49 protein-coding genes (2 of these 49 running past the window's edge) are annotated in these 57,671 nt (G+C 37.9%); 32 read left to right on the forward strand and 17 right to left on the reverse strand.

Annotated elements, in window-relative coordinates; all coding sequences use genetic code 11:
• The 7 genes from LVD15_RS18445 to LVD15_RS18475 all read right to left on the reverse strand — a co-directional run.
• A protein-coding gene (locus LVD15_RS18445; protein WP_233776687.1) for a hypothetical protein crosses the window boundary here: on the reverse strand, window positions 1-685 show its 5' portion. The gene continues 464 nt to the left of window position 1, outside the view; only the first 685 of its 1,149 coding nucleotides appear in the window; its start codon is at window positions 683-685; the stop codon falls past the left edge of the window.
• A gap of 87 nt (window positions 686-772) precedes the next feature.
• On the reverse strand, window positions 773-2,284 hold the full coding sequence (locus tag LVD15_RS18450; protein WP_233776688.1) for an MFS transporter: 1,512 nt from the start codon (window positions 2,282-2,284) through the stop codon (window positions 773-775).
• A 2-nt stretch (window positions 2,285-2,286) separates the two neighbouring features.
• Window positions 2,287-3,663, reverse strand: coding sequence for an alpha-amylase family glycosyl hydrolase (locus LVD15_RS18455; RefSeq protein ID WP_233776689.1), 1,377 nt, complete (start codon window positions 3,661-3,663; stop codon window positions 2,287-2,289).
• Window positions 3,664-3,673: 10 nt separating this feature from the next.
• Complete coding sequence (locus LVD15_RS18460; RefSeq protein ID WP_233776690.1) at window positions 3,674-6,094, reverse strand: glycoside hydrolase family 31 protein; 2,421 nt, start codon at window positions 6,092-6,094, stop codon at window positions 3,674-3,676.
• 274 nt (window positions 6,095-6,368) lie between these two features.
• Window positions 6,369-8,159, reverse strand: coding sequence for a TonB family protein (locus LVD15_RS18465; protein WP_233776691.1), 1,791 nt, complete (start codon window positions 8,157-8,159; stop codon window positions 6,369-6,371).
• Window positions 8,152-8,529, reverse strand: coding sequence for a BlaI/MecI/CopY family transcriptional regulator (locus LVD15_RS18470; RefSeq protein WP_233776692.1), 378 nt, complete (start codon window positions 8,527-8,529; stop codon window positions 8,152-8,154). The genes LVD15_RS18465 and LVD15_RS18470 overlap by 8 nt, the downstream gene beginning before the upstream one ends.
• Window positions 8,530-8,646: 117 nt before the next feature.
• On the reverse strand, window positions 8,647-9,306 hold the full coding sequence (locus tag LVD15_RS18475) for a DUF4159 domain-containing protein (RefSeq protein WP_233776693.1): 660 nt from the start codon (window positions 9,304-9,306) through the stop codon (window positions 8,647-8,649).
• A gap of 125 nt (window positions 9,307-9,431) precedes the next feature.
• On the opposite strand from LVD15_RS18475, the gene LVD15_RS18480 reads away from it, so the two are divergent.
• From LVD15_RS18480 to LVD15_RS18505, 6 genes are all read left to right on the forward strand, one after another.
• Window positions 9,432-9,917, forward strand: a complete 486-nt coding sequence (locus LVD15_RS18480; protein ID WP_441708369.1) for a MarR family winged helix-turn-helix transcriptional regulator — start codon at window positions 9,432-9,434, stop codon at window positions 9,915-9,917.
• Window positions 9,918-10,023: 106 nt separating this feature from the next.
• Window positions 10,024-11,457, forward strand: a complete 1,434-nt coding sequence (locus tag LVD15_RS18485) for a sodium:solute symporter family protein (RefSeq protein WP_233780985.1) — start codon at window positions 10,024-10,026, stop codon at window positions 11,455-11,457.
• Window positions 11,458-11,514: 57 nt separating this feature from the next.
• Complete coding sequence (locus tag LVD15_RS18490) at window positions 11,515-11,955, forward strand: GNAT family N-acetyltransferase (RefSeq protein WP_233780986.1); 441 nt, start codon at window positions 11,515-11,517, stop codon at window positions 11,953-11,955.
• A gap of 16 nt (window positions 11,956-11,971) precedes the next feature.
• Window positions 11,972-13,132, forward strand: coding sequence for an amidohydrolase (locus tag LVD15_RS18495; protein WP_233776695.1), 1,161 nt, complete (start codon window positions 11,972-11,974; stop codon window positions 13,130-13,132).
• The gene (gene alr, locus LVD15_RS18500) at window positions 13,125-14,279 is read left to right on the forward strand and encodes an alanine racemase (protein WP_233776696.1); all 1,155 of its coding nucleotides are present in this window, start codon (window positions 13,125-13,127) and stop codon (window positions 14,277-14,279) included. Before LVD15_RS18495 ends, alr begins: the two co-directional genes overlap by 8 nt.
• 2 nt (window positions 14,280-14,281) lie before the next feature.
• Window positions 14,282-15,352 carry an alanine racemase gene (locus LVD15_RS18505; RefSeq protein WP_233776697.1) on the forward strand — a complete coding sequence of 357 codons (1,071 nt, stop codon included), beginning with the start codon at window positions 14,282-14,284 and terminating at the stop codon, window positions 15,350-15,352.
• Here the strand turns inward: LVD15_RS18505 and LVD15_RS18510 are convergent.
• The gene (locus tag LVD15_RS18510; protein WP_233776698.1) at window positions 15,345-16,214 is read right to left on the reverse strand and encodes a formate/nitrite transporter family protein; all 870 of its coding nucleotides are present in this window, start codon (window positions 16,212-16,214) and stop codon (window positions 15,345-15,347) included. The two genes, LVD15_RS18505 and LVD15_RS18510, sit on opposite strands and share 8 nt — an antisense overlap.
• A 259-nt stretch (window positions 16,215-16,473) precedes the next feature.
• On the opposite strand from LVD15_RS18510, the gene LVD15_RS18515 reads away from it, so the two are divergent.
• Entirely contained in the window at window positions 16,474-17,019 is a 546-nt protein-coding gene (locus tag LVD15_RS18515) for a Dps family protein (RefSeq protein ID WP_233776699.1), read from the forward strand.
• Between the two features lie 63 nt (window positions 17,020-17,082).
• Window positions 17,083-17,904, forward strand: coding sequence for a universal stress protein (locus LVD15_RS18520; RefSeq protein WP_233776700.1), 822 nt, complete (start codon window positions 17,083-17,085; stop codon window positions 17,902-17,904).
• Here LVD15_RS18520 and LVD15_RS18525 read toward each other — a convergent pair.
• On the reverse strand, window positions 17,894-18,583 hold the full coding sequence (locus LVD15_RS18525; protein ID WP_233776701.1) for a peptidoglycan DD-metalloendopeptidase family protein: 690 nt from the start codon (window positions 18,581-18,583) through the stop codon (window positions 17,894-17,896). The genes LVD15_RS18520 and LVD15_RS18525 overlap by 11 nt on opposite strands.
• Before the next feature lie 427 nt (window positions 18,584-19,010).
• On the opposite strand from LVD15_RS18525, the gene LVD15_RS18530 reads away from it, so the two are divergent.
• The 8 genes from LVD15_RS18530 to LVD15_RS18565 are packed head-to-tail and all read left to right on the forward strand — an operon-like array spanning window position 19,011 to window position 29,432.
• Window positions 19,011-21,374 (forward strand): methyl-accepting chemotaxis protein, encoded by a 2,364-nt coding sequence (locus tag LVD15_RS18530; RefSeq protein WP_233776702.1) that lies wholly within the window; start codon window positions 19,011-19,013, stop codon window positions 21,372-21,374.
• Complete coding sequence (locus tag LVD15_RS18535) at window positions 21,352-21,894, forward strand: chemotaxis protein CheW (RefSeq protein ID WP_233776703.1); 543 nt, start codon at window positions 21,352-21,354, stop codon at window positions 21,892-21,894. The genes LVD15_RS18530 and LVD15_RS18535 overlap by 23 nt, the downstream gene beginning before the upstream one ends.
• A 17-nt stretch (window positions 21,895-21,911) precedes the next feature.
• A complete protein-coding gene (locus tag LVD15_RS18540; protein WP_202243433.1) occupies window positions 21,912-22,268 on the forward strand; it encodes a response regulator in 357 nt (118 codons plus the stop codon).
• A 5-nt stretch (window positions 22,269-22,273) separates the two neighbouring features.
• Window positions 22,274-23,299, forward strand: coding sequence for a chemotaxis-specific protein-glutamate methyltransferase CheB (gene cheB / locus LVD15_RS18545; RefSeq protein ID WP_233776704.1), 1,026 nt, complete (start codon window positions 22,274-22,276; stop codon window positions 23,297-23,299).
• Between the two features lie 12 nt (window positions 23,300-23,311).
• Window positions 23,312-25,192 (forward strand): chemotaxis protein CheA, encoded by a 1,881-nt coding sequence (locus LVD15_RS18550; RefSeq protein ID WP_233776705.1) that lies wholly within the window; start codon window positions 23,312-23,314, stop codon window positions 25,190-25,192.
• A 1-nt stretch (window position 25,193) separates the two neighbouring features.
• Window positions 25,194-25,814 (forward strand): hypothetical protein, encoded by a 621-nt coding sequence (locus tag LVD15_RS18555; protein ID WP_233776706.1) that lies wholly within the window; start codon window positions 25,194-25,196, stop codon window positions 25,812-25,814.
• A complete protein-coding gene (locus tag LVD15_RS18560; protein ID WP_233776707.1) occupies window positions 25,814-28,621 on the forward strand; it encodes a PAS domain S-box protein in 2,808 nt (935 codons plus the stop codon). The genes LVD15_RS18555 and LVD15_RS18560 overlap by 1 nt, the downstream gene beginning before the upstream one ends.
• A complete protein-coding gene (locus LVD15_RS18565; RefSeq protein WP_233776708.1) occupies window positions 28,608-29,432 on the forward strand; it encodes a CheR family methyltransferase in 825 nt (274 codons plus the stop codon). Before LVD15_RS18560 ends, LVD15_RS18565 begins: the two co-directional genes overlap by 14 nt.
• Here the strand turns inward: LVD15_RS18565 and LVD15_RS18570 are convergent.
• The 3 genes from LVD15_RS18570 to LVD15_RS18580 form a co-directional block, all read right to left on the reverse strand.
• The gene (locus LVD15_RS18570) at window positions 29,429-29,590 is read right to left on the reverse strand and encodes a hypothetical protein (RefSeq protein ID WP_233776709.1); all 162 of its coding nucleotides are present in this window, start codon (window positions 29,588-29,590) and stop codon (window positions 29,429-29,431) included. The two genes, LVD15_RS18565 and LVD15_RS18570, sit on opposite strands and share 4 nt — an antisense overlap.
• A gap of 86 nt (window positions 29,591-29,676) precedes the next feature.
• Window positions 29,677-31,929, reverse strand: a complete 2,253-nt coding sequence (locus tag LVD15_RS18575) for an efflux RND transporter permease subunit (RefSeq protein ID WP_233776710.1) — start codon at window positions 31,927-31,929, stop codon at window positions 29,677-29,679.
• A gap of 52 nt (window positions 31,930-31,981) precedes the next feature.
• A complete protein-coding gene (locus tag LVD15_RS18580; protein WP_233776711.1) occupies window positions 31,982-32,185 on the reverse strand; it encodes a hypothetical protein in 204 nt (67 codons plus the stop codon).
• A 242-nt stretch (window positions 32,186-32,427) separates the two neighbouring features.
• On the opposite strand from LVD15_RS18580, the gene thyA reads away from it, so the two are divergent.
• Window positions 32,428-33,222, forward strand: coding sequence for a thymidylate synthase (gene thyA / locus LVD15_RS18585; RefSeq protein ID WP_233776712.1), 795 nt, complete (start codon window positions 32,428-32,430; stop codon window positions 33,220-33,222).
• Between the two features lie 6 nt (window positions 33,223-33,228).
• Here the strand turns inward: thyA and LVD15_RS18590 are convergent, their stop codons facing one another.
• Window positions 33,229-34,053 (reverse strand): aminotransferase class IV, encoded by an 825-nt coding sequence (locus LVD15_RS18590; RefSeq protein WP_233776713.1) that lies wholly within the window; start codon window positions 34,051-34,053, stop codon window positions 33,229-33,231.
• Window positions 34,054-34,208: 155 nt separating this feature from the next.
• On the opposite strand from LVD15_RS18590, the gene sdaAB reads away from it, so the two are divergent.
• The 6 genes from sdaAB (at window position 34,209) to LVD15_RS18620 (ending at window position 40,460) form a co-directional block, all read left to right on the forward strand.
• Entirely contained in the window at window positions 34,209-34,886 is a 678-nt protein-coding gene (sdaAB, locus tag LVD15_RS18595; protein WP_233776714.1) for an L-serine ammonia-lyase, iron-sulfur-dependent subunit beta, read from the forward strand.
• 11 nt (window positions 34,887-34,897) lie between these two features.
• A complete protein-coding gene (locus LVD15_RS18600) occupies window positions 34,898-36,370 on the forward strand; it encodes a TolC family protein (protein ID WP_233776715.1) in 1,473 nt (490 codons plus the stop codon).
• Window positions 36,371-36,376: 6 nt separating this feature from the next.
• A complete protein-coding gene (locus LVD15_RS18605) occupies window positions 36,377-37,738 on the forward strand; it encodes an efflux RND transporter periplasmic adaptor subunit (RefSeq protein WP_233776716.1) in 1,362 nt (453 codons plus the stop codon).
• 139 nt (window positions 37,739-37,877) lie between these two features.
• Window positions 37,878-38,651: a glycosyltransferase family 2 protein gene (locus LVD15_RS18610; RefSeq protein ID WP_233776717.1), complete on the forward strand. Its 774-nt coding sequence runs from the start codon at window positions 37,878-37,880 to the stop codon at window positions 38,649-38,651.
• Window positions 38,652-38,678: 27 nt separating this feature from the next.
• Complete coding sequence (locus LVD15_RS18615) at window positions 38,679-39,476, forward strand: glycosyltransferase family 2 protein (RefSeq protein ID WP_233776718.1); 798 nt, start codon at window positions 38,679-38,681, stop codon at window positions 39,474-39,476.
• Window positions 39,477-40,460: a glycosyltransferase gene (locus tag LVD15_RS18620; protein ID WP_233776719.1), complete on the forward strand. Its 984-nt coding sequence runs from the start codon at window positions 39,477-39,479 to the stop codon at window positions 40,458-40,460.
• Between the two features lie 4 nt (window positions 40,461-40,464).
• On the opposite strand, the gene LVD15_RS18625 is transcribed toward LVD15_RS18620, so the two are convergent.
• From LVD15_RS18625 to accC, 4 genes are read right to left on the reverse strand one after another with little or no spacing between them, the layout of a single operon-like run.
• A complete protein-coding gene (locus LVD15_RS18625; protein ID WP_233776720.1) occupies window positions 40,465-41,394 on the reverse strand; it encodes a CPBP family glutamic-type intramembrane protease in 930 nt (309 codons plus the stop codon).
• A 3-nt stretch (window positions 41,395-41,397) separates the two neighbouring features.
• Window positions 41,398-41,970 carry a Maf family nucleotide pyrophosphatase gene (locus LVD15_RS18630; protein ID WP_233776721.1) on the reverse strand — a complete coding sequence of 191 codons (573 nt, stop codon included), beginning with the start codon at window positions 41,968-41,970 and terminating at the stop codon, window positions 41,398-41,400.
• Window positions 41,933-43,234 (reverse strand): DUF1015 domain-containing protein, encoded by a 1,302-nt coding sequence (locus tag LVD15_RS18635; RefSeq protein WP_233776722.1) that lies wholly within the window; start codon window positions 43,232-43,234, stop codon window positions 41,933-41,935. Before LVD15_RS18635 ends, LVD15_RS18630 begins: the two co-directional genes overlap by 38 nt.
• Window positions 43,235-43,246: 12 nt before the next feature.
• Window positions 43,247-44,749, reverse strand: a complete 1,503-nt coding sequence (gene accC, locus LVD15_RS18640; RefSeq protein ID WP_233776723.1) for an acetyl-CoA carboxylase biotin carboxylase subunit — start codon at window positions 44,747-44,749, stop codon at window positions 43,247-43,249.
• Window positions 44,750-44,914: 165 nt separating this feature from the next.
• Here accC and LVD15_RS18645 point away from each other — a divergent pair, with 165 nt between their 5' ends.
• From LVD15_RS18645 to LVD15_RS18685, 9 genes are all read left to right on the forward strand, one after another.
• Window positions 44,915-46,162, forward strand: a complete 1,248-nt coding sequence (locus LVD15_RS18645) for an aminotransferase class I/II-fold pyridoxal phosphate-dependent enzyme (protein WP_233776724.1) — start codon at window positions 44,915-44,917, stop codon at window positions 46,160-46,162.
• Between the two features lie 110 nt (window positions 46,163-46,272).
• Window positions 46,273-46,452: a BF3379 family histone-like protein gene (locus LVD15_RS18650; protein WP_233776725.1), complete on the forward strand. Its 180-nt coding sequence runs from the start codon at window positions 46,273-46,275 to the stop codon at window positions 46,450-46,452.
• A 202-nt stretch (window positions 46,453-46,654) separates the two neighbouring features.
• Complete coding sequence (locus LVD15_RS18655) at window positions 46,655-46,804, forward strand: hypothetical protein (protein WP_233776726.1); 150 nt, start codon at window positions 46,655-46,657, stop codon at window positions 46,802-46,804.
• A gap of 23 nt (window positions 46,805-46,827) precedes the next feature.
• A complete protein-coding gene (locus LVD15_RS18660) occupies window positions 46,828-48,006 on the forward strand; it encodes a glycoside hydrolase family 26 protein (RefSeq protein ID WP_233776727.1) in 1,179 nt (392 codons plus the stop codon).
• Entirely contained in the window at window positions 48,003-49,907 is a 1,905-nt protein-coding gene (locus LVD15_RS18665) for a sodium:solute symporter family protein (protein WP_233776728.1), read from the forward strand. The genes LVD15_RS18660 and LVD15_RS18665 overlap by 4 nt, the downstream gene beginning before the upstream one ends.
• A 14-nt stretch (window positions 49,908-49,921) precedes the next feature.
• Window positions 49,922-51,112 (forward strand): glycoside hydrolase family 130 protein, encoded by a 1,191-nt coding sequence (locus tag LVD15_RS18670; protein WP_233776729.1) that lies wholly within the window; start codon window positions 49,922-49,924, stop codon window positions 51,110-51,112.
• Window position 51,113: 1 nt separating this feature from the next.
• Window positions 51,114-53,009 carry a sialate O-acetylesterase gene (locus tag LVD15_RS18675; protein WP_233776730.1) on the forward strand — a complete coding sequence of 632 codons (1,896 nt, stop codon included), beginning with the start codon at window positions 51,114-51,116 and terminating at the stop codon, window positions 53,007-53,009.
• Window positions 53,010-53,025: 16 nt separating this feature from the next.
• Window positions 53,026-54,240 (forward strand): AGE family epimerase/isomerase, encoded by a 1,215-nt coding sequence (locus LVD15_RS18680; RefSeq protein ID WP_233776731.1) that lies wholly within the window; start codon window positions 53,026-53,028, stop codon window positions 54,238-54,240.
• A gap of 53 nt (window positions 54,241-54,293) precedes the next feature.
• Window positions 54,294-57,671, forward strand: partial view of a hybrid sensor histidine kinase/response regulator transcription factor gene (locus LVD15_RS18685; RefSeq protein WP_233776732.1) — the 5' portion only. Its footprint extends 804 nt past the window's final position; 3,378 of the gene's 4,182 nt are visible here — the first part of the coding sequence; it begins with the start codon at window positions 54,294-54,296; its stop codon lies off the right edge, out of view.

The following is a 57,671-nucleotide window of genomic DNA, read 5'->3' on the forward strand; positions in this document are numbered from 1 at the left end:
CTCGTTCCGCTTCTTGAGGATTATAGAACCTTATAAACAAGTTAGATTTGTAATGTGTATGTAAGTACTCTTCTATTTTATCCTGAAAGAAACGAGCACTCAGGTTATATCTGGTAGGCACCGGAATCTGCTCTACTACTACTTTTAAGGTAGCCTGAAATAAAGCTTCTTCTATTCTATTTTCAACATCTTTATAACCAGCTACAAAAGATTGTACATCCATAAAATTGTAATAGGCTTGCTTGGCATCTTCACGAGTGTTTTTAGCCAGAGCACTCATTCCTTCTCTGTAACTTTCTTCTGCGGCCATATCCTGAATTTTAGGCAGCTCATTGTAATAGTTTTTAGGAGATGGAATAACTTTTAATGCACCCGGAGATCTTCTGATCTCTTCATACATATTATTTACCAGGTTATACTTTTGAAGTACGGTTTTGTACTTGTATCTACCGTTGCCAGATAGGGTGTTTTGAATATCTTGCTCCAGTGTACGCATAGCTAGCGGATAACCTGCTCGCAATGTCTCTTTTGATTTTTTATGATCAGGTTTTTGTCGTAATCTGTTTACTGCTTTAATCACAGCTTCATAATAATCTCCTTGCTCCAGTGCTTTCTTACCTGAGGTACAATCGAATAATAAAAAGCTGATAATCAGCAATGAGGAGAATAGGTAAACTTTCTTCATATGTTGATTGTTTCTTTCTATTAATTTAACACAATTAGTGCCAAATTTTTGAATAGATACCAATAACAGTTTTAAAGTAAGCTATGCCTATTTATTCTTCCCTTCATTTACCAATAAGCATAATATCCCAGCTAATATTAAAGAGCCTCCTCCCAATATGAGAGCGAAAATGAATTCACTATCAAAGAAGGTGGTGATTAAAAAGCCTAAAAGGCTGGCAGCTATAATTTGAGGGATCACAATAAAAAAGTTAAAAATACCCATGTAGTAGCCCATTTTCTTTGCTGGTAATGATGACGAAAGCATCGAGTATGGCACTGATAAAATACTGGCCCATGCAAAACCAACACCAGCCATAGATACTAATAACATGTAATGGTTGGTGGTGAAATAAAAGGATATCAGACCAAGTCCACCGCAGCACAAAGCTATTAGGTGAGTATGCCTTCGAGACAATGCTTTGGATATATAGGGGATAATAAGTGCCAATATTGCGGCTACACCATTATACCATGAAAAAAGGAAAGAGACCCAATCGGCTCCTTCATTATAGGCAGCACTGGTAGTGTCAGAAGAGTTAAATATATGACTCGTTACCGCTGAGTTAGTGTAGATCCACATAGTGAAAAGACCGAACCAAGAGAAAAACTGAACATAGGCCAACTGCACCATGGTTTTGGGCATGTGCTGAAAGTCCTGTACAATTTGAATAAAGCCATTGGTAGGACTGTTATTAATCATAAGCAGGCCTGCAACTACATAGGCGATGGCAAAGAAACCAATAACTCCGCATAGTACATATAGCTGAGGGTTTAGGTCAGCCATATAAAACCAAGAGCACAGAGCAATGGTAATGAATAAAAGGGCTAACCCTATTTTTACATAAGTAGCGGGTGCAGTAGTGTTATTGTTGATCAATTCAGCATCTACTTGATCAGTTGTATCTGTATCTTCAGGTGGATATTCTTTAGTGGTAAACACAGTCCACATTACGGCGGTAATAAAAGCAAAGGCTCCTATGTAGAAAGACCATTTAACAGAAGGAGGGATTTGCCCCTCTTCTGCTTGGTTAGAAACCCCTAACCAGTGACTAAAGACCCAGGGGAGGATAGAAGCAACTACGGCACCTACTCCAATGAAAAAGCTTTGCATGGCAAAACCTTGTGTTCTTTGTTCATCAGGTAGCATGTCACCAACAAACGCGCGGAAAGGCTCCATGCTGATGTTAATAGAGCCATCCATAATCCATAGCGTACCAATGGCCACCCATAGAGCGGGGGAGTTAGGCATAATGCAAAGTGCCGCTGTAGCCAGCAGGGCTCCTATGGTAAAATAGGGTCTGCGTCTGCCCCAGGTGGGGTGCCAGGTACGGTCACTGTAGTAACCTATGATGGGTTGAACCACAAGGCCGGTAACCGGAGCTGCCAGCCAGTAAAAGGCCAGGTTTTCAGTATCGGCACCAAGGGTTTCAAAAATTCGACTGGTATTGGCATTTTGTAAGGCAAAACCAAATTGTATGCCTAAAAAGCCAAAACTCATATTCCATATTTGCCAAAAACTAAGTTTAGGTTTTTTTGAAGTAATGGATACACCTTTCATAATTATTCGGCTATTAAAATATGAAACTCAAATGGCTGAAGTTCTAATTGACCATCAGCTTGCAGTGCCAACTCCTCATCTGAAATGTAATCTTTATAATTACCAGCTACGCTACCAGGGGTGGTAATGCTTTGATTTTGATCGCTGAAGTTAATGATAGATATCACTTTATTGTCATCTTTGGTTCTGGAGAAAGACACCACATGGTCATTTTTATCCTGTATTATAACCGGCATAGCACCATATTCACCGCTCCAGAGAGCTGGATTGTCTTTACGTATTTGAACCAGTTTTTTATAAAAAGGCTTAAGTTTTTTAGGATCAGACCAGTCAATAGAGTCTTTATCAAAAAAGGCTAATCTCTTATCCATGCCTACTTCCTGACCGCTATAGATCATCGGAATACCATAGGCTGTGAATACAAATGCGGCAAATGCTTTGTGACCTTCGCCATATCTTTCAAATACGGTGCCTGACCAGGCGTTTTCATCATGATTGGTAGTTAAGGTTAGTCTGTAGGCCTTTTTTCCATATTCGGCCAGATCTTTTTGAACGAAAGTATTTAAGGCTTCAGCAGGCTCTTCTCCTTTAGCTACGGCCTCTGTAAGGTGCAGTAAACCCCAGCTATAAGTTGCCTGAAACTCAAGGTGCATTCTGGGTTGATCCCATTCCGCTAACCAGAAAAGGTCTTTTAATGGGTTAAGCTTAGTAGTGGCTTCTTCCCAGAAGTATAAGGGGATCTCATGGCCTGCATGATCACATCTGAAACCATCGATATCTACTTCTTTAATCCAATACTCCATTTCATCAATCATGGCCTTTCTGGTATCAGGATTGGTATGGTCAAGTAGTGCTATGTCTGTCCAGTCAGCTTCATAAGTGATGTTACCCAAGCTATCTTTTGCATAATATTCGGGGTGAGAAGTGATCCAGGGGTTATCCCAAGAGGTATGGTTAGGTACCCAGTCTAGTATTACTACAAAATCCATATCATGGGCCTTTTTTACCAGAGCCTTAAAGTCATCCATAGTGCCAAATTCTGGGTTAATGGTTCTATAGTCTTGTATGGAATAATAACTGCCCAACGGCCCTTTTCTGTTTTTCTCACCAATGGGTTGAATAGGCATGAACCAAAGCATGTCTACACCAAGGTTTTTCAGCTCCTGTAAATGATCTGAGAATGCATTGAAGGTGCCTTCAGGAGTGAACTGCCTTACGTTCACTTCATAGATAGTCATGTCTTTTGCTCTTTCAGGAAAGGTGATAGCAGTTGACTTCGGTGATTCAACCTGATCGCCTTTTGTCTCTTTTGAGGTGTCTTTTTGGCAAGCACCAATAAAGAGTGTAAGTAGTGTGATTATATATAATGATTGTTTCATGAGGTGTTAATTATTTAGACCATTGAATACTGATGGCCTCTGTAGTATTAGTGAATTCTATGCTTTTAAGTGCTTTAATTTCAGGAACAGTGTTTGGTTCTGTATAAATAGGATCAAAGTTAGATACCGGTTCAATAAAGCGATATTCTTCTTCATTTGCCTTGATTTCTTTACCATTTACTATAAATGATTGATCTTTAAAACCATGAAGACAGAGCTTAATGGTGGAAAATTTAGATAAGTACTTTCCTGTCTGTTTAGAAATTTCTATTCGTTTAGGTGAAAAGTGAATTTTTCTTAAGCAATAATTCTCATCCTGATAGTTGTAGGTTTCGCCATCATCTTCATAATATTCAAATGAATTTGAGTTTTCTCCATAGTAAACATGTAGTTCCATGGTGTCTCCTAAGGTGTTTGTGTTGTTTTTTACAGTTTGAGCCATAGGTATTATGGATGATGCCTTAACGAATAGAGGTAATACATCGAAAGGGCATTCTATGATTTTCTCTTGAGCGCCCTGGGTGAGTTCATCAGAGAAGAAGTGGTACCAATCACCTTCCGGGAAATATATTTTAGTGAAGTCTTTAGTGCTTTCTACAGGAGCTACTAATAATGCTGGACCAAATAAATATTGATTTTGATAGTTCTGTTCATAGATTTTTGAATCATGAGTATAGTCTATCGCCAGGCTGCGAGACAAAGGTACACCGCTTTGTGTGGCCTCATAAAACAGGCTATAGATATATGGAATAAGTCTGTAGCGCAGTTTTATGTAATTTCTGGAAATCTCTTCTACCTCTTCTCCAAAAGCCCATGGTTCAGCATCTCGGGTATTAATGTTACTATGGCCTCTAAAGAAAGGGGAGAAGGCTCCAATTTGAATCCATCTGGCGAATAGTTTTTCGCTGGCATTACCTACAAAACCACCTACATCATAACCGGCGAAAGGAATACCGGTTAGCCCCATGCTATTTACCAGTCGGGCTCCTAACATCATATGCTCATCGCTGGCCGTGTTGTCTCCCGTCCATACAGCAGCATAGCGCTGAATGCCAGAGAAGCCGGCGCGAGTGAGTACGAAAGGCCTTTTATTATTGAGCAGTGATTTGGAACCCTCAAAAGTACTTTTGGCCATAAGGAAGCCATATATATTTCTACCTTTTCGGGCCGTAGACTCTTCTCCTTCAAAGTGAAAGCGGATAAGGTCAGGTAGTTTTTGACCCCAGGTGGCAATCTCATTCATGTCATTCCAAAAGCCATCTATTTCTAAGTCAGTATAAGCAGCAAACTGCTCTTTCCACCAGACTCTGGTTTCTTCTTTTGTGAAGTCAGGGAAATGACACCAGCCCGGCCAAACCTGCCCTTCATATAAAGAGCCATCAGGGTATTTTAAGAATAAGTCTTTGTCTTTAGCCTCCTCATATGATGGATAACCTTCTTCTATTTTAATGCCAGGGTCACACATTACTACTACGTGAAAGCCCATATCTCTGAGCTTTTGTAACATTTGCTGAGGATTGGCAAATTTTTCTTTATCCCAACTGAATATTTTGTAGTTATCCATGTAGTGGATGTCTAAGACTATCACATCAGCTGGAATTTCTCTATCACGAAAATTTTGAGCTATATTAAGTACTTCCTTATCCGGATAGTAACTATACCTACATTGCTGGTAGCCAATACTCCATAGCGGAGGAAGCTCCATGCGTCCGGTAAGGTGCGAGTATGAGCTTATAATATCTTTTACTTCCTCATGGTGGATGAAGTAGTAGTCCATGTCACCACTATCTGCAGAGAAGCTGGAGAAGCGTCTGTTAGAAGCTCCGAAATTGAAATGAGTCTTGTGCGAGTTGTCTAGAAAGATGCCATAACTCAGCTGGTTATGTATGCCAATATAAAAAGGGGTAGAGCAATATAAAGGGTCTGCGTCTTCCGGGTAGCCAAAGTAGTCAGTGTTCCAGTGCTGGTAGCCATGGCCTCGACGATCTAAGGGGCCGGTTTTTTCTCCCAGGCCTATAAATCTTTCACCTTCCTGAAGTTTCTTATAGGTCGTAACCTGTTCACCTATCCAGGAGGTGCCAAAAGTATCATCTTCATTGATTGTTTTGCCATCTGTAGTGAGGAAAGAAAGCCTGGTGCTTGCTTTATCAATTTGCAAAACCAATTCTGAAGTACTTATAATGACTTGTTCATCATTTTCTTCTACTTTAAAATCGATATCGGTTGGCTGTGTAATTACAGAGTACGGGTTGGTGTTCGGTTCTTGCTGAGCTGTAATATGTATTCTGAAAATGTGAGCAGTATAGATGGTGATTTGAAAAGAAGCGTGCGTGGTGGTGCCCTCTATACCATTGGCTTGCTGACTATAATTCAGCAATTTTCCCATGCCATGATCACCCGTTATTTTTTGAGTGTTTACTGTTGAAAGCATATAGTAGTAGCGTTTAAAATGATACCTCAGAAAAGGTGTTTATTCATGATTTTATGTGGTCTAATGTAATGTAAAATCATTGATTAAAGAGTGTATGGCTATTAAAAAGTTACGAAAACGTTTGCGCTTTCGGTTGCAAAGAGAAATCAAGAAAATGATAAAATAAGAAAAGCTCCAAATCTGGAGCTTTTCTTATAAGAGTATTGATAAAGGTAAGTTAGTTTACCCAGTTAAAAAGTTAAATTTAATTGGGCTATTGAAGGCAATAGGTGAGCTAGCATTTTTCAAGGGAATAGCTAGTCGTTTGAAAACCCATAAAGCTAAAAATTAGTTTATCCTTTGGAGTGTTGAGTTTTATCTTGAATGAGCCATCGATTGAAGATACTGATCCTTGATTAGTACCTTCAATTACTATGTTGGTACCAGCTAGCGGTTTGCCTTCTCTGTTCATAACGGTGCCATATACAGTGAGGCCATCATGTTTAATGTCTAGTTTTATTTGGCTTTCTCCACTGTTAAACATTTCGTATAAGTTTATGCTTGATTGGTTATCATCATTGTCATCCAAGGCGAAAGTGATTGGCAGAACCAACTTTTGTTTAACTTTTACACCTCGTTGCATGCCTGGCTTCCAGGTGATCTCCTCGCTTGTAGCGCTTATTGCTCTAATTGCTTCCTGGTCACAGCCGGCACCTATTCCTTTCACTACTTTAGGATTAGTAAGTGTTCCGTTTTCATCAATAACAAATTGAACGAATACTTTTCCTTCTATACCAACAGTTCTGGCTTGTTGTGGATATTGAATGGTTTGAGCTATTTTCTGATATAGGTTGTCATAACCACCATCTGGCATAGCAGGGTCTTCTACAATTGTAAATACATCATCGTCTTGTCCATTGGCAGCATCAGCTATTTGTTCTAAAGGACCGTTTTGATTGACAATAACTCCGATCATGCCTCGGTCTTTATATACTTTAATATATGCAATAGTTTTGGGATCAAGGCTTTTTAGCTTGTTCATGGATTCATTATTCTCTGAGTCAGTTTCCATGTAGGTGAAGTTTGCATCAGGGTATTTCTCTTGAAGTTTGACAAGCTCCGGTTGGAGGTCTGCTGGTACTTCACTTTGGTGTGCCGTAGACATAGCATCTGTTACCTCGTTTGCTACATCATCGTTACAACTAATATTAATAAATAGTATGGTAACAATAGGAATTAGGGCTAGCCATTTCCATGTTTTGAATTTAGTTACTGGGGTGTTCATCATTTTTATTCGATTTAAAGTGAATGATTTGTTAAAATGGTGTGCCAGCCCCAGGCTCATTTGGTTTAGAGTCATTTTAGCAAGTATATGACTATAATATTCTTTAGATGTGTTTTTTATTATATGCTTATCGGCAAGGTATTCATGCGTGTTTTGTAACCTCACCTTAAAGATCCAGGCTACAGGATTAATCCAGAAAATAATTTTGATTAGCTCAAAAAGCATGATGTCCCAGCTGTGCTTTTGCCTGATATGAACCAGTTCATGATCTATAACCTTTTGCTTTTCATCATCACTCAACTTCACACTGTTGTCATAGAAGAGTAGTTTGAAAAAGGCAAAGGTGGGTAACTGTCCATCCGTAGGGATAAAAGTGAAATCCTCTTGTTTAAAAGCCTTTTTTATCTTACTAAGCCTCAGTATTTGCCATATCTGGAATGAAAAGACCGTAAGCAGAATAACACTTACTAATAAATAGAGTATAGAAAGAATGTTCCACCAGTTATAGGAACTAAGGGTAGATAAGAAGGAGATATTGTCTCCATTGCCTATTACTATTAGTTCTGGTAGTACAAATGTGTTCTGAATGCTTTTTATCACACCAGAGCCACTGGTGCTCTGTTCAGTCATAAAGTTACCCAAATGGAGTAGAGGTAAAACTACTGCTAAAACGGCTGACCCAATGAGAAAAAATCTTATAAAAATATGATGATTATCCTTCTTGAGACAGAAGAAGTAGAAGAGGCCAAATGCCAATAGGCATATGTTGGCTTCTGCAAAATAGCTAATTATACTATTCATCTTTTTCTTGTTTTAGGTCATGTTTTACGTGCTTCATAAGCTCATCCATGTCATTGATATCAAGATCATTTTCTTTAGCAAAAAAGGATACCAACTTTTCAAATGAACCATTAAAATACCCTGAAAGAAAGTTATTAAAGTAAAATTTACTGTAGTTGCTTTTTTCAATAATAGGGTAGTATTCGTAGGTTTTACCGTAGGCTTTATGATGTACAAAACCTTTTTGTTCTAATATTCTGATTATGGTAGATACAGTATTATAGGCAGGTTTTGGGGCTGGCATTTTTTCTATAATGTCCTTTACAAATGCTTTTTTTAGCTGCCATAAAATCTGCATCACCTGTTCTTCTGCTTTTGTTAGTTCTTTCATTTGTTTATATTATTCGCGAATATGAAAGCTAATATAAAACTAATTATTTAGTTTATCAACTATAAATTTAGTTAATATAGATATGAAATTTCTTCTAATATGATAACAGACTGTAAATCATTGGTATTGGGTGAAGCAGTAGGAGATGATGTTAGCACCCATTTTCAGTGCTTCCTGCCTTTTTTCTTCAGGATCGTTATAAATGGATTGGTCTTCCCAGCCGTTGCCCAAGTCACTTTCATAGCTATAGAAGCATACTAAGCGGCCTTTATAAATTAGGCCAAAACCCTGAGCGGGTTTACCATCATGCTCATGCACTTTAGGTAGACCATTTTGGAAATCATATTTTTGATGATAAATAGGGTGGTCGAAGGGCAGTTCTACAAATTCCAGTTCAGGAAACACCTTCTTCATTTCTAACCTTATAAATTGATCGAGGCCGTAGTTATCATCAACGTGTAAAAAGCCACCTGCTTCCAGATACTTTCTTAGGTTTTGTGCTTCGTTATCGGTGAAAACCACATTTCCATGCCCAGTCATATATAGGTAAGGGTAGAGGAAAATATCAGGACTACCTACTTCTACAAATTCATCTTCCGCGTATAAATTGGTGTTGAGGTTCTTGTTGCAAAAATCAATCAGGTTAGGTAAAGCGGTTTTGTTACCATACCAGTCGCCTCCTCCATTATATTTTAGTTTGGCTATTTTTATCTGATTCTGTCCGTGTAGTGTTCCTGATAAAATAACGAGTAACGCAAATGTGATGATCTTTTTCATAGGCATATCTTACTGTAAAATAAAATAATCTTTTGTAGACTCTAAAAGTTTTTGACGCTTTATTGAATATCAGTGCAGTTGGTCAAAACCAAACAAACCGATAATTTTGAAGTAAAATAACAGTTTTGGATTCTACCAGTGTCATAATAAATATAAGGAAACTAGTTCGCCATGTTAATCTGGAATCGAAAAGGATACAGAAAAATTATGGTATAAGTATGCCTCAGTTGCTCACTCTAAAGTATTTACAGCGGCAGGAGGGATGTAAGGCTACCCATGGGCAGATATCAAAGTATCTTAATTTAAACAATAGCACTGTCACAGGTATAGTCAACCGGCTTACCCTGAAAGGACTTTTAAGTAAAGAGCAGGATGTTAAAGATAAGAGAATAGTATATGCACTGCTTACCGAGCAAGGTAAAATGACACTAAGTGGTACTCCGCAGCTTATGCATGATGAGTTAACGGCTAAACTTTCTAATCTTACTCCCAAGAAGTTGCAACAGATAGAACAGGCCTTTCAATTGGTTATTGAAGTGATAGGAATTCAGGATATTGAGCCAAATCCGTTGTATGGAACCGATGATGTAGAGCCCATAACAGATAAATAGCATAGATTTCATGGTATAATCCTTATTGAATGCCTAAAAAATGGCATTTATCATCTCATATCCATACTTTTGCAGCCAATTAGTTTCTGTAGAAAATAATTTCCATATGCACGCAATTGATCTGGTGATTTTTGCCGTATACATGCTACTGATGTTAGGTGTAGGCTTTTTCTTCCTAAAGAAAAATAAAAACACAGATGATTATTACGTAGGAGGAAGAACCATGAGCCCTTGGCACGTAGGACTTTCAGTAGTGGCTACTGATGTGGGCGGAGGCTTTTCTATTGGTTTAGGAGGCCTGGGTTTTACTATGGGGATTTCCGGCTCATGGATGCTATTTACAGGACTCATAGGAGCATGGCTGGCTGCCGTGGTGCTTATACCTAAAGTGAGCAAGCTGTCGCAGGATTTAAATCTGCTAACCTTTCCTCAAATTTTCGGACATCATTATAATAAGCATGTGGCCTTGCTGGCTGGTATAATTTCAGCGATTGGTTATTTAGGCTTCACTAGTTCTCAAATATTAGCTGGAGCTAAGTTGGCTTCAGCCTCATTTGTAGAGCTAGATATGAATATGGCTCTTATAATAATGGGGGTTATAGCTATAGTATATACCGTAATGGGCGGTATGAAAGCTGTTATTTATACAGATACCATTCAGTGGATAATACTTATGTCTGGGCTGGTGTTTATTGGCTTGCCTTTAGGCTATACGGCTATTGGTGGCTATGGTGCCATAGAACAGACGCTTTCGGCTGATTACCTTTCTATGACTAACCTAAGTTGGCAAACTTTTGTGAATTGGGGAATAACCATAATACCTATCTGGTTTGTAGGTATGACCTTATATCAGAGAATTTATAGTTGTAAAAGCGAAAAGGATGCTAAAAAGGCCTGGTTTATTGCTGGTTTATTCGAGTGGCCCATTATGGCTTTTATGGGAGTGCTATTAGGTCTTTTCGCTCGTGTGGGTGCAGAACAAGGTATGTTTGAACACTTAGGCTATGAAACTGTTGCTTCTTTAGATGCAGAAATGGGATTACCGCTATTACTAAGAACGGTGCTACCTGTAGGACTTATGGGGTTAATGATGTCGGCTTACTTTTCAGCAATCATGTCTACGGCAGACAGCTGCCTAATGGCCGCATCAGGTAATTTGCTTACTGATGTTTTTGGCAAATACTTCCATGTAAACAAAAGTGATAAGAGCATATTAAGAACCTCTCAGGTACTTACTCTGGTAGTAGGAGTAGCAGCACTTATTTTGGCAACCTATATGAAAAATGTATTGGAACTTATGTTATATTCCTATGCGTTTATGGTTTCAGGCTTATTTGTGCCGATTCTGGTAGCATTGTTTATAAAAAATAGTAGCTCATTAGCTGCATTTTCGGCTATGCTAACCGGAGGAGTGGTCACCTTGGTTTTAATTCTTACGTCTACCGAATTACCATTTGACCTTGATGCCAATATCTATGGAATAGCAGCCTCTGCTTTAGTGTTTTTTACAGTAAACACAGTGAGAAAAAACAGAAGGTAGAATTAAATTAAACTAATGAATAAAGTACAAGTTAATATAAATAAAGACACACAATATATGATTCAGTATAATATCCTCAGACCTGCCAACACTGTAGGGCTCATTCAACGAGAAGAGGTGGCTAATTTTTTGTTTAAGCATTTGGATCAGTATGGGGATCCGAAAGAAGATATTTCAAAAGCAATTGATTACGCTTTGAATACAGGCGTTACCCCCGGCGGGTTTGTAGTTACTGCCCGTAAAGATGGTAAAGTAATAGGTGCCGTGGTAGTAAACAGAACCGGCATGAAAGGATATATACCAGAAAATATATTGGTTTATATAGCTATGGATCGTGATTATAGAGGACAAGGCATTGGTAAAGAATTAATGAATAAAGCCATTGCTCATGCAGAAGGAGCCATAGCACTGCATGTGGAGCCTGATAATCCTGCCAAAATTTTATACGAGAAACTTGGTTTTACTAATAAGTATTTAGAAATGAGGCTTCAAAAGTAAGCCTGTATATTATAAAATGGTTTTAACAGATTCATTCCTGCAAGAACTGCAGCAGTTGAGGTATGAACTTCATCAACACCCTGAAGTTTCTGGAGAGGAGCAGCATACAGCAGAAAGAATAACCGCTTTCATAAAAAACTATAGTCCTGATGAAGTTATTGATCAAATTGGAGGATATGGTTTAGCATTTATTTATAACGGCACTGCTCCAGGGCCTACGCTTACCTTTAGGGCTGAGTTAGATGCATTGCCTATTCATGAAATTAATAAGGTGCCCCATCGCTCTTTATATGAAAATAAAGGGCACAAGTGCGGGCATGATGGTCATATGATTATGGTCGCGGCCTTAGCCAAGCTACTTCATGACAAACGGCCTGCTAATGGTAGAGTAGTGCTACTTTTTCAGCCGGCAGAGGAAACGGGACAAGGAGCTCAATGGATGCTTAATGATGCTAAGTATAAGCAGATAGAACCTGATTTTATATTTGCATTACATAACCTGCCAGGGTATCCTAAAAATCAGATTATACTAAAAGAAGGTACTTTTGCCGCAGCTTCAAAAGGGTTAATTATTGAGCTGATTGGTAAAACCTCGCATGCGGCTGAGCCTCATAATGGTAATAGCCCCTTGAGAGCTATGTCTGAGTTACAGTTGTATTTGAATGAACTTACCTCTCATACGGAAAATTTACAGAATTTCTGTTTAGCTACCGTGGTGCATTCTCGTTTAGGAGAGCGGGCTTTTGGCACTACGCCTGGTAAAGCGGTAGTTATGACTACCATTAGAGCGTATGAAGATAGCGATTTAGCTAAAATGGAAGCTGCTGCTGTGGCTTTTGCTAATAGATTAGGTGAGAAATATGGGCTGAAAGTAGAGGTTTCTGATACAGAAAGCTTTAGTTCTACCCTTAATGATCCTAAAGCTGTAGATATGATTACAGAGGCAGCATCTCTTGTAAGTAATGATATTATTGGTAAAGATAAACCTTTCCGATGGAGTGAAGATTTTGGCCTCTTTACCCAATCATGTAAGGGAGCTTTGTTCGGTTTAGGAGCTGGTGCTGATACCCCCGATTTGCATAACCCTGACTATGATTTTCCCGATGATATAACTGCTACTGGTGTCACCGTTTTTTATAACATTATTAATAACCTTTTAAATAAGGCCGATGCATGATACTTCATTGATCATGTTGGATTATGACGCATTGTCTGCCAATATTGATTTTATTAAAAGCCGCCTCAAGCCTGGGGTAAGGCTATCATCTGTAGTGAAAGGAAATGCCTATGGACATGGCATAAAACAAATGATTCCCTTGCTACAAAAATGTGGTGTAGACCATTTTTCTGTTTTTAGTGCTACTGAAGCTCGGGCAGTTTATGAAATAACAGGTTCTGAATGTACCATTATGATCATGGGCCATATCCATGATGATGATATAGAGTGGGCCATAAAAAATCAAATAGAGTTTTTTGTTTTTGATCAGGAGCGAGGAGCTATAGCTATTGAAGTGGCTAAAAAAATAAAACAAAAGGCGCGCATTCATGTTGAATTGGAGACAGGGTTCAATCGTACAGGTTTTAATAAAAAGGATCTGTTAAAGTTTATTGAGCTGGTAAAAGCCAATAAAGAACATTTGCAAATAAGTGGTGTATGTACTCATTATGCAGGTGCTGAAAGTGTAGCTAACTTTGTAAGAGTAAAAAAACAAATAAATAAATACAATAAACTTTGTAAATTACTCATAGAAAATGGAATTGACACAGGCATAAGACATACAGCCTGTTCTGCGGCCGCCATGGCGTATCCCAAGACTCAAATGGATATGGTACGTATAGGAATCTTACAATATGGATTTTGGCCCAGCAAAGAAATATTGATAGACTATTTAAGTCAATCAAAAGATGCTACCAAGCATGATCCTTTAACCAGGGTGATTACCTGGAGTAGTAGTCTAATGAGTTTGAAAAAAGTAAAAACGGGAGATTTTATTGGTTACGGAACCAGCTTTTTGGCTCATCATGACATGCGAGTAGGTATAGTACCTGTAGGGTACTCTCATGGCTATGGAAGAGCTTTGAGTAATCAGGGTAGAGTATTAGTGAATGGAAACAGGGTAGGAGTAGTAGGAATGGTAAATATGAATATGATGATGATTGATATAACCGGAATACCTGATGTTGAGAGAGGAACTCCTGTGATTTTAATTGGAGAACAAGATAATGTTGATATATCCGTGGCTTCGTTTGGTGAAATGAGTAACCAATTGAATTATGAGCTACTTACCCGCTTGCCGTTGGATATACCACGAATAATAAAATAACAATGGCTTTTTTAGAATTATATAAAGACCGACTAAAACATAACTACAGCTATTTAGAGAAGCTTTTTAAGGAAAGACATATCGAATGGGGAGTAGTTACTAAGTTATTATGTGGAAATGAAGATTACATAAGAGAGGTGATCAATTTGGGTGCGAAAGAAATCCATGACTCTCGTATTAGTAATCTTGAGGTGGTTAAAAAGATAGACCCTACTGTGCAAACGGTGTATATTAAACCTCCGGCTAAAAGAAGCATCTCACATGTAGTGAAATATGCTGATGTAAGCTTTAACTCTAGTTTTACCACTATTAAGCTACTTTCAGAAGAAGCGGCAAGGCAAAACAAAATGCATAAGATCATTATCATGATAGAAATGGGTGATCTGAGAGAAGGCGTTTTAGGCGAAAACGTGATAGAGTTTTATGCTAAAGTTTTCGAGCTTCCTAATATTAATATTACTGGTATTGGCACCAATCTTAATTGCTTGCATGGCGTGATGCCTTCTCAAGATAAATTAATTCAGCTGAGCCTTTATAAGCAGCTGATTGAGGCTAAATTTAATAGAGATATACCATGGGTATCTGGAGGTACGTCAGTTACTATTCCGCTGTTGCTTAAAGAAATGAGGCCTATGGGAATCAATCATTTCAGGGTAGGTGAGATTTTATACTTCGGTCTTAACCTTTTTACTATGAAAACAGTAGAAGGGATGAAAGATGATGTATTTAAACTCTATGCAGAGATAATAGAGCTTTATGAGAAACCAAAAGTGCCGATAGGAGAATTGGCAGAGAATCCATCTGGAGAGTTGATGCAAATTAATGAGGAAGACTATGGAAAAACATCTTACAGGGCTATTATAGATATTGGTCTTTTAGATATTTCACCTGAGTATCTTATTCCCGATGACCCCAAATTAGAAGTCACCGGTGCAAGTAGTGATATGTTGGTTATTGATCTTGGGCAAACTACCGGAAATTATCAGGTAGGTGACTTGCTTTCATTCAAACTTCGCTATATGGGCGCTTTAAGTATTCTTAATTCTGATTATATCGACAAAAAGATTATTTAGTCTTTTTGCTTTCAGTGATGTTTTCTTTGCTCCCTTTTAGGCTAAGTCTTATAGCACTGAACTTAATGATTGATACAAATACTACCCCTCCAATAATATTACCTACGGTAGTGAAAAATTGAAAATGAAAATAGTCTAACATTGAAAGCTTGTCAGAAACCAGCACCCCGGCAAGCACTTCAATAGACCCTACTATAGAGTGGTGCAAGCCTCCAACTCCTATAAGTGCTGTTATGAGAATGACCATAATTACACGGCTAATGGTTTCTTGCGAAGAGGTTACTAACCAGGAAAGTTGCCCCATTAGCCAACCGGCCAATATGCTGCTTCCTGTAATAATCACCCAGTCATACTTAGTAAGTTTATGCGCCAAATGATAAAAGGCTTCTTGTGAAATAATACCCATATCAGGCCCCAAATAGGCCAATATAAAGGTCATAATATAACCGCCAATTAAATTGCCAAGATAGATAACGCCCCATAGTTTTAATAAGCTTCTAAAGTTAGTTGCTCCTTGTAATACAGGAATAACTGCCAACGTGGTATGTTCTGTAAATAACTCAGACCTGCCAATAACCACGAAAATAAAACCGATAGGATAAGATATAGCAAGAATGAGGTGCATAATGTCTTCTGACACCTGATCATGCAATAGAGTATACATGATTCCGGCTAAAAATAGGGTAAAGCCTACCTCCAGACCGGCGGCAAGAGCAGAAACAAAGAGACCCATAGGAGAGCGCTTGTGTTCTGCCATACCTGTATCAATCTGCTCTTGAAAAATGTGATAAATGCTTTTTGGCTCATTACTCACGTCTTCCACCTTCTGAGGTTTCGGTTTTAAAAAATTAAAAATGCCCATATATTAATTACTTGAATGAATATAATCTCTTAAAGCGATAAATTGTTTTGATTATGATCGTGTAAATTTTTCCACATAAAGTATGTTCCACTACTCACTTCTTAAGATTTATAATGATTGTAAGTATCGTTCTAGCCTATAAATCAACTGCTAGATCTGGGTTTAAATTAAATAGCGGTCGTTTATGCCTTTTTTAGATCAATATTCGCTGTTTTAGTATGGTTCTTGCCCCTTTAATGTCAAAAAAACATTAATAGTTATGAGCGTAAAGACAGAAGTAAAAAGAGAGAAGAAAGATAATAATTCAACAGAGAAGAAGAGTAGACTTTGGGCTTACAAAAAATTAGGTTTTTCAAAGCCTGAAACTGCAGAAATAGTGAATACACTTAATCAACTTTTGGCTAACTACCATGTTCATTACCAAAAATTGAGAAATTATCACTGGAATGTAAAAGGCCCTGATTTTTTCGATATTCATGAAAAATTTGAAGAACAATATAATCAGGCAAAACTAAATATTGATGATATAGCTGAGAGAATTAGAGTATTCGGTTATACACCTATGAGTACTTTAAAGGAGTATTTAGAAAATAGTGAAATCAAAGAAACCGGATCTGACATGGAGGGTATGTCTATGGTGAGAGAAATTCTTAATGATTTTGAAATACTTTTAGGCTATATGGTTAATGTGGCTGACGCAGCTATCGACGTAGGTGATGTAGGTACAGAAAATATGATTAATGGTTTTGTAGAAGAAATGGAAAAAAGTCACTGGATGTTCACAGCATTTGCATCAAAGGATTAAAAGGCTTAGATTAGTTCAAGATAACCAAAGGCTACGTGTGCGTAGCCTTTAACTTTTTAATCAATGGATGCTAGAGGAAAAGAAATATTAGTACCAGTTGATTTTACCATGGCTGCCAAATATGGAATTGATAACGCAGTCCGATTGGCTAACCGACTACATACCAACATTCATCTTGTTAACTTTATTCCCCCACCAGATGACAAGATAAACGAAAATACGCATGTTGAGGATGTGTTGAGTTCATCAATTAACCTATTAAAAGAAAACCAGGGTAAGCTCACTGAGTTGGTGCATAATGTAGGCTCATCTAATAACAATGTTTTTTCTGAGATAAAAATAGACCGCTTTGCTTCAGGTATAAAAAAACAGCTCAAGAATAAAAACATCGGTATCATAGTTATGGGGCTAAATGGTCATTTAAGCATAGGTGATACGCTCTGTCAAAACAGAAGGGCAAACGATATCATCAGGCTAGGCTGTCCCGTTATGGTCTGTAATGAGCATGTAGATGCACTTACTGAAGCCAAAAGTATTTTGGTTTCTATGGACGAAGATTCATACCTCAATGACAACTTTAATAAGTTTGTCAACCTCACTAAAAACCTCTTTTCAAAATGGCATTTTATCCATGTTAATTATCGCAAGGATAAAAAACTGTGGAATAAAGAAGAGTTGAAGCAGTTTCTGATTAAACATGAAATGCCGTCTACCTCATTAGAAGTGGTAGATAGTGATGATAAAGAAGCTACCATTATGGAATATGCAGCCAAGAAAAAGGCTGGATGTGTAGCAGTTAACAGGCACGGTAAATCATCTAGCTTTAAAGATTGCCAAGTAGAGAAACTAGTGGCAGAAAGCAGCTTCCCGGTCTTTATTTATTAAGGATAGATAAGTTTAAAACCAAGTTAGGATTAGGGCAATTGTTTAGATAAAAGTCCTTTTCTGAAGGTTTAGCCACACCTGGATAGTCTCCTTGCTTGCCTTGTAGATCCTTTATGATCTGAAAATGTAAATGAGGTGGCCAATGCACATTTTCTTCAAAAGCTCCTAGGGTGGCAATTTGCTCACCTTTTTTTATGGTTTTACCAATATACTTGCCCTCTAATGACGTTTTACTCAAATGGCCATAGAGTAGGTAAAAAGTATGATTTTCTAGCTCATGCTCTACAATTATAGTGGGGCCATAATCTCCAGGCACAGCATTATCGGCAAAACTATGGATTCGTCCAGCTAGTGGCGAGTGTATAGGCGTGCCAGCGGCATCCCAAATGTCTATTCCCAAGTGAATAGAGCGCGCCTCCTGATCAGGCCCATCAAAAACGTTGTTGTTTCTATAAATTACCCTGTCTTCTCCATACCCGCCAATAGCGGTTTTATAATTATTAACCTTTATTTGCTTTTGAATATAGGCATCAAGCTTTTGTGTGTTATTAAGTTTTGCTATCTCTTCGTTGCTTTCACTTAAGTTGATTAACCAAACCCTCTCTCTGTTAATATTATATGGCATTACAGGAGCAAAGTCTTGGGTATATTTATTTAAGATTGTTTCTAAACTCTCCATTTTAAAATCGCTAGGGCATTAAGGATCAAATTAAGCAAACAAACATCAGAAATAGCAATTTTGAAGCATTAAGTTTGAATGCCGCTGAATCTAATCCTTTCCAAGCTCAACATTATTTATAGACAATTGATAGGCCAAACACCTAAAAGAACACTGCCATTATCTCTCAGGGTAGTAGTGTTTGAATGGATAACTACGTCCTTACTATCATAGATTTACTATGTATTTCAGTCGATTAATTCAGTTTTTGTGGTGATTTAAGAGATGACCCTGAGCATGATTCAGGGTATTCCCTGATTCTCTTTAAGGGTATCAATGATACATAAAAATACGAAATTCTACCGATTGAATGAGAGCCTTCAAAAGATACCTTTGTAATACATCAATGGAATAAAAATCCACTTTTTGGAACAAAATTGATAAAAAAATGGCACTCGAAAAAAAGGAACAAAAAGAAGAAATTGCTACTAAGAAGAACAGCAATGGTAAGGTTACTTCGGTGAAGCCTGTCAAAAATACTACAGAACATGTAGATTTTTTACAGGTGATGGAGGGAGCTGCGCTCCCAATAATAATGACTAACTCAAAAGAGGAGATAATATACTTTAATGAGTCGGCTGAAGAGTTATTTGGCTATGAAAGAGGTGAAGTTATAGGTCAACCTACATCTATTCTTACACCTGCCGAAGATGAAGTAGATATGGATGCTCATGAGCTTGAAAACGGAGTGTCTATGGAGTCAAAAATCAAAACGAAAGAGGGGAAGTTGGTTGATGTTTGGTTTACCCGTAGCGAGAGCGTAAATAATAATGAGAAAATCTACACAGCTTTTATTCAAGATATTAGTCAGCGTAAGAAGCTCGAGGAGGAGTTTCAGGATCAGTTAGAAGAGTCTAAGGCTCAGGAAGAAGAGCTAAGGCAAAATATGGAAGAACTTGCTGCTACTCAGGAAGAGATGCAGAGAAGGCAAATAGAAATGGAGCACCTGAAGTCTAGTGTAGATACAGGTTGGTCTTCTATAGAGTTCGAACCAGATGGAACTATTATTACTGCAAATCAGAATTTTTTAGATGTCTTAGGTTATAGTACTCCGGAAGAAATCGCAGGTAAACATCACCGTATTTTTTGCGATAAGGAGTATGCTGAGTCACATGAATATAAACAGTTTTGGAATCAGCTAGGAGCTGGTAAAATACAGGCAGGTGAGTTTAAGCGAATAACTGCCATGGGCCAATTTGTATGGATAAATGCGTCTTACACTCCAGTGCGTGATGCTGAAGGGCGTGTAGTGAAGGTGATTAAAATTGCTTCTGACATTACTGATATGGTAGAGGCAAGAAAGCAAGGTGAGTATATCAAAAAGGCGGTAGATGCAGGTTGGGCCTATATAGAATTTGAACCCAATGGAACTGTAGTATCTTGTAATGAGAATTTTCTCAAAACAATGGGGTATAAAGATCAGTCAGAAATAGAAGGTGAGCACCATCGCATTTTTTGTGATTCACAATATACTTCTACTAATGAGTATACCCAATTCTGGAGAGATCTGGCGAATGGAATGAATAAGAATGGTGAGTACGCCAGGGTGAGAAAAGATGGTAAGTTAGTATGGTTACAGGCCGCATATACTCCTGTAAGAAATACTAAGGGTGACATAGAAAAAGTGATAAAAATAGCTGCTGATATTTCTGAAGTAAAATTACCAGTACTAGCGGTAAGCAAGATAATTGGTGAAATGGCACAAGGAGATCTTACACAGCAGTTTAGTGAAGATTCTGATGGCTATGTAAAAGAAATGGGTGATGCCTTAAATGTGGCAATAGAGAACTTAAATGCATTATTAGGTACTATTGATGAGAGTGCCAGGCAGGTGGCTAGTGCAGCAGATAATATGAAGGACAGGACAGACGGGATGAAGAATAATACTGCTGAAATGGCCTCTGCCATCTCTCAAATGGCTAAAGGTGCTCAAGACCAAGCCCAGAGAACAGATGAGTCTTCTAAGCTTACTGAGCAGGTTTTAGAGTCTGCAAGTAGCATGGAAACAAAGTCGGATATCATTAACAGAGCTGCAGAAAAAGGGGTGAATAGTTGTGAGGAAGGTCTGAAAATGATAAAGAACCTTGTGAACAATATGAACGGTATTAATGATTCCGCTTCACTAACCTCTCAGTCTATTCAAATTCTTACAGAGAGAGCCGAAGAAATCGGCAGAACATTGAATGTCATTACAGATATTGCCGCTCAAACTAATCTATTGGCACTAAATGCTGCTATAGAAGCTGCCAGAGCCGGAGATGCAGGAAGAGGTTTTGCTGTAGTGGCAGAGGAAATTAGGAAGCTAGCTGAAGATTCAAGGAAATCTGCGGTGGATATAGAGAAGATCATAGGTGATGTTCAGAAAGACACGCAGTCAGCCTCTAAGGCCATTGAGATTATGACTTCCAGCGTGAAAGATGGCTCTGGAGCTACAAAAGAAGCCGAAAAGATTTTCGAAGAAATAGCTACTTCATCAACAGAAACATTAGAACTAAGTAAGTTCATAAAAGAGGCCAGTTCATCTCAGAAATCATCTGTAGATACAGTAGCTAAGAATATAGAACAGATAGTGGTAGTTGCGGAAGAAACGGCCGCCGGTACTGAAGAAATAGCTACATCCTCAGCTGCACTTAATGGAGCTATGGAAGATGTATCTGCTTCAAGCAGCCAACTTACACAGATATCTCTTGAGTTAAAACAACGCGTTAACAAATTCAAATTGAAAAATCATGCAGAGTTTACAAGAAGATAAGTCCACTAAAAAAAATGCTCAGCCTAAAGAAAAAGAGGCTGAGCAAAAGGGTAAAGCATTACAGATTGTGGTCTTTAAGCAAGGAAATGAAGAGTTTGCTATGCATATAGATCAGATCAAAGAAGTAGTGATTACGCCTAGTATCACCAGAATGCCTCAAACTCCTGATTTTGTGTTGGGAGTAGCCAATATAAGAGGAAACATTATCGCCATATTGGATTTGGAGAAAAAGTTCGGATTCAAAAAGGATCCTAATGAAACGCTTGGAGGAAAGAATTTCACTCTTGTAATTGAGAGTGAAGAGTTCAAGATGGGGGTATTAGTTAAAGATGTTCCCAATACACTCACCGTGTATGAAAATGAAATAGAAGAAAGTCTGAATGTTATTCATGATTCTTCCATGGAGCAGAATTATATCAAAGGTATTGTTAAAAGAGAGGAAAGGCTCATCATCATGATCGATACTTTGAAAATAGTTACAGAATCTGAAATGAATGCTGTAGCTCAATCAGTTGTATGAATTTAAATTAAATCAATATGTCTAAGAATGTATTAATTGTTGATGATTCGCTCTATATGCGGAAAATCATTAAAGATGCTATGGAAGCTAATGGTTATAATGTAATAGGCCAGGCTGCTAATGGCGAAGAAGCTATAGACATGGCTTTTGATCTTATGCCAGACCTCATTACCCTGGATAACATTTTGCCAGATATGATAGGAACTGACATCCTAAAGGTATACAAAGAAGAAGGCCTTAAATCTAAAGTGATTATGATTAGTGCTGTAGGTCAGGAGTCTGTGGTTAATGAGGGTATATCCTTAGGAGCGGTTGATTATTTAGTAAAACCATTTACTAATGAGCAGCTTATTGCGGCTATAGCAAAAACTTAACTTCTATGATTAAGGCACTGATCGTAGAAGATTCTGGATTTATGCGAATACGTATTTCTGATGTTTTGCGTTCAGCCGGAATGGTGCAAGTGGTAGGCACAGCTAAAAATGGGGACGAAGGGCTCAAAGCTATTAAACTCAAAAAACCCGATGTGGTAATAACAGACATGGTTATGCCCGAATACGATGGCTTGTATTTGGTGAAAAATGCCATGAAGCAGAGTCCTGTTCCTATTATAGTGCTGAGTTCACTTGAAAGAAAAAGCACTCAGGTGTTTGAAGCGCTGGCACTGGGAGCCTTTGAGTTTTTAGATAAGCCCAAGAGCGAGCGAGGATTAGGTTTTAATAAGCCGTTGATTGATTTAGTAAAAGCCGCTGTAGGTGTAGATGTAGGTACACTAAAAAAGGCAGCTCCGGCGAGAAATGATCTGGAGCACACTTTTAATGATCTCCTAAACTATGAAATAGTGGCCGTAGGTGCTTCTACAGGAGGACCAGGAGCAATAGAGACCTTTTTAAAAGGACTCCCGGCAAATTTCCCTGTACCTATTGTTATAGCTCAGCATATGCCGCAAAGGTTTATAGAATCATTTGCTCTGAGATTAAATGCACTAACAAACCTGAATGTGAAAGTAGCACAAGTAGGTGAGAGATTGCAGCCGAACTATGTCTACCTCTGTTCTGGGGAGTTCAATACCGAAATAATGACGGATAAGGCATCAGGACATATTCTTTTCGGTAAAAAGAAGCGGAAGTTTAAAGAATTTAATGATCCTTCAGTGGACTGTCTTTTTCTTTCAGTAGCAGAGGTGTATAAGAACAAAGCCATAGCAGTGATAATGACAGGAATGGGGAAAGATGGCATGGAAGGGATTTGCAAGATTAAAGAGCAAGGAGGCCTATCTATAGCGCAAAATGAAAAGAGCTGTGTAGTCTATGGAATGCCAAAGGCAGTAGTTGATGCAAAGGCTGCTGATTATGTAGTACACATTGATGAAATACCAGGATTTGTAACCAGCTGTTTTAGTTAACCAACCAGTATTATGAAATCAAACGATGAAGAGTACAAAGAGATTTTCTTAGCAGAGGCTCTGGAGAATTTTGAAGAGATTAATAGAGTATTAACGCAGCTTGAAAAAAAGCCTACCGATTCTGCTCATATTAACACGCTGTTTAGAATTACTCATACTATGAAAGGCAATGCCACTGCTATGGGGTTCGAAGGGATTAGCTCACTTACCCATGTAATGGAAGATCTTTTCGGTGAGGTGAGAAATAAGAGAATAGAGCTGGATAGTGAAATATTTACAGCACTATTTAAGGCAGTAGATGTTTTGGAAGCCCTAATAGGAGCCATAAAAACAGGACAAAAAGTTCAGTTTAGGGGAATACAGACCAAGCTTAAAGTAATAATAGAGAGGGCAACTGCTGAAAGTTCTGATGAAGCTACATCAGAAAAAGCAGAAGAAACTAAACCTATAGAACCCAAAGAGTCAAAAAATAAGAGTAAAAAGACTGCTCCTTCTAATGCTAAGAAGAAGGAGGACTCTAAAGAATCCGAACCTAAAGAAACTAAGTCTAAAGAATCTGAACCTAAAGAATCCGCCCCAGAGCCTTTAAAAGTAATAGAAGAGGTGCTTAATGAGGAGGAGGAAGAGCAGGAAGAAGTGGATTTGCCTTCGTCTGATTCCAAAATAGTAGTTTCTGATTTGGTGCATGTACCTGTGAGAAAGCTTGATAACCTTTTAAATCTAGTTGGTGAGCTTATCATCGAAAGGGATCGAATATTGGCATCATATAGTACAAGTGCTCATTCTAATGAATTTTCCAGATTAAATAGAATATCCTCTGACTTGCAGTATTCGGTTATGGATGTGCGGTTAGTACAAGTTGGGTTTTTATTCAATAAGTTTCATAGAGTGGTGAGAGATGCCGCTAATCTTGAAGGTAAAAAGGTAAGGCTTGAGCTCTCAGGGGTAGATACAGAAATAGATCGAAATATATTACAGATTATAAGTGATTCATTAATTCACTTGATTAGAAATTCGGTAAGTCATGGAATAGAATCTCCAGAAGAACGTGAAGCTCATAATAAGACAGAGGAAGGAGTGATTTCTCTAAGTGCTTTTAATGACAGTGATGGTGTGGTAATAGAAATTAAAGACGATGGAAAAGGTGTAGATATCGAAAAAGTTAAAAAGAAAGCTATAGAAAACGGACTGATAACTCAGGAGATGCTACCTCTTATGAGTATGGATGAGATCCTGCTGATGATATTTGAACCAGGGTTTTCTACAAGAGAGCAGGTTTCTGCCCTTAGTGGTAGAGGTGTAGGGATGGATGTGGTAAAAAAAGCCACCGACTCCATTGGAGGTAACATAAAAGTAACTACAGAAGAGAATGAAGGAACCACAATCCGATTAAAATTACCTGCTTCTATGGCCGTAAAAGGCACTCTTTTATGTATGCTGGAGGAGCAGACTTATGCTATACCTCTATCTTATACGGAGGCAGTGGTGTCACTGTATAAGAAGGATCTTCATAAATTAAGTAATGGCTTAGTAAGCACTTACTTGGGTAGAACAATTTCCATAGTATTTCTTAAGGATTTGTTTGATTTAAGCAATGGCAAGAACCTGAACAAAAAGAGAATTTTACAATCAGGCTTCGATGATCTACATGCAGAGGCTCAATTGCCAGTAGTCATTGTTTCTCATAATGGCAGGACTATTGGCTTGGTAGTAGATAAGCTGTTACAGCAAAAAGAAATTGTAGAGAAGCCTCTTTTTAAGCCATTAGATAATATCAAAATACTGAGTGGGGTAACAATTTTGGGTAATGGTAAGGTGTGCCCGGTTCTTAATATCGCCTCCATAAATAATATGATTTTCACAGCTACTCTAGCTAATCAAAAAGTTTATTAAAATGAAATTAGATGCACATACAAAAGCTATAGCCATTGGCCTGTTAGATAAAGGGTATAAAAATGCAGCCAATTCTTTTTCGGCACTTACTAATGAGGGAATATCCATTAAGCCTACTAGAATAGAGATTCTTAATAATGATTGGAAAGCTCTTCAAAATCTAAAACCAGATAGTGAACTCATTTTGCTTACTACCTCTATCATGGGAGAGATGGCAGGTAAAAGCTATTTACTGTTCAATAAGTTCGAATCAGAGGAAATACACAGGGCTTGCATGCCTTATAAAGAAAATGAAGCAGCAAGAATAATGGAGACAGAGGCTATTTTAATGGAGCTGGATAATATTCTCTCTGCAGCTGTAATTACGGAATTTTCTAACTATCTTGATATAGCGATCTATGGAGATGTACCCATGTTATCAAGAACGGGGCAAGATGATCTCAAGGATTTGCTAGCCAATGATTTGTCAAATATTGAATCACAAGATTGCTTCATAGTGGCAGATACCGAATTTGTTTCTGAAAATAATTCCAAGTTGAGACCTCAGTTTATATGGAAACTTACCTCTGATTTTCTTGACAGAATTGGAAAGGTTGGTTCTAAACAAAAAGATTTAGTCTAATGAAATTTACGAATGAATACGTAAGCACTGTTTCTGTTTTACTGTGTATTGTATTGGCAGAGGCTTATATAGGAAACCCATTAATTACATCAGTGTTGGTATTGATAGGAGGAGCCTTATGTATTTATTCCAAGTATAAGTCAAAGCAAGTAATTGAAAACTTAGAAGCAGAAGCAAAATCGGTTAAAGATGGAATGTCTGAAGCTTCTCATGTCATCAGTAATTTAGGTAAAGCCGGAGAAAGAAATTTTGAAATCCTTGATAAGGATACAGAACTCTGCCGTGCAATTTTAAATGTAGATACTGACATGAAGATGTTTAATGAGGCTGAGCATAAGCGGAACTGGGGAATAGAAGGGCTGGCCAAGTTTAGTGAACTTCTTCGATCTCATGAAAAAAACATCAGAGAATTGTCTGAAGATATCATTACTAATCTTGTGAGGTATGTTTCGGCTAATCAAGGAGGCCTTTTTGTGCATCAAAAGGAAGATGAAGATGAATATCTGAAGTTAACCGCTTGTTATGCTTATGATAAGGTTAGAATACGAGATAAAAGAATAGAAATAGGACAAGGTCAGATCGGACAGTGTTACTTGGAGAAAGAGACTGTATGCTTGCTAGATGTACCTCAAGGCTATGTTAGTATAACTTCAGGATTAGGAGAAGCCACTCCTGAAAATGTAATACTTGTGCCTCTGAAGCTAAATGAAAAGATATATGGTGTCATAGAGTTGGCTTCCTTTGAAATATTCTCAGACTACAAAATTAAGTTTCTAGAGCAGCTGGCGGAAAACATTGCCTCAGTATTTGCTTCTATGCGCAATAATGAAAAAACAAGCCATCTTTTGGAGGAAGCTCAAGTGCTGACCACAGAGTTACAATCAAGAGAAGAGGAAATGCGCCAGAATGTGGAACAACTTAGTGCTACTCAAGATGAGATGCAAAGAAAGCAATCTGAGCTCGATGGTATAGTAGGTGCCATCAATAATGCCATGGGGGTAGTTGAATTAAATACTGAAGGTGAAATTATTTATTCTAATGGAATCATTAGTAATGTGCTAGGGTATTCAGAAGAAGAAATGAAAAGCTTGAGCTATGAAGATCTAATAGGATACAATGATGGAGATGGAGTTCTGTTAAAGAAAATTCAAAATGTGCAATTAGAAGCGAGTCATTACAAAGCGAAGTCTCGTACTGGCCAAAGTAAATGGTTAACTATTTCTTTCTCTCCAATAAAGGATTACATGGGAGGAACCAGAAAAATACTCGCTTTAACCAGGGATATAACAGCTCGTAAACTGCAAGAGATAGAATTTGAGAAACTGTCTTTAGTGGCAGACAACACTAACAATGCTGTTATTATTTCTGATAAGAACGGCTGTATTGAGTATGTGAACAAAGGCTTTACAGAGATGACCGGTTATAGTGAGAAGGAGGTTTATGGAAAAAAACCAGGAGATTTTCTTCAAGGTGAAGATACAAATAAGGAAACGGTAAAGCGTGTGCGAGAGGCCTTGGCCAGGAAAGAGTCTGTTTATGAAGAGATTCTCAATTATACCAAATCAGGCGAGAGTTATTGGATTTCTATGGCTATTAACCCTGTTTTTAATGATGAAGGTCAATTACAAAGATATATCTCGATACAGGCTGATATTACTGAAACAAAAATGCGAGCGGTTGATTATAGCTCTAAGTTAGAAGCTATAAGTAAATCTAATGCGATAGTAGAATTTGATCTGGAAGGGAATATCCTTGAAGTAAATGATAACTTCTTGGAAATTTTCGGGTATGAAAGGAATGAATTAGTAGGACAGCACCATTCTTTGTTAGTGTCAGAGAAGGAAAGAGGTTCTTCCGGTTATATTGATTTTTGGAAAGATTTGAGAAAGGGAGAGGTCTTCAACGATGAATTTCTAAGAATAAAGAAGGATGGAGATCATGTATGGTTAAAAGGTATCTATAATCCTATTTTTGATTATACAGGTAGACCTTATAAAGTGATTAAATTTGTTACAGATATCACCCATCAGAAAATCCTAAAATTTGAGAAGAGAAAGCAAGAAGTTGAATTAGAAAATCAGATGGAGGCCATCAACAAAACAATAGCCTCTGCAGAATTTGATCTGGAAGGATATTTAAAAAGGTCAAACGAGATATTTGATGGTATAACCGGTATTGAGCTCACCGCAACCAGTAAAATACATTATTCTGATATTATACCTCCAAACGAGCTGCTGAAACCGCAAACAGAGCTGATGTGGAATAACCTGAAAGAGGGTAAATTTTTTAGTGGAGAATTTAAGCTAAAGGATCCTAAAGGTAAGGAGCTGTGGTTGGTAGGTACTTTTAATCCTATTAATGATATTGATGGAAATCCTTATAAAGTGATGATGTATGCTCAGTTTACTACACAGGAAAAAGAAAAGCAGAAAGAGCTTAATGGTGTAGTGGGAGCCATGAAAAATACTACGCCGATTATAGAGCTGCATCCTGATGGCACATATAAAAATGGCAATAATCTTTTTATGGACTTTTTTGGTTACAACAGAATAGAGCTGAGAAGAAAGCCGTTTGCCGATTTTCTTTCAGACCATTCTCCAAAAGTAATAAGAGATGTGCTGACCGAGCTCAAGAAGAAGCCATTTGTAGAAGTGGAGCTTGAATATGTTAATTCAGATGGAGAAACTAAGGTTTTTAAAAGTACTTTCAGTAGTATTTTTGATTTAGAAGAAAAGCTCTCTAAGATAGTTGTGATAATGATTGAACGAGTTGTAGTATCTAAACCTAACCACCATGAGCGTTTCTAAAGCGGAGCTGGATTCTTTTACCAATGTACTTTTTCAAAAATATGGTATTGATTTCACTTGTTATGAGCATCAATCCTTATCTCGCAGGGTAAATAGAGTTCTTCATAATTTCAAGGTAGATAGCATTCATGAATTATGGGTGATGATGCTCAGAGATAGAAATTTGATTTTCACCTTCATGGATCAAATTAGTGTAGGTTTAACCTCCATGTTTAGAGATCCTATGACTTGGGTAGAGTTGAAGAAAATATTCTCTACCTATAAGTATGATAGGGTAATAAATGTATGGAATGCAGGCTGTTCTACAGGGGAAGAAGTGTATACTTTGACTATAATGCTTGATGAACTGGGAATTCTGGACAAGGTCAATATTCTAGCTACGGATATGAATCAATCTGCTATGGAAGATGCTAAGAAAGGAATTTACCATAAGGTGAAGATGATTGATTATGAAAAGCACTATAAGCAGTTCAATAAGTTTGGCAACTTTTCAAGATATTATACTACCGATGAGAATCACATTATAATGAAGGATTATCTTATTAAAAATGTGAAGTTCAAATACCACAATTTAACCACAGACCTGTTTCCCGGGCAATTTGATTTTATTTTTAATAGGAATGTGCTCATCTATTTTGATCAGAAGATGAAAGACAAGCTTATAACCCAATTTTATCAATCTCTGAAGCCTAATGGATATTATATTTTGGGTTTCTATGATTCTATTCTTTCTGAGGAACAGAAATCAAAGTACATTAATACACTATCTAGTTTTAGGTTGTTTCAAAAACCTGCAAGTGTATTGGCTTAATATGAGTCAATTCTCAGAACAGCATACGCACGCTTATGGGCTACTGCTAACTCTTGAAGAGATAATGAGTAAAGATTGTCAAATAAATCAGTTTCATCTTCACAAAGCTGAGACTGCGTAAGCATTGAGATGATGCTTTTTATGTATTCAATTTTCATAGGAATTAGATTAGGTAATACCTAAAATACTGCCTTTTTTCAAAAGCATGCATGTATGTTATTTAGCAAAAGTAAACTTTTTTGTTTTACTTTTTATCAGAATATGTCAAAATAATTAATGCAGGCAGTAATGTAAGGTCTATAATAAGGGCTAAAACCAATGTAAGACTTATAAGTAATCCTGTATAAAATGTGCCTCCAAATGAGGATAGAATAAGTATTAGAAAGCCTGCAGATAATATAATGCTGGTGATTATTATGGCTTTACCCGTGGAGAGGTAAGTTCTTTTAAGGGCATATAAAATTGGTTTTCCTTTGGATAATTCCATTTTTAATTTGCTGGTGAAATGAATGGTGTCATCCACAGCAATGCCAAATGCTATAGTGAATATAATAGAGGTGCTGAGTTTTAGCGTGATTCCAAAAAATCCCATGAGACCTGCTACTATGAATAAAGGCACAATATTCGGAATCAATGTTATCAAAATCATTTTTAAAGATTTGAATAGAAGGCCAGCAATTAGAGCTACAGCCAAGAATGCAATACTTAGTCCGTAAAACATGTTTTTGGCCAAGTACTCATTGTTTTTGTCGATGAGGTTAGAAGTTCCAGTAATTGTAAATCGAACTTTTGATGTATCGGTATTATGAAGGATGAACTGTTTGAGAAGCTCTGTCCTTTCAAGTGACAGGTCACTGCCACTGTCTCCAACCCTCATGGAGATACGTCCTATCTGTTGATTGTTAGCGATAAGCTTTTCACTAGTCTCTCGAGAAGCTATTCTTTTTAAAAAAGGCCTTATTTTTTTCCATTCCTTTTCGCTTTGTGGTAATTGATATTCAGATGATACGCCGCCATTTACAGCCTGATTAGTAGCTTTAACTAATGTGGAGGGAGAAACGATATTGCCAGCCAGAAATTCTTCTCTTAAGTATTTTTCTACCAGATCTATTTCATTTATTATTTCAGGAGAGAATATAGTTTGGTCTGATTGACGAACAGTGGCGGTTAATTCAAAAGGACGCGAACCTCCAAAATTCTTATCGAAGAAGGTAAAGTCTTGTTTGAGCGGAGCATCTGATGGTAAATCCTCAATTAAATAGGTGTTGATCTTAATATTTGAAATACCAAAAATGGATAGTATAATCAGAACGATATTTATGATGACTATCTGCTTCTTTTTTCTTAAAACTAAGCTAAAGCCTCTGGAAAGTAAGTAAAACCATCTTTCTTTAAAGTTGCTATAAGTTGAGATTTTAGGTTTAGGAACTAGTATTAAGCAAGCAGGAAGTAAGGTGAAAGAGATGATATAGGCGATAAACACACCTAAAGCTGTATAAACTCCAAACTCCTTAATGGGCTGTATGCTGGCTGTGAGTAGGGTGACAAAACCTATGGCTGTGGTTAATGAAGTGAGAAAAGTAGCTATACCTACTTCTTTTACAGTAGTTTTTATTGATTGTAGTTTAGAGTTGCCTAACCTGAGTTGTTCTATGTATTTAGTGATAATATGGACAACATCTGACATAGCTACCACAAACATGATCGTAGGTAGCAGTACCATAAGTATATCCAACGGTTTGTTGGTCATGCCCATAATTCCTAATATCCAAATGGTGGATAGCATCACAACTAATAGCGGTATAATTACAGCCCACCAGCTGCGAAAAGTGATTATTAGGAATATTATCACTAAAATCACTGATGCAGATAGGAATATCATTAACTCGCTTTGCATGGTATTAATGAATATTCCCTGAGCATATATTTTCCCTGCTAAATGAAAATTTTGAAATTCCTGTTCATGAATTGATGTTGTAATATCTGAGATTAGCTGGTCGGCATCATCTTTTTCACTAAGTGACTGATGCTGTATAATGAGAATAGTAGCTGTAGCATTTTCATTGATAAATGCTTCTCTTAAATCATTGTTTTGGAAAATTCTCGTACTATCAGAGCTTAAGCGTTCGGGGCTGTTGAGATGAATAGTTGGTATCTTAAAGACTCCGGCTTTACTTATTACCGGTTGAGAAAGGTTAGTGATAGAAGAAATGCTTTTGATTTTTCCATTTTCTTCGAGTTTGGCAGTAAGCTTATTAATCTTGGAAAGAAAACTGCTGTCAAAAATGGAGGGGTGGTGAGAAAGACCTATGAGCAGATAGTCGTTATCATTTCCGAAAATTTCTTCAAACTCCTGATAATATTCTAAATCTGGGTCATCAGTAGGGAAGAAGCTCTCAAATACATAATTAAATTTGAGGTCTTTCAGGTGAAAACCAAATAGGATAGTCAGGCCTATTATCACAACGAATATTAGTGAAATATACTTTTTCCGCATACTTCAAAAATATAAGTTGCAATGGGCTTTTAGCTTATAATATAGCAGTTTTTTATTTTTTAGATTTTATTAAAGTGATCATATTGAATTTTGCAATGAGCATTTCCTTGTTAGGCAGTTCTATATCTTCGATCCAGCGTGCCACCTCTGCTATCTCTCGTTCTGAGTAAGGTACGCGTTCTATTTTTCCATTATAATAGTCTTTGACCGATTCTATTATTCTTTGGCGTTTAGGGCTAAAAAAATGCTTTATCATAGTAGTTAGGTTGGGTGTTAGTTGATAGAAAAAATTAAAACCACTATAATGATGTGCAGTTTATTTAATAAAAATCAGATTATCAACAATATAGGTGTTATTTTTAAATTAAAACTTTCAGTGTTGATTTTCAACAAGTTAAAACCATGCTCTTCAAATGGTATGGCATTTCTTCTTAATTGCTATCTTTAAAGTTTAATTAATTTGGTACGTAAAATTATAGATATTAATATCTAACAGGTATGAGGCAGTATTTAGATTTAATGCAGGATATTTTAGATAATGGAGCACAGAAGGGGGATAGAACCGGTACAGGTACATTGAGTGTATTCGGTAGACAGATGAGGTTTGATTTAGCTGAAGGCTTTCCATTGTTAACCACCAAAAAGCTTCATATCAGGTCAATTATCCATGAATTACTATGGTTTTTGAGTGGAGATACAAATATTAAATACTTAAATGAGAATGGTGTTAGTATTTGGGATGAATGGGCCGATGAGAATGGTGATCTGGGGCCTGTGTATGGTTCACAGTGGAGAAGTTGGCCAGCACCTAATGGAGGTAAAGTGGATCAAATCTCTCAGGTAATAGAGCAAATAAAAAATAACCCAAATAGTAGAAGGCATATAGTCAGTGCCTGGAACCCTGCCGAGGTAGATGAAATGGCCTTGCCTCCTTGCCATGCATTATTTCAGTTTTATGTAGCTGATGGAAAATTGTCTTGTCAATTATACCAAAGAAGTGCAGATTTCTTTTTAGGAGTGCCTTTTAACATAGCATCTTATGCTCTTTTAGTGCACATGTTTGCACAGCAATGTGGTTTAAAACCGGGAGAGTTTGTTTGGACTGGTGGAGATGTGCATTTATACTCAAACCATTTGGAGCAAGCTAAATTACAGCTGAGCAGAGAGCCTAAAAGCCTGCCTCAGTTAGTGATAGGTAGAAAGCCTGATTCAATTTTCGACTATAAGTACGAGGATTTTAAAATTGAAAATTATGAGGCAGATCCTTCTATAAAGGCGCCTATTGCCGTATAAAATCATTTAATCTAATTGGTCAATTAGACTTTCATAAATAGCTGAGTTCCGAAATTTGGTGTTTTCGAACTCAGCTATTTTTTTAATAGAAAGGCTGTTAGTTATAAAGGCAAACTCTGCTTGATGCAAGCTTTCAATGTTCTCCTCAACTTCAATGATAGGATACTTCAATGCTTTTAACTTAAGAATAACTTCCCTTCTTCTTACACCCGCCACGCATCCGGTATTTAAAGAAGGCGTATAGAAACATCCTGATTTATACCAGAATATATTCGAGGTAATGCATTCACTTACGTTTCCCAAAACATCGGGGATAACTAATTCATCTAATTGTCTAGCCGCTTTTTCTTGAGAGGCAATGACATAGGGTAAGCTATTTAGCTTTTTAAAGTTAGACATCTTCCAGAAGTGATTTTTCACTTCAAGGCTTTGACCTACAGTTATTGCATTATTAACGTCAGGTATTGAATAGGGCTTTACCGAGATAAGCGTATGAGCAGAAGTGTTGGGAGAGGAATAGCCTGTTTGATGTGCCTCTTGTCGCCACACCATTATCTTAATTCTAAGATTTTCATCGTGAAGTTGGTTTTGATGAATTAATCTTTCAATTGCCTTTTTACTATTTGTAACTTCTGAGATATAATCAGGAAGCTGTAGGTTCATGGCTTCACATCCTCGCTTTAACCTTTCCAGATGAAAGGGAAGCCGGTGAATTTTCTCATTTGAATACAATACTGTTTCAAACAAACCATCCCCAAATTGCAATGCCCTGTCTGATATATTTAAAGATATTTTATTATCTGTCCATTGATTATCGAAGAGTGCTTTCATCTTTTGAATATATCAGGTTACGTGTATTTTTGATGTTCATTTGCTGATTCTTTTAATAGTTTATCAGCCGAAATTGAATCTTATAATGGTTATCAACCATTCATACTTTTAAATAATATTGCAGTAAAATTATCATTAATATTGAAATTAAGAATATGGCAGAGAAGAGTAGTGTATTTGATATGATTGGCCCGGTAATGATAGGCCCTTCCAGTTCTCATACTGCGGGGGTAGTGCGAATAGCAAGAGCGGCCATAAGAGTATTAGGCGGGAAACCTGATAAATCAGCGATTACTTTTTACAATTCTTTTGCCAGAACTTATGAGGGGCACGGCAGCGATAAGGCAATAATAGCTGGTCTTATGGATTTTAAAACTGATGATCCCAGAATAAAGGAAGCACTGGAGATAGCGGAGCAGGAAAAGATGGATTACACCTTTAAGTCAGTAGGCAGTGCATCAGTGTATCATCCTAACACCATAAAGCTAATATTAGAAAAAGGGGAAAGGAAAGTAGAGGTCATAGGAGAGAGTAAAGGCGGAGGAGTGATTAATATAGCGGAGTTTGACGGTTTTAATGCCAATTTCTCAGCGAGTCTTCATACTTTGATTCTAAAGGCCGATGATGTGAGAGGAAGCATAGCTTATATTGCCAATATTTTGTCTCATGATGATTGTAACATAGCCACCATGTCTGTTTCACGAAAGGGTAAAAATGCGCAGGCATGCCTAGTAATAGAAATGGATAGTGGTATTAAAGATGTGACTCTCGCTTATTTAAGAAGTTTAAAATGGGTAAAAGAGGTGATATATATACCTGATATTGATTTATAAAAATGATACATATGAGAGCAACAGGATTGCTGATTTTATTGGTGCTTACTAGTGCCTATACGTATGCACAAGATACATTGAAGGTGAATAGGTGGACCTTGCAGGAATGCATTGATCATGCTATGGATCATAACCTGAATATTAGAAGATCTTTACTGGATTTGCAAGCGCAAGAAGTGGAAACCAGCCAGTCAAAATTGGCAAGGTATCCGGATTTAAATGGTAATGCTTCTTACGGTTATAGCTGGGGTAGGTCTATTGACCCTACTACCAACTTATTCGTTGAGAATCAAAGAATAGCTTCTGGAAATGCAGGTTTAAGCAGTTCGATTATCTTGTTTAATGGTTTTAGACTTCAAAATAATGTAAAACAGAATCAGTATTCTTTAAGCGCGGCCGAGGAGAACTTACAAACGTCTAAAAATGATATGGTATTAGGCCTTTCTAGCTACTATATTAATGTGCTTTTCACGAGAGAGCTATTAGAAAATGCTAGAAAGCAGCTGAATAGTACTAATCAACAAGTAGAAAGAACTGAAAAGCAGGTAAGGGCAGGAGCACTTCCTAAATCAAACCTGCTGGACCTCATGGCTCAGAAAGCTACTAACGAACTGAATGTAGTAAATGCAGAAAATGATTATACGAGTGCCAAGATACAGCTGAAGCAGCTATTACAATTACCTCCAGAAGAGCAAATAGATATTGTAGTTCCTGAAATAGATACAGCTTCAATACAGCCTGTAATGGATGCTACGCCTATTCAAATATATGAAGCCGCGTTGAATGGCTGGCCCACAGTGAGAAGTGCTGAGTTCAATGAAAGAAGTTCTGAATATGCCGTTAAAGCATCAAGAGGTAATTTGTATCCTACGCTTAGCTTAACAGGAGGACTCACTACAAGATATTCAGATGTATCAGATCAGCCTAGGTTTGTACCTGATGGTGGCGACCCTATTATTTTAGAACCTAATCCAATAATAGGATATGTAGATGGTACTAATACTCCTGTTATTTCTGATCAACCACTAACACAGACATCAGGAACTTATTATGACGGCTATCCTTTTGGCGATCAGATAGATGATAATTTGAGTAAATATGTTAACCTCAGCCTTAACATTCCCATTTTTAACGGTTTTTCAGCTAGAGCTTCTATTCAGCGAGCGGAGATCAGTCGTAGCAGAGCAGAGATAAACAGTAAAGATGCAAAATATCAATTATGGCAAAATATAGAGCAGGCCTACATAGATGTAGTAGCGGCTGCCAAATCATATAAAGTATCTCAGGTTCAGGTAGAAGCCAGAACAGAGTCATTTCGTGTGCTGAAGCAGCGTTATGACAATGGTGCGGCAAACTTCACTGACTATAAAGTAGGTGAAAATGATCTTTTTCAAGCAAAATCTGATTTGCTAAGAGCTAAATATGATTATGTATTTAAACTCAAAGTGTTAGACTTTTATCAGGGTAAAAAAATAGAATTTTAAATCACAATGGCAAAGAATCAAAAATCAAATAAGTGGTTATACTGGTTAATAGGAGGGCTCATTCTACTGGTAGTTTTTCTGGTTGCAGCTAAATCTGCAGGCATCATTGGTGGTGCTGGAGAAATGGAAGTAGAGCTTGCCAAAGCTAAAAAAGTATCCATTACAGAAAAAGTAAGTGCATCAGGTATGGTGCAGCCAGTAGTAGAAGTAAAACTTAGCCCAGAAGTTTCTGGTGAGTTAATAGAATTGAATATTGAAGAAGGAGATTCTGTTAGCGAAGGTCAGATTTTGGCTAAAATTCGTCCTGATAACTTTGAGGCTTCAGTAGAGCAGTCTTTGGCTTCTTTAAATCAGCAAAGAGCTAATGTGGCATCATCGGAAGCAACATTGGCCAGGGCTGAAGCTACCCTGCAGACCGCTGAATTGGAATACAAGCGTCAGAAAAAACTATACGATGAGGAGGTGATTTCAGATGCTGATTGGCAACAGGCAGAACAAAGCTATGCTGTAGCAAAGAATGATTATAAATCTGCTCAGAAGTCATTAGAAGCTGCCCGATATATTGTGAAAAGTAGTCAGGCTTCTCTTAGTCAGGCTCAGGAAAACCTTAGAAGAACAACCGTAACTGCACCAATGAGCGGTACTATATCTAAGCTTAATGTAGAGGCAGGGGAAACCGTATTGGGTACGCAACAATTTCAAGGAACTGAAATTATGAGAATTGCGGATCTTAATAAAATGGAAGTTCGTGTAGATGTAAACGAGAATGATATTATAAGAGTATCATTAGGAGATACGGCCATTATAGACGTAGATGCTTACTCTCACCTTGATAAAGACTTTAAAGGAGTTGTAACTTCAATAGCTAATACAGCCAATGAAAAAACTACTTCAGATGCTGTTACAGAATTTGAAGTGAGAATAAGAATATTGAATTCTTCATATGAAGATTTGGTGAAGGATGGCAACCGTTTTCCATTCCGTCCGGGTATGACAGCTAGTGTTGATATTATCACCAGCAGTAAATCAGGTGTGTTGGCAGTGCCACTTTCATCAGTAACTACACGTGATTCTGACAAGAAAAATTCAGGAGAGGGAGAGGAAGAAGAATCGGCTAGTAAAAGTAAGCCACAGGGAGCCAAAGAAGAAGTGAAAGAGGTGGTATTTGTGAATGAAGGTGGTGTCGCTAAAATGAGAGAAGTAAAAACTGGTATCAGCGATTATGAAAATATAGAGATTGTAGAAGGCGTTAAAGAAGGAGAAGAAGTGATCAGTGGTCCGTTCTTAGCTGTTTCCAAACGATTGGAAGATGGCAAACTAATAGCAGTAGAAGAGAAAAAAGAGGAAAGCAGTGCGGAGAAGCCATAAAATGAATTAGAAAAATAGGCCATATTTAGGAAGGAGTTCAGTCGAAAGGCTGAACTCTTTTTTGTTATTGAATAAAAAGTTAGAAAGATGGCCGGCAAATATTATTTTTGCAAGATTAAGATAAAAACAATAGAGCATTTTGGGAAATCCAGTACTGATCTCAGGCGTTATTATAACGTACAATGAGGAAAGGAATATAGAAGCTTGTATTAAGTCTATTGAAGAGGTAGTTGATGAAATAGTGGTTGTAGATTCATACAGCACTGATAAAACACCAGAAATTTGTAAAAGGCTAGGGGTAGTATTTCTTCAACATCCTTTTGAAGGTCATATAGAACAAAAAAACTACGCCATGCAGCAGGCTAGTAATGATTATATATTAGCTCTTGATGCTGATGAAAGACTTTCTGCTGAGCTAAGAGATTTCATTAAACAAGCAAAAGCAAATTGGCAATATGATGCATTTCGCTTTAATCGATTAAATAATTATTGCGGCGCCTGGTTAAAAAGGTCATGGTACCCTGATAAGAAACTTCGGTTATGGGATAGAAAGAAGGGCCACTGGGGTGGTACTAATCCTCATGACAGAGTCGTGATGGATGAAGAAGCTACCACTAAGCATGTTAAGCATGATATTCTGCATTATGCTTATGCAAATTTGGAAGAGCATTACGATCAGGTTAAAAAGTTTGCTATTATTGCGGCTAATGCTAAATATAAAAAGGGTAAAAAGGCCTATTTTTTTCTTCATGTAATACTTAATCCCTGGTATAAGTTTTTTAGAAAGTATGTGCTAAGGTTGGGATTTTTAGATGGATATTATGGTTTTATATTTAGTGGGCTAACTGCATACCTGAATTTTATGAAATATTTGAGGTTGTGGGAGTTAAATAGAAATGAAAAAAGAAAATGACGCAGGATAAAAAAAATATCGGTTATCATGGCCACCTATAATATGCCAGAATGGCTTGAGAAGGTGCTTTGGGGTTATGAAAATCAAACTTTCAAAAATTTTGAAGTAATAATTGCTGATGATGGAAGTGGAGAGGAGACGCAGCAGATTATAGAGAGATTCAAAAAAGAGTCGCCTTTAGATATTGTACACCTGTGGCATGAAGATGAAGGATATAGAAGACAGACTATTTTAAATGTAGCCATACAAAAGGCGAAGTACGATTATGTACTCTTTACAGATGGAGATTGTATCCCTCGTGCCGATTTTGTAGAGACCCATGCTATTTTTATGGAAAAAGGAAGGTTTCTTTCAGGAGGATACTGCAAACTTTCTATGGATGTGAGCAAGGCCATTACAGAAGAAGATATTAAGTCTCAAAAATGCTTTGATATAGAGTGGTTGAAAAGTCAGGGATTTCATGGAACTTCTCAGTTTAGGAAATTAGGGGCGCAAGGCAAATGGGCCAGCTTCCTTGATTTTGTTACACCTGCTAATGCCTCTTTTAATAACTGTAATAGCTCCGCATATAAAGAAGACTTGCTCAGTGTAAATGGTTATGATGAGCGAATGAGATATGGTGGGCCTGATAGAGAAATAGGAGAAAGGTTGGAGAATTATGGAGTGAAAGGAAAGCAGATAAGGCACAGAGCCATTTGCTTGCATTTAGATCACTCCAGAGGATATAAAACCAAAGAATCTTTAGAAGCGAACTTGGCTATCAGAAGAAATACCAGAAAAAATAAAGTGATAAAAACTCCTTTTGGAATAGAGCAGCAGCAGTAAATGAAACTGAACATTTTAATTGTATTTGATAAGCCCATTCCTGTTCTTAAATATGGAGGAATACAGCGAATAGTATGGTGGCTGGGTAAGGAATTAGTAAATCAAGGCCATAAGGTCACTTTCTTGGTAGGAGAAGGCTCTTCTTGCCCTTTTGCTGATGTAAAAGTATACAATCCTGAGATTAGTTTGGCTGATCAAATTCCTGAAGGTATTGATGTAGTGCACTCATACATTCCCATAACAGAACCTTTATCTGTACCTTATCTTATTCATATGGAGTCTAACACTAAAGCGGCTTCATATGATAAAAATACAGTTTTTGTTTCAGGTAATCATGCTAAGCGACATCATGCTGAATGCTTCGTTTATAATGGCTTAGATCCTGACGATTATGGTAAGCCGGATTTCTCTAAGAAGAAAAACTACTTACACTTTTTAGGGAAAGCCGCTTGGAGAGTAAAAAATGTAAAAGGAGCTATTAGTATCGCTCAAAAGTCAGGAAGACATTTACATGTGTTGGGGGGCTCACGAGTGAACTTTCATATGGGCTTTAGGTTTACTATCGACCCTAAAATGCACTTCTATGGTATGATAGGAGGAGAGGCTAAAAACAAGGTGATGAATGATTCCGGAGGGCTTCTTTTTCCTGTTATATGGCATGAACCTTTTGGTATAGCCATAACAGAAAGCATGTATTTTGGGTGCCCTGTATTTGCTACTCCTTATGGTGCGATACCGGAAATTGTAGATGAAGAAAGTGGTTTTCTTTCTAATAAATCAACAGAGCTTATAGATCATATCAAAGAAAATAGAAGTTATGATCCACAGCGAATTCATGAACGAGTGATGGATGTTTTTACGGTTAAGCAGATGACTGACTCCTTTTTGAAATTATATGAAAGGGTTATGAACGGAGAATCGTTGAATAAAGAGATGCCATATTATGATATGGGTACTCATGAAAAATTCTTACCTTTTGATTAGTTGTTTATAGCTTTTGCAGCCACGCAAAAAACTCCATTAACCAAGCTACGCCTATATGTATGAGAACGCCGCCGAATATACTGCGGCTCTCTAAGGCGATTACTCCGAGAATATATCCACCAATAATAGAGCTGATGGCTTCTCCTTCAGGTTTACCAAAGTGATAGAAGCAGTAAGTTACTACCATGGGGAGAACTACATTTCTACCGCAGATACTGCATAGTGCTAGTATCATAAAGCCCCTGAACATAAGCTCTATAGTAAGGAAATTCCATCCGTAGGCCAGCTCATAAATAATAGCAGGTACCCATTTGGGTGATTGTAAGGCATAATAGGCGGAATTATTTTTGTAGAGAGGGTAGTGGTTGGCAAAGTTGTCAGTGAACGAAGCCACTGCAATTAAAGGGATCATTACGGCCAGTATAAAAAGGTAAGGCTTGTGGTTAAAGCCTTTAACTGTTAGTCCATAGAAGCTTTTTTGCTGAGTGTCATAGTATTTATAAAAAAGAACTAAGGGGATAATGGTTGTGAAAATATTGACTAGATTTTTAGAAACTCTTGATGCCCAATACTGAAGTGCCACATCCATAAATTCCTTGATAAGTCTGTTGTGGTAATGAAAGGCGGTATCAACAGCTAGTATAGTTAAAATGAGTAAGCTTTTTATCCAATATTCCTTATTCTTAAAAATGTGCCATTCATTTTTAAAATAGGCCATAATAATAGTGGCTGAATAATAGGCAAAGCAATAAAATAGAAAATAATAAAATAGCCTTATGCTCTTACCGTAATAACTGTCTAGAACTGAATCTTCAAAATCGAAGTAATAGTTTAAAGACATAGTTATAGCCAAGAAAGTAGCAATAGCCAGGTAGTATGATGCCTGAAAATCCTCTTTGAGGTGTATTTTCAGGTACTTTAATATTTGCTTCAAAATTTAAAACTTGGAGTAAAGTACTTCATAAACTCTATGCACCGGCAGGCCTGCCACGTTATAGTAGGAGCCTTGCATATTAACTATACCAATCATGCCTATCCACTCCTGTATGCCATAAGCTCCGGCTTTGTCATAGGGCTTGTAGTTATTTACATAAAATTCTATTTCTTCGTGGCGAAGCTCTTTAAATGTTATTTCTGTAATATCGGAAATGATGTGTTTTTGATCTTTATCAGCTATGCATACCCCAGAGCAAACGGTATGACTTTTACCTGACATAGACCTAAGCATATTACATGCTTCATCATAGTCTGCAGGCTTGCCTAAAACTTTTCCATCTACAATAACTACCGTATCAGCGGTAATGATTATTTCGTCTTTTATCTCAGGTAGAAAGGCGTTGGCTTTTTTTTCTGATAAAAAAGGAGCTACTTCTAAAGCAGGCAGGTCTGGAGGATAAGTTTCCTCTACCTCTTTGGTGCGTACTTCGAACTGAAAGCCCATGGCCTCCATGAGCTGTTGTCTTCTTGGCGACTTAGAAGCAAGGATCAGGGATCGGTCGAAATTCTTCATTTTTAATAGAGCTAAATAAAAATCCACATATAACTTTTGGGTAGAAGTAGGTTGATTTTTGAGGCATAGTTTTACCACTGTAGCAAACCTTTTTCACATCATCCATAGAGATTTCATTAGTGATAATGGCCATTTGCGCTTTTCCTGTAATTACTTGAGTAAGGCAGTCTCCTATGCTTCTCTCAAAGTTTATATTTTCTGATGATCGCTGGTCTTTGCCAGGTATTCCTAACACTTTGTCTATAATAAAATAGTGCATTATAGTGAGATCAAGCCTCTTTACCTCTTCAGGAAAATCCCAGGGGTTGTTCTCTAAAGCTTCTGGCTTGAGTCTTACCTTGTAAGCATTATCTTTAAAAATTAAACCAAAGGCCCATGGTTTGCCCAAAATCACTTCATGAATAGTATGAGCTTCTTCCACAGGTTTAATAGTGAAATCTTGCTCCAGCTTACTTAGGATAGTGGCTTCATCAAAATTTTGGAGCCCGCTTATAACTCGGTGTGTTGGCAAAATTCTTAAATCATCAGATTCCGTATTAGTCAGGAACATCATATGGAAATTGTATCCTTCTTCACCGGTATGGTTAGGGTTTTCTTTTGTCTTTTCTTTTCGATATTGTAAAGAACCTTCATACCTATGGTGTCCATCAGCCAGGATGACGGGCTTTTCTTTAAGCATATCAACGAATTTCTTTATAACGTCTATATCATGGATGACACTAAGCACATCTCTAACTCCCTGATAATCTTCCGTTTCATACAATGGACTTTTCATGCTTTCATCCATGTACTTTTCCAGTTCAAAGGTGTTGTCAGTATATAGTCCATGAGTAGGGCTTACGTTGAGTTCTGTAGCTTTTAGTAGATCAATACGATCATTTACCGCCTTTGGAATGGTGTTTTCGTGCCTTAATATTACTTTTTCATCCCAGTCGTATGCCTTTATATTGCAGATAAAGCCTTTTCGACAATACTTTTTCTGGCTTCCTGGTAGAGAGAAATGTTGATAATAGACATAAATACCCGGTACAGGATCTTGTTCTATAGTATTGCTTTCTTTCCATTCTGATAATCTTTTGGCGGCAGAGCCTGCAGGATCATCTTCACTTGGTACGGAAAGGTGTACGCTATTGTAAGGTGTGTTATAGAGTCTTTTTCTTTGCTTTTCGGAGACTACGTCAAATAGTGGGGATGTTAAATTTTCTATTTGTGAACTGAGTTCAGAGCTATATCTCCAGGCTCTTAACGGTTGTATTTCGGCCATGCTTTAAGTTTACTATTTTCTGGCCCGGCTTTTCCATTTGTTCATAGAGGAAGACAGGCCTGTTTTATTCTTCTGTTGGTTGCTTTTGGTATTGGTTTCAATTAACAAACTAGAAAAAACTGCAGCTATCTCTTCTTCTTTCTTGCTGGAGGTGTTCGCTAGTTTATCTGCAGAAAAGTATTTCTCTACAAATTTGGTGTCAAAATTACCAGATACAAAAGCTTCGTGTTGAAGTACATATTTACAAAATTCCAACGTAGTTTCTATGCCTGAAATCTCATATTCGTTTATAGCCCTTATCATTCGGCTTGTGGCTTTATTACGATCTTCGTCAAAAGTAATGAGCTTAGCTATCATAGGGTCATAGTGAATAGGTATTTGCATGCCTTCTTCAAAACCATCATCTACTCTTACGCCAGGTCCTTGTGGCCTCTTATATAGCTTTAATTTGCCTATGTCAGGTAAAAAGTTGTTTTTAGGATCTTCCGCATATACTCTTACTTCAAGTGCATGGCCTTGTATACTAAGGTCTTCTTGTTTAAACCTTAAAGGGCTTCCTTCAGCTATGTAAATCTGCTCTTTTACCAGGTCTAATCCCGTTATTTGCTCAGTTACCGGATGTTCAACTTGTAAGCGGGTATTCATTTCCAGAAAGTAGAAGTTCAGCTGATCATCAACGATAAACTCTACAGTACCAGCACCGTAATATTGACATGATTTAGCCACATTAATAGCGGCTTCTCCCATTTTTTGCCTTATTTCTGAGGTAAGCACTGAAGAAGGAGCCTCTTCTATTACTTTTTGATGCCTACGCTGAATGGAGCATTCTCTTTCGAAGAGATGAATGATATTACCATGCTGATCACCCAATATTTGAAATTCAATATGTCTGGGAGAAGTAACGAATTTTTCTATAAAAACAGCTCCATCACCAAAAGCCGATTTGGCCTCACTTACTGCTCGTTCCATTTGTGACTGGAACTCATCTTCTTTTTCTACTATTCGCATACCCTTGCCACCACCACCGGCACTGGCTTTAATTAAAATAGGGTAGCCTATCTCTTTCGCTATCGCTTTGGCTTCTTCAATATCCTCTATGGCCTTTTCTGTACCAGGTACCAACGGTACGTCAAACTTAGCTACCGCTGTCTTTGCTGCCAGCTTGTTGCCCATTGTTTCTATGGCTTCAGGAGAGGGACCAATAAATATGAGGCCTTCTTTTTGTACCCTTTTGGCAAAAGCAGCGTTCTCAGAAAGAAAGCCATAACCCGGATGAATAGCATCAACTTTCAACCGTTTGCAAACTTCTATCAGTTTCTCTATGTTTAGGTAGGACTCAGAAGAAGGTGGAGGCCCAAGGAGTATGGCCTCATCAGCTTGACGTACATGAGGAGCTTGTCGATCGGCTTCGCTAAAAACGGCTACTGTGCGTATACCCATCTCCTGAGCGGAGCGTATTATTCGTAATGCTATTTCGCCTCGATTGGCAACAAGAATTTTATTGATTTTTGGCATAGAGGACGATTATTGGTTTAGTCACAATGCTAATTAAATATTTGCTATTTTCTAAATTAGGGTTTAATTAAAATAAACCTACACTTTTGAGAAGATGGGTATTAGTGTTAGATTTGTGTGTTTTTTTGAAAGAACAGAACGTTTTAGAACTAAAAACTAAGAGTAGTGGATCTATTTGATAAATTAAAAGTAGAACAAGGAGCACTAGGGCAGCATTCGCATCTCCCTAAAGATTATTTCATGTTTCCGAAACTGGAAGGGGAGATATCACCAAGAATGAAATTCAATGGTAAAGAAGTGCTGACCTGGAGTTTGAATAATTATTTGGGGTTGGCTAACCATCCCGAAGTAAGAAAAGTAGACGCGGAAGCGGCTGCTGAATGGGGATTAGGTTATCCGATGGGAGCCAGAATGATGTCTGGGAATACTGTACGTCATATTGAATTGGAAGAGAAGCTTGCTAAATTCGTTGATAAAGAAGCCGTTATGCTTTTGAATTTCGGATATCAAGGGGTGCTTTCAATCATAGATGCTGTCGTGGATCGAAAGGACGTGATTGTTTATGATGCTGAGTCTCATGCTTGTATTATTGATGGTGTAAGGCTGCATATGGGAAAAAGATACGTATTCCCGCATAACAACATTGAAAACCTTGAAAAACAGCTAGAGAGAGCTAAGAAAATCACTGACGAAACAGGAGGTGGTATATTAGTGATCACAGAAGGTGTATTCGGTATGTCTGGAAATCAGGGTAAACTGAAAGAAATCATTGCTCTTAAAGAAAAATACCAATTCCGTCTATTTATAGATGATGCTCATGGTTTTGGAACTATGGGTAAAACAGGTGCTGGTACTGGTGAAGAGCAAGGATGCCAGGACGGAATAGATCTTTACTTCTCTACTTTCGCTAAGTCTATGGCTAGTATTGGTGCTTTTGTAGGTGGAAATGAGTCTATCATCACTTACTTAAGGTATACTTTGAGGTCACAGATCTTTGCTAAGTCATTACCAATGCCATTGGTTATCGGAGCCTTAAAAAGGTTAGAGCTTTTACAAACTCAGCCTGAGCTGAAAGACAACCTTTGGAAAGTGGTTAATGCACTTCAATCTGGCTTGAAAGAAAACAACTTTGATATAGGAACTACTAAATCTCCTGTAACCCCTGTATTATTTAAAGGTGGTTTAGGTGAGGCAGCTAACTTAGCTATGGATCTAAGAGAAAACTTCAACATTTTCTGTTCTATGGTAATTTATCCTGTTGTGCCTAAGGATGTTATTATGATTAGACTTATTCCTACTGCCGCTCATACGCTGGAAGATGTGGAAGAAACTATCAGTGCTTTTGCCTCAGTAAAAGACAAATTGGACAAAGGAGTTTACCAAAGGGAAGAAATTATATCAATAACCCGCTAAAAAATCAAAAATAAGTCTGTTTTTGGTTGAATTATAAACATTTTGAGTATATTGCCAGCTCAAAATCAATTGTAGAAAATTTTAAATAACCTTAAAAAAAATTATCAAGTATGGAAAAAAGATTTGAGCAACTGAAAGATTTAGTAATGTCATTAGAAGGAGACTTCGACAAATTCTATAATAAAGGAAATAATGCTGCAGGTACTAGAGTGAGAAAAGGAATGCAGGAGTTGAAAAATCTAGCTCAAGAGATCAGAGTAGAAGTACAAGAGAAAAAGAATAACGAATAATTCGAAATAAACTCAAATCAAAGAAAGGGTGACTATAACAGTCATCCTTTTTTTGTTTTCACCCACCCCTTCTTTTCTTGAAAATGCCTATTAATTCGTTATAAAGGCCGTTTTAAATAAATACCCAAGCAAAATGTGAAATTTCACATTGCTCTCCCTGCCTTAAAATATCCACTTTAGCACCTGAAAGAAATGTTGTTTTATGAACAAATTTTTAAGTGCCGTATCTAATATCCTGGGGGTAGCCAAAAAAGGACCAAAGAGAAGTCTCAAGGTTTTATTCGCCTTTGAGCTACTCATCGCTTTGGTCATAGTGGTTATGACTCTAGTGGTTTTAGGCATGTTCATATAGCAAATAACAAAAGAAGTATAAAAATGAAATTCATGGTAAAGGGAGCGAGCCTTACTTTTTTTCTGGTAATTATTTTTTCTATGGCTAAAGCTCAGCTGGGAAGTCTGGATATGGTGGATAAAAATGCTACCAAAAAAACAAAAATATTATACTATAACCTTTTTAACGTGTCTGAGAAAGGGTTTATGTTCGGTCACCAAGATGATCTGGCCTATGGTATTGGCTGGTGGGATGAGCCCGGAGACTCAGATGTAAAAAGAATTACTGGTACTTACCCTGCCGTATTTGGTTGGGATCTTGGCTTTATAGAAACAGGAAGGCCTTTTAATATAGATACGGTAGATTTTAAATCTATGCATCAATGGATTAAAAAGGCCTATAAAATGGGGTGTGTCAACACCATTTCATGGCACGTGAATAATCCTGTTAATGGAAATAATAGTTGGGATAAGGAGCAAGAATCTGTAAAGCAGATCCTGCCAGGAGGTAAATATCACCTTACCTACGTAGAATACCTGGATAGGGTAGCGGACTTTGCTAAGAAATGTAAAGCAGGGCCTTTTACTTCTATTCCTCTTATATTTCGCCCTTTTCATGAGCATAATGGTAATTGGTTTTGGTGGGGTAAAGGCATGAATTCTGAAGAAGATTATATTCAACTTTATCGTTTTACGGTAACTTACCTGAGAGATGAAAGAAAAGTGCATAACCTTCTATATGCATTTTCGCCTGATAGAAGCCGATTAGATATCAATAATGTGGAAGAATCATACCTGTATGGTTATCCTGGAGATGATTATGTAGATATTATTGGTCTTGATAATTACTGGGATGTTGGCCATGGATCTAACCAAGCTACACCAGAAGTGCAGCAAGAGCAGTTTGTAAAAAGCCTACTCGCAGTGAGCCAATTGGCACAGGATAAAGGTAAGGTAGCTGCGCTCACAGAAACAGGCTCATTTGGTGTAAAGGATGCTAAATGGTTTACAGATTACATCTTGAAGCCTATTCAATCAGCTCCCAATCCACCAGCCATAGCCTGGATGCTGGTATGGAGAAACCGCTTTAAAGAAGAGACATTTACACCTTATACGGGGCATCCGGCAGTAGAAGACTTTAAGCATTTCGAACAGAGTAACTATACCTTCTTTGCTGATGATATTCAAAACCTCTATCAACTGAATAAACCGCTGTTAAAATGAAATTATCAACCTTAGACCTGCTAATAATACTGGGCTATCTGCTTTCTACGATAGTCATTGGTATTTATCTTAAAAAACGTGCTTCAAAGAATATTAACTCCTATTTTCTGGGAGGAAACACGTTACCGTGGTACATGCTTGGCCTTTCTAATGCCTCAGGTATGTTTGATATCTCCGGTACCATGTGGATGGTGACCCTGATGTTTGTCTATGGGCTTAAAAGTATTTGGATTCCCTGGCTCTGGCCTGTTTTTAACCAAATATTCCTTATGGTTTACCTTTCGGTATGGCTGAGAAGGTCTAATGTGCTAACCGGAGCAGAATGGATAAAAACTCGCTTTGGGAATGGCAAGGGAGCACACATGTCTCACATTATAGTAGTGGTTTTTGCTATTTTCAGTGCATTAGGCTTTTTAAGTTATGGTTTTATCGGTATCGGGAAGTTTATAGAAATATTCCTTCCCTGGGATGCTGTAGCTCCTTACATGCCTTTTGACCTCACACCAGAGCAAGTGCCTAATTTCTATGGTGTTGTGCTTACTTCGGTGGCTACTTTTTATGTGGTAATGGGAGGGCTCATGTCTGTAGTTTGGACAGATGTATTGCAGTTTACTATTATGACTGTTTCGGCTATAGTAATAGGTATAATAGCTATGAACAAGGTAAGTCATGAAACCCTTATGAGTGTGGTGCCAGAAGGTTGGGATAGCCCCTTCTTTGGCTGGCAGTTAGACCTCGACTGGAGCCAGATATTGCCCTCGGTAAATGGCAAAATTCAGGAAGATGGCTTTTCGTTATTCACTATATTCTTTATGATGATGCTTTTTAAAGGCATATTTTCCAGTATGGCTGGGCCAGCTCCTAACTTCGATATGCAAAAAGTACTGGCCACCAAAAAGCCGTCAGATGCAGCTAAGATGAGCGGCTTTGTGTCTTTGGTATTATTACTGCCTCGTTATTTTATGATTGCCGGATTTGCCGTGTTAGCCTTGGTTTTCTTTAAAGATGATTTTCTGGCTATGGGTAATCAGGTAGATTTTGAAAAAGTGCTCCCTATGGCTATTAGCGAATTTGTGCCGGTAGGGCTTATGGGGCTTCTGCTGGCGGGTTTATTGGCTGCCTTTATGAGTACTTTTGCTTCTACAGTTAATGCCGCACCTGCTTACCTGATTAACGATATCTATCTGAAATATATTAACCCATCAGCAACCAGAAAACAGCTGATGAACTATAGTTATCTGGTATCATTTTTAGTTGTGGCTTTAAGTACACTTATAGGTCTTTATATTGAAGATATTAATAGTGTGCTACAGTGGATCGTTTCAGCACTTTACGGAGGCTATATAGCAGCCAACGTGCTGAAATGGCACTGGTGGAGGTTTAACGGAGCTGGTTATTTCTGGGGTATGGCCGCTGGTATTTTGGCTTCTATGATCTTTCCTATGATTTTCCCTGATGCCTTACCATTATATTACTTCCCACTCACGCTTCTGGTTTCAGTGGTAGGTTGTGTAGTGGGTACTTATAGTGCGCCTCCGGCAGAAGATCATGTATTGATGGATTTTTATAGAAGTGTGAGGCCGTGGGGTTTTTGGAAGCCGGTACACCAAATGGTAATAGCCAGAGATCCTGGTTTTCAGAAAAACAAACAGTTTAAAAGAAATGCCATCAATGTGGTGGTGGGCATTGTTTGGCAAACATCCCTTACAATCATTCCTATTTACATTATTTTAAGGGAAGAACTACCATTAATAACCAGTGTTATTATTTTATTCATCACTATGCTCATCCTTAAAAAGAACTGGTATGACAAACTGGATAAAGAAGATGAGATATTAGAAGAAGAAATTGAAAAAGGAACCCTAGATATGCCGCAAAAAGAAGAAGCGGTAGTAGCTTAAATAACTAATCGACAATGTTAAAATCACATTCTACAGATAATATTAAAGCACTCTTTGAAGAGTATGAATATTTAATAAACCAGGTGAATTCTCCTTTGGGCACTAATAATGGAGTGTATGAAAGGTATGAAAATCCTGTATTAACAGCTGAGCATGCACCTGTTCACTGGCGCTATGATCTTGATGCAACGCGCAACCCACTGCTACTGGAGCGGCAAGGAATAAACGCTGCTTTTAATGCCGGAGCTATTAGTATAGATGATCGCATTTTACTTGTAGCCCGAGTAGAAGGCGTAGATAGAAAGTCTTTTTTCGCTGTAGCGGAAAGTAAAACAGGTATAGATAATTTCCGATTTTGGGATTACCCTATTTTATTGCCAGAAACGGATGATCCTGATGTGAATGTGTATGATATGCGTCTTACCAGACATGAAGATGGCTGGATTTATGGCCTCTTTTGCACAGAAAGGAGAGATCCTAAAGCTGGCCCGGGAGACTTCTCTTCGGCTGTAGCTCAGTGCGGCATAGTGCGTACAAAAGATTTGAAAAGCTGGGAACGACTTCCTGATTTAAAGACTTCTTCTTCTCAGCAAAGAAACTGTGTATTACATCCTGAATTTGTAGATGGTAAATATGCATTTTACACCAGACCAATGGATGGTTTTATTGATACTGGTTCTGGCGGTGGTATTGGCTGGGGCTTGTGTGATGATATGACTAACCCTGAAATAAGCAGTGAAATTATCATTGAAGACAGGCGATATCATACCATCAATGAAGTGAAAAATGGGCAGGGGCCAGCACCAATAAAAACTGATGCAGGATGGCTTCACTTGGCTCATGGAGTGCGAAACACAGCGGCAGGTCTTAGGTATGTGCTCTATTTGTTCATGACCTCCTTAGAGGAGCCTACTAAAATTATTTATAGGCCTGCAGGTCATTTAATAGCTCCGCAGGGCATAGAGCGCGTGGGAGATGTATCGAATGTGGTGTTTGCAAATGGCTGGGTACAACGCGGAGAACAAATATTCATTTACTATGCCTCTTCTGATACCCGAATGCATGTAGCTACCAGCACAGTAGAGCGTTTGGTAGACTATTGTAAAAATACTCCGGAAGATGGACTCAGATCAGGAAAAAGTGTGGAAGTAAGGTCTGAAATGATTGCTAAGAACCTTGAATGGATGAAAAATAATGGCTTTTAAAATGATGATCAAGAGAATTTTAATACTTGCTGTTTTTGTATTGGTGTTTGTCAATAACTCTTTTTGTCAATCAGTGACATTGCCTCGCATTTTTGCTGATCATATGGTTTTGCAAAGAGATATACCATTAAGAATATGGGGCTGGAATACGCCAAATCAAAAGGTAAATGTACAGATAGATGGTATAGAGGCTACTACTATTTCAGATGCTAACGGAGCGTGGGAATTACTACTTCCACCGCATCAGGCTGGTGGCCCCTATGAATTAGAAGTTACTTCTGAAGGAACAGTTATTATTAGAGATGTTCTTTATGGAGACGTATGGTTAGCCGGTGGGCAGTCTAATATGGAATGGAAAATAGGCTGGAAAATAGATAACTGGGAGGAAGAGTTGGAAGATACTAACTACCCTGATATCAGATATTATGAAGTGATCAATGAGCTGGCTCCAGCGCCAAAATCTGATGTATCTACTGGTGAATGGGTGCAAGCCTCACCTGAAACGGCCAAAGAGTTTTCTGCTGTAGCCTGGTTTTTTGCCAAGCATAACCATCAGGAAAAGAAAGTGCCGGTAGGTATTATTGATAGTAACTGGGGCGGTACGCCAGCTGAAGCCTGGGTAGATGCCCGTAAGCTGCTTAGCATACCTGGCTACAAAGAAGAGGCAGCTCATGTGCTGGATCCTAATGTGGATTGGGAAGAGAAGGTAAGAGAAAATGAAGCCAATCAAGAAGAAAAATGGCATATTTTGGGCGATAAAGAAGGAGCGCTTAAAACAGGTGCGCAGATGATTTCATATAAAGATAATAAATGGCAGGAGGTGGAGATTCCTACTCAAGATCCGCTATCAGATGTAGCTTGGTTGAGAAAAGAGATTAAGTTAAAAGATAGTCCCCAAAAGGCTCAGCTTTACCTGGGTGATCTATTACAGGAAGCTATGATTTTTGTGAATGGTAAATTAATAGCAGAAGAAGGCTGGCAAGATACTACCGCTATTCTGGATATTGAACCTGGTTTATTGAAAAAGGGAAAAAATCTGGTAGCTGTAAGAGTGGTAAACAGCTGGGATAATAAAGTCAGAATAGGCAAGCCCGGAAAAGTATGGTTAAAGACAGATGATGAGAAAATCAATCTGGAAGGCAAGTGGAAGTATTCTAATAATATTGAACCTAAAGTGCCTAATGTAGAGTTTTATAATTGGAAACCAGGGTTTCTGTACAATGCTATGATAGCACCACTTTCAGGTTATGGCCTTAAGGGATTTATCTGGTATCAGGGCGAAAACAATGCGGGCCAGCATGAATATTATGAAGATGTATTTAAAGCCTTGATAACCGATTGGCGTGTGCATTGGAAACAGGAATATGTTCCTTTTCTATTTGTTCAATTAGCTAACTACTTACAGAGACAAGATGTGCAGCCCGAAAGTGACTGGGCTTATCTAAGAGATGCGCAGACAGGTGCATTGGAGCTGCCTAATACAGGTATGGCCACCATCATAGATATTGGAGTAGCAGAAGATATTCATCCTAGAAATAAGCAGGATGTAGGAAAAAGACTGTGGCTTGCAGCAAGAAAAGTCGCTTACAATGATGATATTGTGTACTCAGGGCCTATGTATAAAAGCATCCAGGTGAATGGTAATAAAGCTGAGATCAGTTTTACCAACATCGGTTCGGGCCTGAAAGTGAAAGGTGACATATTAGATGGCTTTATTATAGCAGGAGCTGATGGTAAATTTTATAAGGCTAAGGCTGAATTGAATGGAGATAAGGTGTTAGTAAGTTCTGATCAGGTAAGTGAACCAAAGGCGGTGAGATACGCCTGGGCTGATAACCCTAATGCTACTCTATATAATAAAGAAGGCTTGCCTGCAGTACCATTTAAGACTGATTGAAAACCAATTGACAGATATGATGAACGGAGCTGAAATGCTGTTTTGGCTGAAAAAAGCAAAGCCTGAGTTTGAAGCAGAAATGCACCGGTCCTTGCAGTTTTGGATCCGCAGAATGCAGGACCCTGTGAATGGTGGCTTTTATGGCAGAATTGATGGACTTAACCAGCTTTACCCTAAAGCGGATAAGTCCGTTATTCTCAATACCAGAATTTTATGGACTTTCTCCCATATCGCCAGGTACACTTCCAATAAAAATTACCATGAAATGGCGCTTAGAGCCTATGATTATATCATAAAGCATTTCATAGATAAAAATTTTGGTGGTGTATATTGGATGGTCGATTATAAAGGTGAACCCGTAAACAAGAGAAAGCAGGTCTATGCACAGGCTTTCGCTATTTATGCTTTGTCAGAATACTATTTATGCTCTAAAGATGAAAAGAGCCTGCAATATGCTAAAGATATTTTCAGGCATATTGAACACTATAGTTTTGATGCGATTAAAAATGGCTACATGGAAGCTTTCACCGAAGAGTGGGAGGAGATAGACGATCTACGGCTCAGTGAAAAGGATGCTAATGAAAAGAAGACCATGAATACGCATTTGCACGTTATGGAAGCTTATACTAATTTATATAGAGTATGGCCTGATGAGGAGCTCCAACGGCAATTAAGAAATTTACTGTTAGTTTTCTTCGATAAGTTCATAAATAGTCGTGCGCATTTTCAGTTGTTTTTTGATGAAAACTGGAATCGTAAATCAGCTGAAATATCATTTGGTCATGATATAGAAGGAAGCTGGCTATTATGTGAAGCAGCTGAAGTACTTGATGATAAAATTTTCATTGAAAAGGCTAGGGCTATAGCTATTAAAATGACTGATGCTGTAATTAAAGAAGGCCTTGATTCTGACGGTGCACTCATGAATGAGGCAGATGAGCATGGTATTACAGATTCTGATAAGCATTGGTGGCCCCAGGCCGAAGCTCTGGTGGGCTTTATGAATGCCTGGGAAATAAAGCCAGAGCCAAAATATGTAGATGCATTAAAGAATAATTGGCAATTTATTAATAAAACCTTACTCGATCAGGAGAACGGAGAATGGTACTGGAGAAGCAATAAAATAGGAACTATAATTACAAGTGAAGATAAGGCTGGGCCATGGAAATGCCCTTATCATAACAATAGAGCTATGATGGAACTAATACGGCGAATAGATCATTTTAAGTAACATAAACTAATCAATATTACATTTTTTCAATCATAGCTTGTATATTACGTTTTATGAAAACGTTTTCTGTTTACTTCTTTACCTTATCTCTTGTTTTGGCTGCTTGTGTTGCAAAAGGGCAGCCTTCAGCACTTTTACAAAAGGATATTATTTTTGATCAGCCGCACGAAAACTTAGGCTTGTCTCAGCGGTCTATCAACTGTATGATAGAAGATCAGAAAGGCTATCTCTGGATAGGAACCTGGGAAGGTCTTATGCTTTATGATGGCTACACCACTACCATTTTTCAAACTAAAGGAGCCGTTGAAAATACGCTTGGTAGTAACAAAATCACCGCACTCTATGAAGATCATTCGGGTAAAATTTGGGTAGGAACCTTAATTGGTGGCCTTTATCAGTATGACCGCGCTACCGGTAACTTCACCCACTATCAGTATGCCCCTACTAATGATCATTCTATAAGTAATAATAACGTCTGGAGTATTACAGAATCAAAAGATGGTAATATATGGGTAGGAACGCAAAATGGTCTCAATGTTTTTGACCCGGAAAAGAAGGAATTTACCCGGTTTTATCATTCTGATGATCCTAAAAGCATATCTTATAATTTCATCACCTCACTATTTATAGATGAAGCCAATAACCTCTGGGTGGGCACAGAAAAAGGACTTAACAAGCTTAATTTAGATAATAGAGAAGCTGGTTTTGATAAATATTATTACCACCTGGATGAAGATGATGGCCCTACTAATAACTACGTCTATAAAATAACTAGTTATAAGCATAATGGTGAAGAGGTAATATGTTGGTCTACCAAAAAAGGCCTTAAACTATTAGATAGAGAGGGAATTCATAATTATTTATACCCAGAGAGCTCTTTGCGGTTTAGTTTTGTTCGTACCCTGTACACCTATGAAAAGAGTGACCAGTTCATTATGCTGGGTTCAGAAGCAGGGTTAAGCCTATTCAATCCAAAAACCCGTGAGTTCAAGAGTTTTTTTGGTGATTATAATGAGCGTGTAAGCCTTAGTCATAATACCGTTACTTCTTTGCTTATAGATCATACAGGAGTACTTTGGGTAGGTACTAAGAAGGGTATCAATAAGTTTGATACTTATAACAAGAATTTTGAGCTTTTCGAAACCAGTAGCTTTGATGATAGCCGAAGCATAATAACAGGTATAGAAGGCAATGGAGAGGGTAAATACTGGGTAAGTACCATGGGCGGCGGCCTTTTCCTTTTTGATCCTGATGAGGGTGAGACTACCGTCATAAAAGATCTGTTTACCAGGTATAAGATTGATGAGAAAGGAGCCAATGATTTTAGTGATTTTATCCAGACTATTGATGCTAGCGAGCCGGGGGTAGTATGGGTAGGAACCGCCGGCGATGGTCTTTATAAAGGCTATATCAATAAAAATAGCAAAACGGTTACTAAATATGAGCATTACAACTATTCTACCACAGAACACAAAATATCAGATGATTACATCATGTCTCTCGCAGATGATAATCATGGGGGAATGTGGGTAGGTACCTGGAGTGGGGGACTTAATAGGATTAATGCCGATGGTACGGTAACACAGTTTAAAGAATCGGTATTGTCTCAGGCGCCCTTGGTAGCCATGTATCAGGATGGTAATACATTGTGGGTAGGCACTAGGGGAAAAGGACTTTTGTCTATTGAGAGTGTTGGCGGTAAGCTGAATATAACTCAATACAGACAATCTAAAAATGGGCTGAATAATGATTTTATAAACGTTATATATAAGGCTCAAAATGGCAGGCTCTGGATAGGAAGTGAAGGAGGCTTAAATGAATTTGATAAAAATGAAGGCCAATGGAAAAGTTATGATATCAGCCGAAGTGAAAATGAAGTGGTAGTAGGCATGTTGGAAGATGAGCAAGGTAAGCTATGGCTTTCAGACTGGAATGGGATTACCGTTTTCAATCCTAATGATTCTGCAGAGTCCGTTCATCATTATGACATGAGAGACCGCATACAAGGAGGCTTTTTCTATAACAATGTTTGCTATAAAGATGATAAAGGCCGCCTCTTTTTTGGAGGAAATAATGGTCTTAATATAATAAAACCAGATGAGGTAAATGAAAATCCGTTTCCACCTAAAGTGGTGTTAACAGATTTTGATATTTATAACAAAGAAGTAGTGCCTAACGAAGAGTTCAACGGAAGAGTTATACTTCAGGAGCCGATCAATCAGGCACAGCAAATCAATCTGGATTATGATGAAAATGCTATTTCTTTTGAATTTGCGGCATTACACTATGCGGCTCCAGAGAAAAACCAGTATGCCTATAGACTGGTAGGATATGATAACAATTGGGAGTATACTAATTCTCAGCGACGCTTTGCTAACTACACTAACCTGAATTATGGTGATTATGTGTTTGAAGTAAAGGCGAGTAATAATGATGGAGTTTGGAGTGATGATGTAAAGCAAATCACCATTCATATATCACCACCATGGTGGAAAACCATTTGGGCTGTGCTGGCATATTTTGTGCTTGCTATGGCCGTTTTGTTGCTTTTCAGACATCTCATTATTGTGAGAACCAACTATATAAATGATATAAAAATGGAACGTCTGAAAAGGGAGGGGGTTTTGAAAATGAACCAGTCTAAGCTGAAATTTTTCACCAATATTTCGCATGAGTTTAGAACTCCGCTAACCCTGATTCTTGGTCCGCTAGAGAAGTTGATTGAGTCTGGAATGGGCGGTAAGTATGTAAAAGATGAGCTGGACATTATCAATAAAAATGCGCAGCGCCTATTAAGGTTGGTGAACCAACTGCTTGATTTCAGAAAAGCTGAGTCTGGTAAGCTTACGCTGAAAGTGGCTGAAGGTAACATAGTGAAGTTTGTGAAGGAGATCAAGCTCATGTTTGAAGGCCTGGCAGAGAAGCTGGGTGTCAATTTTGAGTTTTACACCAATAGTGATGATATAAAAGTATGGTATGATCGGGATCAGTGCGAGAAAATACTATTTAACCTGCTGTCTAATTCCTTTAAGCATGTTCCTAAAAATGGGGTAGTTAAGATTATGCTTGAAGAGACTGAAAAGGAGGTTTTCATTAAAATAGAAGATAATGGAGGAGGCATAGCGCCTGAAAATATTGGTAAAATCTTTAATCGGTTTTATTCTGAAGGGGAAGACAAGTCAGGCACTGGTATAGGACTGGCGCTTACGCGCACTTTAGTGAAAATGCATCATGGAGATATTTCGGTGAATAGTGTGGTAAATCAATCTACCGTGTTTACTGTGGCGCTGAAAAAGGGCAATGCTCATTTTACAGATGCCGATATGATTCAGAACTTTAAGGATAGTGAATACATCGGCCATTATCAATCAGTGGCTGACCTTGAAGTGGAGTTGATGGACGTAACTCCAACAGAAGAAAAGCCAACTACC

This window comes from Fulvivirga maritima (assembly GCF_021389955.1).
In the GTDB taxonomy this organism is placed as follows: domain Bacteria; phylum Bacteroidota; class Bacteroidia; order Cytophagales; family Cyclobacteriaceae; genus Fulvivirga; species Fulvivirga maritima.

Coding starts and splice junctions, on each gene's coding strand:
- LVD15_RS18635 (WP_233776722.1), bottom strand. CDS start 43,234: ATGGCCGAAATACAACCGTTAAGAGCCTGGAGATATAGCTCTGAACTC.
- LVD15_RS18495 (WP_233776695.1), top strand. CDS start 11,972: ATGGTTTTAACAGATTCATTCCTGCAAGAACTGCAGCAGTTGAGGTAT.
- LVD15_RS18650 (WP_233776725.1), top strand. CDS start 46,273: ATGGAAAAAAGATTTGAGCAACTGAAAGATTTAGTAATGTCATTAGAA.
- LVD15_RS18575 (WP_233776710.1), bottom strand. CDS start 31,929: ATGCGGAAAAAGTATATTTCACTAATATTCGTTGTGATAATAGGCCTG.
- LVD15_RS18465 (WP_233776691.1), bottom strand. CDS start 8,159: ATGAATAGTATAATTAGCTATTTTGCAGAAGCCAACATATGCCTATTG.
- LVD15_RS18620 (WP_233776719.1), top strand. CDS start 39,477: ATGAAACTGAACATTTTAATTGTATTTGATAAGCCCATTCCTGTTCTT.
- LVD15_RS18590 (WP_233776713.1), bottom strand. CDS start 34,053: ATGAAAGCACTCTTCGATAATCAATGGACAGATAATAAAATATCTTTA.
- LVD15_RS18680 (WP_233776731.1), top strand. CDS start 53,026: ATGATGAACGGAGCTGAAATGCTGTTTTGGCTGAAAAAAGCAAAGCCT.
- LVD15_RS18665 (WP_233776728.1), top strand. CDS start 48,003: ATGAAATTATCAACCTTAGACCTGCTAATAATACTGGGCTATCTGCTT.
- LVD15_RS18455 (WP_233776689.1), bottom strand. CDS start 3,663: ATGAAACAATCATTATATATAATCACACTACTTACACTCTTTATTGGT.
- LVD15_RS18655 (WP_233776726.1), top strand. CDS start 46,655: ATGAACAAATTTTTAAGTGCCGTATCTAATATCCTGGGGGTAGCCAAA.
- LVD15_RS18600 (WP_233776715.1), top strand. CDS start 34,898: ATGAGAGCAACAGGATTGCTGATTTTATTGGTGCTTACTAGTGCCTAT.
- LVD15_RS18505 (WP_233776697.1), top strand. CDS start 14,282: ATGGCTTTTTTAGAATTATATAAAGACCGACTAAAACATAACTACAGC.
- LVD15_RS18630 (WP_233776721.1), bottom strand. CDS start 41,970: ATGAAGAATTTCGACCGATCCCTGATCCTTGCTTCTAAGTCGCCAAGA.
- sdaAB (WP_233776714.1), top strand. CDS start 34,209: ATGGCAGAGAAGAGTAGTGTATTTGATATGATTGGCCCGGTAATGATA.
- LVD15_RS18615 (WP_233776718.1), top strand. CDS start 38,679: ATGGCCACCTATAATATGCCAGAATGGCTTGAGAAGGTGCTTTGGGGT.
- LVD15_RS18490 (WP_233780986.1), top strand. CDS start 11,515: ATGATTCAGTATAATATCCTCAGACCTGCCAACACTGTAGGGCTCATT.
- LVD15_RS18550 (WP_233776705.1), top strand. CDS start 23,312: ATGAAATCAAACGATGAAGAGTACAAAGAGATTTTCTTAGCAGAGGCT.
- thyA (WP_233776712.1), top strand. CDS start 32,428: ATGAGGCAGTATTTAGATTTAATGCAGGATATTTTAGATAATGGAGCA.
- LVD15_RS18660 (WP_233776727.1), top strand. CDS start 46,828: ATGAAATTCATGGTAAAGGGAGCGAGCCTTACTTTTTTTCTGGTAATT.
- LVD15_RS18560 (WP_233776707.1), top strand. CDS start 25,814: ATGAAATTTACGAATGAATACGTAAGCACTGTTTCTGTTTTACTGTGT.
- LVD15_RS18520 (WP_233776700.1), top strand. CDS start 17,083: ATGGATGCTAGAGGAAAAGAAATATTAGTACCAGTTGATTTTACCATG.
- LVD15_RS18670 (WP_233776729.1), top strand. CDS start 49,922: ATGTTAAAATCACATTCTACAGATAATATTAAAGCACTCTTTGAAGAG.
- LVD15_RS18675 (WP_233776730.1), top strand. CDS start 51,114: ATGATGATCAAGAGAATTTTAATACTTGCTGTTTTTGTATTGGTGTTT.
- accC (WP_233776723.1), bottom strand. CDS start 44,749: ATGCCAAAAATCAATAAAATTCTTGTTGCCAATCGAGGCGAAATAGCA.
- LVD15_RS18530 (WP_233776702.1), top strand. CDS start 19,011: ATGGCACTCGAAAAAAAGGAACAAAAAGAAGAAATTGCTACTAAGAAG.
- LVD15_RS18510 (WP_233776698.1), bottom strand. CDS start 16,214: ATGGGCATTTTTAATTTTTTAAAACCGAAACCTCAGAAGGTGGAAGAC.
- LVD15_RS18515 (WP_233776699.1), top strand. CDS start 16,474: ATGAGCGTAAAGACAGAAGTAAAAAGAGAGAAGAAAGATAATAATTCA.
- LVD15_RS18605 (WP_233776716.1), top strand. CDS start 36,377: ATGGCAAAGAATCAAAAATCAAATAAGTGGTTATACTGGTTAATAGGA.
- LVD15_RS18470 (WP_233776692.1), bottom strand. CDS start 8,529: ATGAAAGAACTAACAAAAGCAGAAGAACAGGTGATGCAGATTTTATGG.
- LVD15_RS18475 (WP_233776693.1), bottom strand. CDS start 9,306: ATGAAAAAGATCATCACATTTGCGTTACTCGTTATTTTATCAGGAACA.
- LVD15_RS18565 (WP_233776708.1), top strand. CDS start 28,608: ATGAGCGTTTCTAAAGCGGAGCTGGATTCTTTTACCAATGTACTTTTT.
- alr (WP_233776696.1), top strand. CDS start 13,125: ATGCATGATACTTCATTGATCATGTTGGATTATGACGCATTGTCTGCC.
- LVD15_RS18535 (WP_233776703.1), top strand. CDS start 21,352: ATGCAGAGTTTACAAGAAGATAAGTCCACTAAAAAAAATGCTCAGCCT.
- LVD15_RS18580 (WP_233776711.1), bottom strand. CDS start 32,185: ATGATAAAGCATTTTTTTAGCCCTAAACGCCAAAGAATAATAGAATCG.
- LVD15_RS18570 (WP_233776709.1), bottom strand. CDS start 29,590: ATGAAAATTGAATACATAAAAAGCATCATCTCAATGCTTACGCAGTCT.
- LVD15_RS18525 (WP_233776701.1), bottom strand. CDS start 18,583: ATGGAGAGTTTAGAAACAATCTTAAATAAATATACCCAAGACTTTGCT.
- LVD15_RS18460 (WP_233776690.1), bottom strand. CDS start 6,094: ATGCTTTCAACAGTAAACACTCAAAAAATAACGGGTGATCATGGCATG.
- LVD15_RS18540 (WP_202243433.1), top strand. CDS start 21,912: ATGTCTAAGAATGTATTAATTGTTGATGATTCGCTCTATATGCGGAAA.
- cheB (WP_233776704.1), top strand. CDS start 22,274: ATGATTAAGGCACTGATCGTAGAAGATTCTGGATTTATGCGAATACGT.
- LVD15_RS18485 (WP_233780985.1), top strand. CDS start 10,024: ATGCACGCAATTGATCTGGTGATTTTTGCCGTATACATGCTACTGATG.
- LVD15_RS18555 (WP_233776706.1), top strand. CDS start 25,194: ATGAAATTAGATGCACATACAAAAGCTATAGCCATTGGCCTGTTAGAT.
- LVD15_RS18450 (WP_233776688.1), bottom strand. CDS start 2,284: ATGAAAGGTGTATCCATTACTTCAAAAAAACCTAAACTTAGTTTTTGG.